At 47.4% G+C, this 57,671-nt stretch carries 57 protein-coding genes (1 of these 57 running past the window's edge); 38 read left to right on the forward strand and 19 right to left on the reverse strand.

Features of this window, described 5'->3' with window-relative positions; all coding sequences use genetic code 11:
* Positions 1–242: 242 nt before the first annotated feature.
* The 8 genes from E5336_RS07415 (at position 243) to E5336_RS07445 (ending at position 13,182) form a co-directional block, all read left to right on the forward strand.
* Positions 243–1,169 carry a hypothetical protein gene (locus E5336_RS07415; protein WP_135980480.1) on the forward strand — a complete coding sequence of 309 codons (927 nt, stop codon included), beginning with the start codon at positions 243–245 and terminating at the stop codon, positions 1,167–1,169.
* A gap of 12 nt (positions 1,170–1,181) precedes the next feature.
* Positions 1,182–1,889 (forward strand): hypothetical protein, encoded by a 708-nt coding sequence (locus E5336_RS07420; RefSeq protein ID WP_135980481.1) that lies wholly within the window; start codon positions 1,182–1,184, stop codon positions 1,887–1,889.
* Positions 1,890–1,971: 82 nt separating this feature from the next.
* Positions 1,972–2,118 carry a hypothetical protein gene (locus E5336_RS12410; protein ID WP_168353595.1) on the forward strand — a complete coding sequence of 49 codons (147 nt, stop codon included), beginning with the start codon at positions 1,972–1,974 and terminating at the stop codon, positions 2,116–2,118.
* A gap of 91 nt (positions 2,119–2,209) precedes the next feature.
* The gene (locus E5336_RS07425; RefSeq protein ID WP_135980482.1) at positions 2,210–4,519 is read left to right on the forward strand and encodes an ICP22 family protein; all 2,310 of its coding nucleotides are present in this window, start codon (positions 2,210–2,212) and stop codon (positions 4,517–4,519) included.
* A 96-nt stretch (positions 4,520–4,615) separates the two neighbouring features.
* Positions 4,616–6,934, forward strand: coding sequence for a hypothetical protein (locus tag E5336_RS07430; protein ID WP_135980483.1), 2,319 nt, complete (start codon positions 4,616–4,618; stop codon positions 6,932–6,934).
* A 93-nt stretch (positions 6,935–7,027) separates the two neighbouring features.
* Positions 7,028–11,329 carry a hypothetical protein gene (locus E5336_RS07435; RefSeq protein WP_135980484.1) on the forward strand — a complete coding sequence of 1,434 codons (4,302 nt, stop codon included), beginning with the start codon at positions 7,028–7,030 and terminating at the stop codon, positions 11,327–11,329.
* Between the two features lie 89 nt (positions 11,330–11,418).
* Positions 11,419–12,351, forward strand: coding sequence for a hypothetical protein (locus tag E5336_RS07440; protein WP_135980485.1), 933 nt, complete (start codon positions 11,419–11,421; stop codon positions 12,349–12,351).
* A 216-nt stretch (positions 12,352–12,567) separates the two neighbouring features.
* On the forward strand, positions 12,568–13,182 hold the full coding sequence (locus tag E5336_RS07445) for a hypothetical protein (protein ID WP_135980486.1): 615 nt from the start codon (positions 12,568–12,570) through the stop codon (positions 13,180–13,182).
* A 418-nt stretch (positions 13,183–13,600) separates the two neighbouring features.
* Here the strand turns inward: E5336_RS07445 and ispG are convergent, their stop codons facing one another.
* Entirely contained in the window at positions 13,601–14,650 is a 1,050-nt protein-coding gene (ispG, locus tag E5336_RS07450) for a flavodoxin-dependent (E)-4-hydroxy-3-methylbut-2-enyl-diphosphate synthase (protein ID WP_135980487.1), read from the reverse strand.
* Positions 14,651–14,803: 153 nt separating this feature from the next.
* Between ispG and E5336_RS07455 the strand changes: the two genes are divergently transcribed.
* Positions 14,804–16,174 carry an NAD(P)/FAD-dependent oxidoreductase gene (locus E5336_RS07455; RefSeq protein WP_135980488.1) on the forward strand — a complete coding sequence of 457 codons (1,371 nt, stop codon included), beginning with the start codon at positions 14,804–14,806 and terminating at the stop codon, positions 16,172–16,174.
* Positions 16,175–16,293: 119 nt separating this feature from the next.
* On the forward strand, positions 16,294–17,760 hold the full coding sequence (locus E5336_RS07460; RefSeq protein ID WP_135980489.1) for an ROK family protein: 1,467 nt from the start codon (positions 16,294–16,296) through the stop codon (positions 17,758–17,760).
* 139 nt (positions 17,761–17,899) lie between these two features.
* Here E5336_RS07460 and E5336_RS07465 read toward each other — a convergent pair whose 3' ends face one another.
* Both E5336_RS07465 and E5336_RS07470 read right to left on the reverse strand, forming a co-directional pair.
* Positions 17,900–18,556 (reverse strand): HAD family hydrolase, encoded by a 657-nt coding sequence (locus E5336_RS07465; RefSeq protein WP_135980490.1) that lies wholly within the window; start codon positions 18,554–18,556, stop codon positions 17,900–17,902.
* A 2-nt stretch (positions 18,557–18,558) separates the two neighbouring features.
* Positions 18,559–19,326, reverse strand: a complete 768-nt coding sequence (locus E5336_RS07470; protein WP_135980491.1) for a DeoR/GlpR family DNA-binding transcription regulator — start codon at positions 19,324–19,326, stop codon at positions 18,559–18,561.
* Positions 19,327–19,531: 205 nt separating this feature from the next.
* On the opposite strand from E5336_RS07470, the gene lacG reads away from it, so the two are divergent.
* The 4 genes from lacG (at position 19,532) to E5336_RS07490 (ending at position 23,450) form a co-directional block, all read left to right on the forward strand.
* Positions 19,532–20,959 (forward strand): 6-phospho-beta-galactosidase, encoded by a 1,428-nt coding sequence (lacG, locus tag E5336_RS07475; RefSeq protein ID WP_135980492.1) that lies wholly within the window; start codon positions 19,532–19,534, stop codon positions 20,957–20,959.
* A gap of 31 nt (positions 20,960–20,990) precedes the next feature.
* Entirely contained in the window at positions 20,991–21,302 is a 312-nt protein-coding gene (locus E5336_RS07480; RefSeq protein ID WP_135980493.1) for a PTS sugar transporter subunit IIA, read from the forward strand.
* 3 nt (positions 21,303–21,305) lie between these two features.
* Complete coding sequence (locus E5336_RS07485; RefSeq protein WP_135980494.1) at positions 21,306–22,952, forward strand: PTS transporter subunit EIIC; 1,647 nt, start codon at positions 21,306–21,308, stop codon at positions 22,950–22,952.
* A gap of 126 nt (positions 22,953–23,078) precedes the next feature.
* On the forward strand, positions 23,079–23,450 hold the full coding sequence (locus tag E5336_RS07490) for a DUF6788 family protein (RefSeq protein ID WP_135980495.1): 372 nt from the start codon (positions 23,079–23,081) through the stop codon (positions 23,448–23,450).
* Positions 23,451–23,495: 45 nt separating this feature from the next.
* Here E5336_RS07490 and E5336_RS07495 read toward each other — a convergent pair whose 3' ends face one another.
* Together E5336_RS07495 and E5336_RS07500 are read right to left on the reverse strand one after the other, a co-directional pair.
* A complete protein-coding gene (locus E5336_RS07495) occupies positions 23,496–24,368 on the reverse strand; it encodes an SPL family radical SAM protein (RefSeq protein WP_135980496.1) in 873 nt (290 codons plus the stop codon).
* Between the two features lies 1 nt (position 24,369).
* Entirely contained in the window at positions 24,370–25,119 is a 750-nt protein-coding gene (locus tag E5336_RS07500; protein ID WP_135980497.1) for a GNAT family N-acetyltransferase, read from the reverse strand.
* 43 nt (positions 25,120–25,162) lie between these two features.
* On the opposite strand from E5336_RS07500, the gene E5336_RS07505 reads away from it, so the two are divergent.
* From E5336_RS07505 to E5336_RS07515, 3 genes are all read left to right on the forward strand, one after another.
* On the forward strand, positions 25,163–25,423 hold the full coding sequence (locus E5336_RS07505) for a hypothetical protein (RefSeq protein WP_135980498.1): 261 nt from the start codon (positions 25,163–25,165) through the stop codon (positions 25,421–25,423).
* Positions 25,424–25,549: 126 nt separating this feature from the next.
* Entirely contained in the window at positions 25,550–26,290 is a 741-nt protein-coding gene (locus tag E5336_RS07510; RefSeq protein WP_135980499.1) for a threonine/serine exporter family protein, read from the forward strand.
* Positions 26,287–26,733 carry a threonine/serine exporter family protein gene (locus tag E5336_RS07515; RefSeq protein WP_135980500.1) on the forward strand — a complete coding sequence of 149 codons (447 nt, stop codon included), beginning with the start codon at positions 26,287–26,289 and terminating at the stop codon, positions 26,731–26,733. Before E5336_RS07510 ends, E5336_RS07515 begins: the two co-directional genes overlap by 4 nt.
* A 48-nt stretch (positions 26,734–26,781) precedes the next feature.
* Here E5336_RS07515 and E5336_RS07520 read toward each other — a convergent pair whose 3' ends face one another.
* The 4 genes from E5336_RS07520 to E5336_RS07535 are packed head-to-tail and all read right to left on the reverse strand — an operon-like array spanning position 26,782 to position 30,888.
* On the reverse strand, positions 26,782–27,888 hold the full coding sequence (locus tag E5336_RS07520; RefSeq protein ID WP_135980501.1) for an ABC transporter ATP-binding protein: 1,107 nt from the start codon (positions 27,886–27,888) through the stop codon (positions 26,782–26,784).
* Positions 27,889–27,891: 3 nt separating this feature from the next.
* Positions 27,892–28,743, reverse strand: coding sequence for a carbohydrate ABC transporter permease (locus E5336_RS07525; RefSeq protein WP_135980502.1), 852 nt, complete (start codon positions 28,741–28,743; stop codon positions 27,892–27,894).
* Positions 28,740–29,615: a carbohydrate ABC transporter permease gene (locus E5336_RS07530; RefSeq protein WP_135980503.1), complete on the reverse strand. Its 876-nt coding sequence runs from the start codon at positions 29,613–29,615 to the stop codon at positions 28,740–28,742. The genes E5336_RS07525 and E5336_RS07530 overlap by 4 nt, the downstream gene beginning before the upstream one ends.
* A 1-nt stretch (position 29,616) precedes the next feature.
* A complete protein-coding gene (locus E5336_RS07535; RefSeq protein ID WP_135980504.1) occupies positions 29,617–30,888 on the reverse strand; it encodes an ABC transporter substrate-binding protein in 1,272 nt (423 codons plus the stop codon).
* A gap of 160 nt (positions 30,889–31,048) precedes the next feature.
* Between E5336_RS07535 and E5336_RS07540 the strand changes: the two genes are divergently transcribed.
* On the forward strand, positions 31,049–31,942 hold the full coding sequence (locus E5336_RS07540; RefSeq protein WP_135980505.1) for an AraC family transcriptional regulator: 894 nt from the start codon (positions 31,049–31,051) through the stop codon (positions 31,940–31,942).
* Positions 31,943–32,013: 71 nt separating this feature from the next.
* Positions 32,014–34,188: an alpha-galactosidase gene (locus E5336_RS07545; RefSeq protein WP_135980506.1), complete on the forward strand. Its 2,175-nt coding sequence runs from the start codon at positions 32,014–32,016 to the stop codon at positions 34,186–34,188.
* Positions 34,189–34,389: 201 nt separating this feature from the next.
* Here E5336_RS07545 and E5336_RS07550 read toward each other — a convergent pair whose 3' ends face one another.
* Positions 34,390–35,622 (reverse strand): ATP-binding protein, encoded by a 1,233-nt coding sequence (locus tag E5336_RS07550; RefSeq protein WP_135980507.1) that lies wholly within the window; start codon positions 35,620–35,622, stop codon positions 34,390–34,392.
* Between the two features lie 418 nt (positions 35,623–36,040).
* On the opposite strand from E5336_RS07550, the gene E5336_RS07555 reads away from it, so the two are divergent.
* Together E5336_RS07555 and E5336_RS07560 are read left to right on the forward strand one after the other, a co-directional pair.
* Complete coding sequence (locus E5336_RS07555; RefSeq protein ID WP_135980508.1) at positions 36,041–37,516, forward strand: glycoside hydrolase family 1 protein; 1,476 nt, start codon at positions 36,041–36,043, stop codon at positions 37,514–37,516.
* A 103-nt stretch (positions 37,517–37,619) separates the two neighbouring features.
* Positions 37,620–38,798, forward strand: coding sequence for an iron-containing alcohol dehydrogenase (locus E5336_RS07560; protein WP_135980509.1), 1,179 nt, complete (start codon positions 37,620–37,622; stop codon positions 38,796–38,798).
* 40 nt (positions 38,799–38,838) lie between these two features.
* Here the strand turns inward: E5336_RS07560 and E5336_RS07565 are convergent, their stop codons facing one another.
* The 3 genes from E5336_RS07565 to E5336_RS12415 form a co-directional block, all read right to left on the reverse strand.
* On the reverse strand, positions 38,839–40,215 hold the full coding sequence (locus tag E5336_RS07565; protein ID WP_135980510.1) for an MATE family efflux transporter: 1,377 nt from the start codon (positions 40,213–40,215) through the stop codon (positions 38,839–38,841).
* Positions 40,216–40,359: 144 nt separating this feature from the next.
* Positions 40,360–40,833, reverse strand: a complete 474-nt coding sequence (locus E5336_RS07570; protein ID WP_135980511.1) for a helix-turn-helix transcriptional regulator — start codon at positions 40,831–40,833, stop codon at positions 40,360–40,362.
* Positions 40,834–41,038: 205 nt separating this feature from the next.
* Positions 41,039–41,197 (reverse strand): hypothetical protein, encoded by a 159-nt coding sequence (locus tag E5336_RS12415; protein WP_168353596.1) that lies wholly within the window; start codon positions 41,195–41,197, stop codon positions 41,039–41,041.
* A 194-nt stretch (positions 41,198–41,391) separates the two neighbouring features.
* On the opposite strand from E5336_RS12415, the gene E5336_RS07575 reads away from it, so the two are divergent.
* Genes E5336_RS07575 through E5336_RS07585 form a run of 3 tightly spaced genes read left to right on the forward strand, consistent with a single transcriptional unit; the run spans position 41,392 to position 43,818 of the window.
* On the forward strand, positions 41,392–41,856 hold the full coding sequence (locus E5336_RS07575) for an RNA polymerase sigma factor (protein WP_135980512.1): 465 nt from the start codon (positions 41,392–41,394) through the stop codon (positions 41,854–41,856).
* Positions 41,849–43,042: a zf-HC2 domain-containing protein gene (locus E5336_RS07580; RefSeq protein WP_135980513.1), complete on the forward strand. Its 1,194-nt coding sequence runs from the start codon at positions 41,849–41,851 to the stop codon at positions 43,040–43,042. The genes E5336_RS07575 and E5336_RS07580 overlap by 8 nt, the downstream gene beginning before the upstream one ends.
* A complete protein-coding gene (locus E5336_RS07585; protein WP_135980514.1) occupies positions 43,039–43,818 on the forward strand; it encodes a hypothetical protein in 780 nt (259 codons plus the stop codon). Before E5336_RS07580 ends, E5336_RS07585 begins: the two co-directional genes overlap by 4 nt.
* Before the next feature lie 164 nt (positions 43,819–43,982).
* Here the strand turns inward: E5336_RS07585 and E5336_RS07590 are convergent, their stop codons facing one another.
* A complete protein-coding gene (locus tag E5336_RS07590; protein ID WP_135980515.1) occupies positions 43,983–44,882 on the reverse strand; it encodes a MurR/RpiR family transcriptional regulator in 900 nt (299 codons plus the stop codon).
* Positions 44,883–45,021: 139 nt separating this feature from the next.
* Between E5336_RS07590 and E5336_RS07595 the strand changes: the two genes are divergently transcribed.
* The 3 genes from E5336_RS07595 (at position 45,022) to E5336_RS07605 (ending at position 47,386) form a co-directional block, all read left to right on the forward strand.
* On the forward strand, positions 45,022–45,609 hold the full coding sequence (locus tag E5336_RS07595) for a flavodoxin (protein ID WP_135980516.1): 588 nt from the start codon (positions 45,022–45,024) through the stop codon (positions 45,607–45,609).
* A gap of 215 nt (positions 45,610–45,824) precedes the next feature.
* Positions 45,825–46,841, forward strand: a complete 1,017-nt coding sequence (locus E5336_RS07600) for a hypothetical protein (protein ID WP_135980517.1) — start codon at positions 45,825–45,827, stop codon at positions 46,839–46,841.
* A 242-nt stretch (positions 46,842–47,083) separates the two neighbouring features.
* On the forward strand, positions 47,084–47,386 hold the full coding sequence (locus tag E5336_RS07605) for a thioredoxin family protein (RefSeq protein WP_135980518.1): 303 nt from the start codon (positions 47,084–47,086) through the stop codon (positions 47,384–47,386).
* 39 nt (positions 47,387–47,425) lie between these two features.
* Here the strand turns inward: E5336_RS07605 and E5336_RS07610 are convergent, their stop codons facing one another.
* The 3 genes from E5336_RS07610 to E5336_RS07620 all read right to left on the reverse strand — a co-directional run bounded on the left by E5336_RS07610 (position 47,426) and on the right by E5336_RS07620 (position 48,914).
* Entirely contained in the window at positions 47,426–48,232 is an 807-nt protein-coding gene (locus E5336_RS07610) for a Cof-type HAD-IIB family hydrolase (RefSeq protein ID WP_135980519.1), read from the reverse strand.
* 26 nt (positions 48,233–48,258) lie between these two features.
* Positions 48,259–48,540, reverse strand: coding sequence for a hypothetical protein (locus E5336_RS07615; RefSeq protein WP_135980520.1), 282 nt, complete (start codon positions 48,538–48,540; stop codon positions 48,259–48,261).
* Between the two features lie 176 nt (positions 48,541–48,716).
* On the reverse strand, positions 48,717–48,914 hold the full coding sequence (locus tag E5336_RS07620) for a hypothetical protein (protein ID WP_135980521.1): 198 nt from the start codon (positions 48,912–48,914) through the stop codon (positions 48,717–48,719).
* Positions 48,915–49,057: 143 nt separating this feature from the next.
* Here E5336_RS07620 and E5336_RS07625 point away from each other — a divergent pair, with 143 nt between their 5' ends.
* The 5 genes from E5336_RS07625 (at position 49,058) to E5336_RS07645 (ending at position 52,670) form a co-directional block, all read left to right on the forward strand.
* Complete coding sequence (locus tag E5336_RS07625) at positions 49,058–49,288, forward strand: FeoA family protein (RefSeq protein WP_135980522.1); 231 nt, start codon at positions 49,058–49,060, stop codon at positions 49,286–49,288.
* A complete protein-coding gene (locus tag E5336_RS07630; RefSeq protein ID WP_135980523.1) occupies positions 49,285–49,560 on the forward strand; it encodes a FeoA family protein in 276 nt (91 codons plus the stop codon). Before E5336_RS07625 ends, E5336_RS07630 begins: the two co-directional genes overlap by 4 nt.
* Before the next feature lie 85 nt (positions 49,561–49,645).
* Positions 49,646–49,828 carry a FeoB-associated Cys-rich membrane protein gene (locus E5336_RS07635; RefSeq protein ID WP_135980524.1) on the forward strand — a complete coding sequence of 61 codons (183 nt, stop codon included), beginning with the start codon at positions 49,646–49,648 and terminating at the stop codon, positions 49,826–49,828.
* A 78-nt stretch (positions 49,829–49,906) separates the two neighbouring features.
* The gene (locus tag E5336_RS07640) at positions 49,907–51,151 is read left to right on the forward strand and encodes an aminopeptidase (protein WP_277820818.1); all 1,245 of its coding nucleotides are present in this window, start codon (positions 49,907–49,909) and stop codon (positions 51,149–51,151) included.
* Between the two features lie 91 nt (positions 51,152–51,242).
* On the forward strand, positions 51,243–52,670 hold the full coding sequence (locus E5336_RS07645; protein WP_135980525.1) for a DUF2812 domain-containing protein: 1,428 nt from the start codon (positions 51,243–51,245) through the stop codon (positions 52,668–52,670).
* A gap of 411 nt (positions 52,671–53,081) precedes the next feature.
* Here E5336_RS07645 and E5336_RS07650 read toward each other — a convergent pair whose 3' ends face one another.
* Positions 53,082–53,555: a TetR/AcrR family transcriptional regulator gene (locus tag E5336_RS07650; protein WP_135980526.1), complete on the reverse strand. Its 474-nt coding sequence runs from the start codon at positions 53,553–53,555 to the stop codon at positions 53,082–53,084.
* Between the two features lie 126 nt (positions 53,556–53,681).
* Between E5336_RS07650 and E5336_RS12595 the strand changes: the two genes are divergently transcribed.
* The 6 genes from E5336_RS12595 to E5336_RS07670 all read left to right on the forward strand — a co-directional run bounded on the left by E5336_RS12595 (position 53,682) and on the right by E5336_RS07670 (position 56,659).
* Entirely contained in the window at positions 53,682–53,813 is a 132-nt protein-coding gene (locus E5336_RS12595; RefSeq protein ID WP_277820819.1) for a hypothetical protein, read from the forward strand.
* Between the two features lie 17 nt (positions 53,814–53,830).
* Positions 53,831–54,781, forward strand: a complete 951-nt coding sequence (locus E5336_RS07655; protein WP_135980527.1) for an alpha/beta hydrolase — start codon at positions 53,831–53,833, stop codon at positions 54,779–54,781.
* Between the two features lie 31 nt (positions 54,782–54,812).
* Positions 54,813–54,959 carry a hypothetical protein gene (locus tag E5336_RS12420; protein WP_168353597.1) on the forward strand — a complete coding sequence of 49 codons (147 nt, stop codon included), beginning with the start codon at positions 54,813–54,815 and terminating at the stop codon, positions 54,957–54,959.
* A 114-nt stretch (positions 54,960–55,073) separates the two neighbouring features.
* The gene (locus E5336_RS07660) at positions 55,074–55,487 is read left to right on the forward strand and encodes a VOC family protein (protein WP_135980528.1); all 414 of its coding nucleotides are present in this window, start codon (positions 55,074–55,076) and stop codon (positions 55,485–55,487) included.
* Between the two features lie 59 nt (positions 55,488–55,546).
* Positions 55,547–56,032, forward strand: a complete 486-nt coding sequence (locus tag E5336_RS07665; protein ID WP_135980529.1) for a GNAT family N-acetyltransferase — start codon at positions 55,547–55,549, stop codon at positions 56,030–56,032.
* Positions 56,033–56,200: 168 nt separating this feature from the next.
* Positions 56,201–56,659 (forward strand): hypothetical protein, encoded by a 459-nt coding sequence (locus E5336_RS07670; protein ID WP_135980530.1) that lies wholly within the window; start codon positions 56,201–56,203, stop codon positions 56,657–56,659.
* 223 nt (positions 56,660–56,882) lie between these two features.
* Here the strand turns inward: E5336_RS07670 and E5336_RS07675 are convergent, their stop codons facing one another.
* Positions 56,883–57,671, reverse strand: the 3' portion of a protein-coding gene (locus E5336_RS07675) for an MFS transporter (RefSeq protein ID WP_135980531.1). Its footprint extends 417 nt past the window's final position; the window shows 789 of its 1,206 coding nt (coding positions 418–1,206); the start codon falls outside the window, past its right edge; it ends in the stop codon at positions 56,883–56,885.

Consider the following 57,671-nt stretch of genomic DNA (forward strand, 5'->3'; position numbering starts at 1 on the left):
ACTGATCCTGGTACAAGAACTCAAAGGCCCACCCAACTGATCGCAATTCTGAATACGAAGAAGTGGCAAGATTCTTTCCTATGAAGTCAAAGCCCCAAGGAGAAATTTCGAGTACACATTCGCAATTTCAATTCTAACAGACAAGTAAAATCCATGATGAATACAAAATCAGGTAGAAAGGAAAAGGTATATAGAATGGCTCAGTTAAATGGGCTAATTCATATATACCAGGAAAAATGATTATGAATCGAAAATTGGGGATCGTGCTTGGGGTGACTGTTTTGACGTCAATTTTAGGCGGTTGTTCCAATACGTCCGCACAACCGGAAAAAGCGACAGCTGAACCAAAAATGGTGGAAGAGAAAGAAAAGGAAAAAAAACCGTACGAGGTGTTGGAAAGTGCTGTTAAAAAGAACCAGCAATGGACGTCGTGGAGCACGCACACGACCAGCCACATCAAACAGGCGGATATTCATGGCGGGACAGACAAGGTTTTCGAAATCGACAACGACGAGTACGCGAATTATCAAAATCTGGACGACGGCTACTATGGAGCGGCCAGCTGGGATGTGGGTGACTGGGGACAGTTTCGAATCGTGTACGTCAAAGATAAAATGTATCAACTGACGGGCTATAGCGCCAATGCTCCGGCTCCGATGAACGGCCATATTGGATTTAGAGCATTTGAGTTGTCCAAGAAAGCGCTGGAAGCCAATCGGCAGCCAATCAGCATGAACGAGGCGTTTAAGGAAACGGATCTTTTCGAGGCGACGCAAGCGAAAGAAGGGGATAAGACGACGATCGCTTTCCAGTTGAAAGATTCAAAAAAATTCCAGGACTTCTTGTTGAGCGAGGACGAAGACGCCCAATCAAAACGAACACTGGACAATGGTCTGGAAGTAAACGAGAACGATTTCACGCAATACGATTTTACGTATGTGGTTGACAAAGACGGATTCGTCGAATCGTATTCTTATGTCATGACAGAAAAATATACGGAAGACAAAGAGGGAACGTATTCGAGTGAGGTAACCTTCTACAATCCGGATCAGGTGAACTGGGATGTGGAAACGATCGACGCGATTTTTGATCAAATCCCCAAAGATCAGGACGAAGGCGAGTTCACAAGCGATTTGACATTTACAGCGACAAAGCCGGAAGGGAAATAAAACAGGATTGGGATGAAAGAAAGAACAAGGAAAAGACTTTTGCTTGTTGGCATGCTCGCGATGGGATTGGCGGGTTGTGGGGCTTCGCCTTCCTTGGAACAGCCGAAAGCGGAAGAAAAAGAAACGGAAAAACCAACACAGGAAATCATTGAAACGAAAGAGGAAAAAGAAGAGGCGATGCCGGTGCAAAACTGGCCGGTTGTCACGAATGATAACGGAGTGGATCGCTTCGATGTCACATTGGACGAATTTTACGCGACAGTCGAAAGCTTATTTGGCGAGGATCAAGTCATTGAAACCGCCCAAGCGCCACAACCACAAAAAGAAGGCATCCTTTTCGCAAAGGTGGACATGAGCCGGATTCCTCATGTGACATTCAAAAACGGGGTGACCATTTACGCGTTCAAGACGGAAGAGGATTATGTCACCAATGTTAGCGTGCATGGAAAACTCGATCAAAAAGAGACGGTGGCGGACATGTATACACGTTTGTGTCAGGAAATCGACCCGGCTCTCAACGATCCAATGGCGCAGCTCAACGCGTCCACCAATGGATGTTGTGGAGAAGTCAATGTGTTAGACGACGCCAAGTCGCTCACAATGACGACCAATGAGGCGGAAAATGAAATTAGTTTGAGCATCCGGCCTTTTACTCAAAGCGCGGATGCGTGGCAGCAAAGTATTCAGGAGTATTGCACAGTCTGTTCCCCAGCTGTGTAAGTTGAAAACTGGATAAAAATTTAGAAAGGAAAAGGCATGAAAAGAAAAACAAGAACGGATTTTAATCGGGTTCTGTTTAGGGATGAGTTTAATTGGTTGCGGTTCAAGCGCAGAGCCTGTGAATGAGGAGCAACCAGCATTTGAAAAAACTGTGGAAGCGATGAAAAAGGGAATTTCAGCAGTAAAAAAAGCTGGCGAAAACTTTCCTTCCGCAGAAAGCGTAGAGTAAGAAAGTTAGAGAAAGAGAATCATAAAAAGAAAAGTAAAACACAGTCATTTCCCCGACTGTGTAAATAGAAAGAAATCAAGGAGAATTGAGTATGAAAAAAACACATCTTTATGGCACGGTGGCGGCAACGATGTTGCTGGCGCCAGTCACAGCCAATGTTTTAGCGGAAGAAAACGATTCCTTATCGGAAGCAACAGAAGCTCAGGGAGCGGAAGAATTTTCCGATAGCGTGGTATTGCCACCTGAATATGGAGAGGGCAATCCAGCCGATACAGGAACCGGTGGTGGTGAAGGAGAAGCAAACGCCATCAAAGGAGAAGGGCAACCAGGCGAAGGAGACACGGATCCTGGAACATTGGCAGCGCCGGATGCGACCAATTCAGGAACGGAAGCAGGAGATGAGGCTTCTAAAAAAGAAGATAATTCATCAAATGGTGAAACTGGAAAAAGCGGAATAGAGGATGAAGCGGCTTCAAATCAAAAAGAGGTTGCGAAAGCTACAGTTTCAAATAATTTGGATAGCCAAACTAAAGAACAACCGGTTGTTAAGGCCGAGGATGTAGTGATTCCGAAAGAACCAACAATTGATACGGCTGTTACGATTACCCATAACGGGGAAACGATTTCTAAGAAATATTTACATACATATTTTATGGACAGATACGACAGTATTGTTCTCAGAGGAGACGACGGAAAAGAAATTGTTGGAAAATTTAATTTAGGATATATTGATTGGAGCGATCCGATTAAATATACGAACGATAGCTATGGAACTTTTGGAAAAACAATTCGTCTGGATCTGGATGGGTTAGTAAAACAATTTAATGAAAAATACGGTGTAGATTACGAGCTTTATTTTACAGAAAGAAATCATCCAATCGGGTATTTAGACTATGATCAAAGTACAAACGGATGGTTTTTAGAAGATAAGGGCCCTGTGGTTCCAAATGTAAAATCCACGATTTCGTTAAGTATGGTTAAAAAAGAAGTGAGTGAAACCGAAAAACAACCTTCAGTAAAGGAGAAGGACATCAACTTTATCAAAGGCGAGTTTTTAAAAGAGAATCCAACGGTTTCTATTACCGTGGATGGTGAAAAAAAAGTTATTCAGTTGACTCCGGAAATGCTTTACATTGGTCCTTCTAAGGAAATCAATAAGTCATGCACAGTAAAAGTAAATTATGATCAAGTGTTAAAAGCGTTAAATTTAAATAGCGACGAATACATTCGAATTTGCGAGCAGGAATCTAAGTCCAATCCAAACGCATCGCATTGGGATTGGAAATACACCTATGTAAATAATTTTGATTCATTCTATTTAGAATATAAAAATGGAAAATGGGGCATTGTAAATAAAGCCAATAAAAATGAGTATGAAATTTTAAAGAAAGATGTTCCAGGGTTTGTGGAAGCGAAAAAAATAATTGAAAATTTAAAAGTCCATATCGTAGACATCACTACAAATAAAAAAATTTACGAAATGAATTTACTTCCAAATAGCTACGATTATAACTATTCGTTTAGTCAATATTATGTAAATTCACTTTTAGAGGCAGCTATACGGTTGGATTTGGATATTTTTAAATCTCCATATTTGAACGCTTACAATCAATTGATGAATAAAACATATAATCTTGCTGGATGTGAAAGTCGAAGTGAGTGGTCTACGGTAGTTAGTTTTAATAAAGACGGATCATGGAAATTCCATACGCCAACGGAGGTCATGATTTTTGTTCAACAAGACGATTCAGCGAAGCCGACATATAAAATCGACTATGTCAAAGATGGAATTACTTTATCCGGAGAATCGACTTACAATTTCGAAGGAGAACATTTTATAGCCAAGGAAGTTGCGGCCGATTCAGTTAAGGATCCTGTTATTTCAAAATTAGAGAATAAGGTAGTTTACGATTTACATTTTGAAAATTCAAAAGGCGATGAAGTCATTCATGTAGGAACGTATCGAGTTAAACTTCCTGTTCCGCAACAATTGAAAGGAAAGAAATTTGCGCTTTATCATGTTTCGGATTTAGGAACGATTACACAAATTCCATTCCAGATGATTTCAAATGATCAAATTGAGTTTGAAACCTCTATGTTCTCGCTGTTTGTGCTTGGCAGCGTTGTAGATCTTGGAAATCAAACCCAGGTTCCATCCTATCCAAATACAACACCAGCGGATGAGGCAAACAAACCAGTTGTTAAACCAACCGTTAATAAAGGAAACGGAACGAAGGCGATTCCAATTAAAGTGGAATCCATGAATTGGATCGAAGAAGAAGCGGATGCCAAACATTCCCCAAATACAGGCATCGCGGTTCATAAGACAAGTTCTATGTTCACAGGCATGTTGAGTTTAATTGGACTTGGGTTCCTCGTAGGAAAAAAACGGAAGTTTTAAGAAGAACAAAACAATAATCAGGGATGAAAGAGGGAGTGAAGAAAACTTTCTTGCTCCCGTTTTCTTTTAAAGAAAAAATAGAAAGCAGGATTGAGTATGAAAAAAACACATCTTTATGGCGCGGTGGCTGCAACGATGTTGCTAGCGCCAGTCACAGCGAATGTTTTAGCGGAAGAAAACGATTCCTTATCGGAAACACAGGAAGCGGAAGTATTTTCTGATGGCATCGTGTTAACTCCAGAAGAAGGAAATCAATTAGGAACTACGGATGATGGTAGTGACAATGCCCTTGGCGCAGGAGAAGGCGAATCAACAAGTTTGTTGGAAGGAACTTCTAACGGAAGCGATAAGGGTAAAGCCGGAAATTTGGATGCCGGCGCTTCAAAAGAAGAAAAAGTAAGCGAAACTGATGATACGGATAACACTGAACTTTCTGGAGATGAAACGAATTTACCCGATGATTTTACGGATGGAACAAAGGAATTGAAAGCCGATGTTTCAAAAGTGACTGTTGATGATGTTTGTGATCAACCGGTATTAAAAGCGGAAGAGTTTGAGATTCCAGAACCAGTAACGATGGAGACAACGGTCGAAGTTGTTGATACATATGGTGAAAATGTTTCATACTCGATTACGCTAAAGGATTATTTTTCAAAATATGAAATTACACGAGCACAAATCCATAATGCGGAAACTGGAACCATAAACTCGATCGACTTCTCTTTTGACATCAATAAAATTAACATGTCAGAAGTACAAGATCTGACTCGAAAAGGGAACGATTTTAGTGGCACTATTTACTATGATATTCGTTCTGAAGTTGAGGCGTTGAATCAAAAATTTGGAACAAAGTTAACGAGGGATTCTTCTTTTCTTCGTACTTGTATCTACAATCAGAAGCGTAAAACTTGGCAAATCATAGAACCAGGAAAAACGGAAGATTCTCCGGAAGCGAATGTATACCTGTTTCAATTGCCTAATCCTGAATTTCCAAATCCTAAATTAGAATATGATGAACCAGATGTATTCCAAGAATCGGACATTGTGCAAAGTTTTTTACGAATTAAGGATAGTGTAGAGGTCGTTTTCGATAATAAAGACACATTGACGATCAAGCTTACGCCCGCAATGTTGAATGTATATGATTATGCAAATACTAAAGGTAGAGTTGGTGTGAATATCAATATCAAGGCATTGTTGGCGAATACGAAATACAATCAGGATGATTATATAGTTTGGAATAATTCGAAATTGGGTGGATATGTTTTATTAGATGAATGGCATAATAAATTCCAGTACGCAATGATCTTTAAAAAGGATAAAGGTTGGGAATGTCAAGCGTCTCCAGATCTTCTTAAACAGTCAATTTCACTTACTTTAAATTCAAATCAACAATATAAGGAAATACTGGATGTTTTAAGCACATTAAAAGTGCATATCAAGGATAAAAACAGTCAATTTGAAATTCAGGAATTTGATTTTTTACCAGAAACATTTGACTTATATTATGAGGAAAGAACAATCACTGATTTAGAACAGCCAGTGACGAATTGTCGCATGTATTACGATATTTATGCTACAAAGTATATTCAAAAACTGGAAGCATTGACGGGAAAGAAGTATAAACTAACTGATTTTGAAAAGACATGGCATTTATCTGAGAATTCAATAAGCATTTATGATGGGAAATGGTATTACAATGATCCGTATTTGAGAGATAATAATTTTTATCGTGTGGAACCGCTCTTTTATGTCGAAGAGGTTGTTGAACCAGAAAATCCAATTAAAACGGAAGCGACATTCACAAAAGGCAATTACGAAGTAAAGGCCGAGTCCAAAGAAGATTTGACCGGATTGGAAATTGTAATCGACGAAGTGGAAGCGGACAATAACTTTGGATTAACTTCCGATTATCAAACAATAGGGTACGATATTCATTTTGAAAATGAAAAGGGTGACGAGGTCAATCGGACTGGTAAATTTATAGTGCGTTTGCCAATTCCACAACAATTTGTTGGAAAGAATGTTCGTCTGTTCCACAAGGAAAATAAAGATGCCCCAGCCAAAGAGCTGACATTCAAAGTCATTGATGGCAAATACTACGAGTTTGAAACGACTTCATTCTCGTGGTTTATCGTGGCAAGTCAGGAACCGGAGAATCCAAACGAGAAACCGGATCAACCGAACAATCCATCGGACACGAACAAACCAGTTGTTAAGCCAACAGTCAACGAAGGACACGGAACGAAAGTCATTCCCGTCAAAGTGGAAACATTGCGTTCGGTAAAAGAAGAATCCAATGCGGAGCATTCCCCAAATACAGGCATTGCGGTTCATAAGACAAGCTCCATGTTTACAGGGTTCATGAGTGTAATCGGACTTGGATTCCTTGCAAGAAAGAAGCGGAAGTTTTAGAAAGAACAAAATTTGATGAAAGTATAGGAAGCGGAGGAGGGAAATATCCTTTCTCCGCTTTTTTCGTTTTAAGAAGAATGGAAAGGATTGAGTATGAAATCGAATGAGAATAAAAGTGTGAAACCCCAACATTTGGCAGCAGTTGCATTGGCAACAGCCGTAACATTACCGGGTATGGCGATTCTTGCCGAAGAAGTGGAACAAAAACCAGCAGAACAAGATGTGGTCCAGCAAACGGAAAATTCTGAATTTGTCGGGATAACCGATACTACGTTTTACGAGGAGGAAAGCGTTGATGAAGAAGATCCCGATATAAATGAATTCAATGAATCCAAAGAAAAAGAATCGGATGGAGAAGACTTATTTGCGGGTGAATCGGTTGATTATAATATTGAAAACCAAGAAAAAGAAGAATTAGATGATTTTCAAAATCAAAATGTTGAAGACTCAAATACGGATACTTTTCAAAATTATTCAGGAGAAATTGTTGATCAGGTAAAAAAGGAGAATAAAAAGGATCAAAATGAGATTCCGGTTACGGCAGAGGTTAAAGAAGAATTTATTGATGAAACACAATTTTTGGAATTAATAGCATATCAAAAAGAAAATTCGACTAGGGATAAAACGAATAATGTAATTGAAGAAAATGTCATAAGTCCAAAAGTTGCAAAAGAATGGAATATTAAAGGATCAGGGACAGTAGAAGATCCATATCAAATCGCAACAGTAGATGATCTGGATTTTATCAGAGATCATATGAGCAGTCATTATATCCTGATGAATGACATTGATTTATCACATATCGATAGCTTTATTCCTATTGGCAGACAATTAGCCAATTCAAAAGACGAATATTTTACTGGTAGTTTTGATGGGAATCATCACGACATATACGGTGTTAAGATTAATGAACAGGATCCCTATAAACTTGATTATGGTTTTTTTGCAAGAACTGGAGTCTCTGCATCAATCACGAATCTGAATTTGAATGTCTTGATCGATATTCAATTTAATAAAGAACTTAAAAATAGCAGTTCTTTAAATATAGGCGGTTTAATTGGTTATGTTAAAAAACCTGATGACGATACTAATTATGAGAGTATTCTCATAATTGATAATGTAACAATCAGCGGAGAAATTAGAGTGAATTTCGAGGAGAAAAAGCTTTATCCACATATGTATTTAGTTCCTGATCATTATACTCAGGGAGGTACAGCTTCCTACAATATAGGAGGATTAATTGGATGCGGAATTATTGGATACAGAAATCGAGCCGATATAAATAACTCAAATAATAACTCGAATATTTATATTACTGGAGATTTTGAGCGGTTAAAGAATTTTGATTTACATGATAGGTACATTGCGATAGGTGGAATGATAGGCGAAAATTTTGACTATGATGATAATTGCAAAATTCGCCATTCAACCAATTCAGGCAATATCACTGCTCAACTTTTAGAAGAAGAACCAGAAATTGGCGGAATTGTCGGACGAGCTAGCAAAATTATTATTGATTCCTGTATTAATAAAGGTAATATCAATGTTAAAACTCGGTTTCCAAATAGTTATGTAGGGGGAGTTGCTGGGTTTTCAAATTATGGAAATTCCATAAACAACACTATTAATGTTGGAGATATTACAATTAATTCTCCTACGATGAGTATTCGGCATATTGGAGGAGTTTCAGGAACGAGTACTAAATCCCAAAATGTTATCAATGCTGGAAATATTAATATATTGTTACCTACAAATGGTCAAATAGATGAATGGACTAGATTATCGATGGGTGGTGTTTTTGGGGATGGTATACCTGAGGAAATAAATAATCTATACAATATGGGGAATGTTATTTTACTAAATGCAAAAAAGGATAATTTATTCCCAAATCCGTACGCTGGAAGAGTGGTAGCCAGTGCTGATGGATATTATTATTATCGTGATCCTATAGAATATAATGTTTTTAGTTTGCAGAATATCGATAAATTATTTAACATGGAAAAATTGAATACACGGGATGGCGTCGATCTTCCTCTCTATGATATTTATGCCAGGGTAAATAAGATTTTATTGGAGAACGGAATGCCGACATTAGAAGAGCTGGGGCGTCCTATTGAAAGTTTCCCTGGGGAAACAGAAGGTCCAATTTCTAGTCTAGATGTTTCAAAAACAGGAAGAGAAATTGAAGCTGGGAAAATAGAAATTCTTTCTGGCAGTTATAGAAACAATCAAGGAGATGATGTATTAGAAATTGCAAAAAATATTAAATGGATTTCTGATAACGAGGAGATTGCTAAAATAAAGAACATCATGTTAGGAACAGTAAATAAGAAAGAATCATCGGTTGATTTTTCATTATTTATTGAGGGAAATAAGCCGGGTATTACGATGATTCATGGAATTGCCGACGATGGACAAAAGGTAGATTTTCAAGTTACTATCGAGCCATCTATTTCATTTTCAGGATCAGAATCTCGAAATGTAATGTGGGCAGATGAATATAATGATCACTTATTTTTTCCAATGAACTTGGATCCTTCAGCAAAACAACTGGCAGTGAATTGTGTGATGTCGTTTGATGGGGGAAGTTTTTCGAATGATGAATTGCGAGAGTTTATAAAAAGTATGGACTTGACGATGGAAAGACATCATTTAGCATCTACTTCCGATCATGTATTTCCGACCATTGGAAAAGCCACGTTTAAAGTTGATCAGAAAAATAGAGTAACTGTTGTTGTTCCGCTTACTTTAGATACAAATACTTTGTCAGATTCCGCACAAATGGATATGGTACTCACCATCAAAACTGCTGCGCAGAAGAAACAAGTAAGAGTATTTTTAAATTCTGTTTCTTCTATTGATGATGGAGATGGATTGCCAACATCGACAGAAATAAACGGAATTAAAGTATCAAATAATGGAAAACTCATTAAAACCGATCCGAAGACACCTGATATTTTTGTACAAATAAACTGGGTAAAAGGGGTAATAGGCGATACGGCAACGCAGACGACGATTACAAAAAAAATATTATATGATGCTTGCGATATGGTGGCAAAGGTCTTCAAAGAGCATGGATTTAATCTTCATATTGATGCAGGACCTGAATCAAAAGATTTTGTAACCGGGAAATTATGGTCAGAATATGGTTCTTTAGCGAAAGAGCTAGATTATAAACCAGAAAGTTTTCCATTAAAGGATGAGGCTTTGGCGGATATTTTAAAAGATATCTATGAGGATGAGGAAAATAAAATTCGTATGCCAATATTTCGTCAATGTGTCTTATTGGACCGGTTTAAAGATGATAAAGGGACAACAGGACTTGCACATTTGAATGGTGCAATTTTCAGTGTAGCGATGCACGCGCTAGGTGATTTGAGCAATGATGATTGTGTACGGTGGCTAGCTGGAACGATAATGCACGAATTAGGTCATACGCTTGGGCTAAGACATGGTGGAACAGATGATGTGAATTACAAACCGAATTACTTAAGCGTTATGAATTATGCATATCAAGCTGATTGGCAACTTAGGACTAAAAATGCTGCGGGAGAGGTATCGTTTAAAGATTATTTGAATTATTCAGAATATGAACTTCCAGAAATGAATAAAGATTTACTTAATGAAAGAGATGCACAAAACACATATTTTGGCATGATTCCAAAAAAGTTAAAAATGATTATAAAATATAAATATAATAAAGATGGAATGCGGAATTTTTGGCTCTGGGATGAAAATGATAGAAATATTGATTGGAATAGAGACGGAATCATTAGTGATAGTCCAATTAAAGGCAATATCTATACGTCAGAAAACATAAAAGTCATTCCTCAATCCACGAATGATTGGAATCAAATCAAGATATTAAATAGTGCGGTAGGTGGTTTTGGAATGACTTTAGAAGAGTATTTGGAATCGGTTAGGAAACTTTCAGTTGTAGATGAAGAAGAGCTTCTGAAATATATAGAACCAGATCAACCAATAAAACCAAAACCTCCTGTAGATGATCCAAATGAGAAACCGGATACCCCAAGTAACCCATCAGAAAAACCGGATAAGCCGGTTGACAATAATAAACCGGGTGAAAAGCCGGATAAGCCAACCGACAACAATAAACCATCGAATCCGGAAAAGCCTTCAGAAAACAAACCAATGACACCAGCGGAAGAAGCTAATAAACCGGTTGTTACGCCAATCAGCAAAGAGGATACTTCAACCAATGGGGAAACTGTCAACTTGACAAAACGAAATGTGTTCAAAATAGATTCGGTTTCTACAACACGTTCGCCAGAAACGGGATTTGCGGTGAAAAAGTCGAACTCGCTTTTCGCCGGATTGATGAGTGTAGTAGGACTTGGCTGGATTGCCAATAAGAAACGGAAAGAGAAAAGATAATTGAAAAGGAAACCGGGAAGCGATGTGCTGTTCGCCATTCGCTTCTCTGGATTCCGATTCATTTTAGGAAGCTAAGAGAGGAAAATATCATGAATAAAAAAACATGGCTTGCGGTAGGTATGGGACTGCTGTTGTGTATGACCGGATGTTCGAATGCGGAAACTTCCGAGCCGAAAAAAGAAATGGCAAAAACCGAGGAAAAAGTCGTTGAGGAAAAGGAAAAAGAGAAAACACCTTACGATGTGTTGCAGGACGCGATAAAGAAAGATCAGGAATGGGAATCGTGGAGTACCCATACGACGAACAATTATCAAAGGCCGGATTTTGAACAAACGAATGGCGGCAATCCGGTAGAAGGAAAGAATATAACCTACACGAACAACTTAAAAACAAAAGACGCTTTTTATCAAATAATGGAAGAGGTCTATGAGAAATATAACTATAGTTCTTATCAAATTCAAAAAGCTACAGACGAAGAAAGTTTGGAAGTCATGGCGCATCAAGGAGATGGAAACGGTCTGGTAGGGGACATGTTTATAAGGAATAAACTGTCGAATGAGAAATACGAAGTGGAATCTGCCCCATATTCTCTGGATGGAGACTATTTTGGAGAACCGGAACTTTTTGACGCGTCGCAATCGCAGGATGGGGACAATACGATTATTAAATTTACCTTGAAGGATGGAAAAAAATTCCAGGATTATTTGGTAACGAAATTAAGATATGATCCGAAACAGAAACTGCCGGATGGAAGTGAAATCGACTGCTATTTGTATTCAAAATATGAAATGGTATACACGATTGACAAAGATGGATATTTGCAGTCTTATCAGCTGGACATGACCGATAAACAAACGGAAGATTCCGAATCGAACTATACGATCATTTCTACTTTCTATAAAGAAAACGCAACAGAAGTCAATTCGAAAATCATTGACGAGGTGGTTGCGCAAGTCCCTGAAACCGGACTGCATGGCCAGATGGACGTGCCGTTTGAATACGGAGAAATTATAAAACCTTGATGAATTTTTTGGATAAGACGAGGCAGGCTTTTGCCCTGCCTTCTTATTCTTAAAGCCGCGTAAGAGAAACAGGGGATAGAAAAAAGAAAAAAAGGAATTAGAGGAGTTAATGCTATACTTTAATGGTGGCGATGATTCAAGTCGATAGAATACCGGTATCGTGACCGACGATCAAAACTGGGATACGTGGCGGTATCAATAGAAAAGAGGGGAAACGTGAAAAACAAGAAAATTCTTATCGCGCTGACGGGTTTGCTTTTCGTGAGCGGGTGTGGCATGAAGCCCGATCCAAAAAGTGAAAAACCAGCGGAAACTGTGGACGTGGCAGAGGAACCGGAAGAAACGGTCGTACCGAAGCCAACATTTGATTTGGACATTTCCGGGAAATATGTGCATTCGTCAGGCGCCGGCGGATGGGGCGATGAAATGGAAATGGATGAAAACGGCCATTTTCAAGGCGTGTTCCACGACTCCAATGTCGATGAAGTCTTTGTCTATGGATATTCGGGCGACTTGACCGATTTGAAACAGGAAGGGGATTTGAAATATTCGGCGACCGTCAAAAATATGAAGCGGGAGGAAGTCGACACGGATTCGAAGTTTCCCGGCATGTCGGTGGTGGAGTATGAGGAGAGCCCGATGTTTCACGAAGGGGATCGAATCACGATTTATTTGAAAGGCTATCCTTTATCAGAATTGTCGGATGTGGAAAAAAGCTGGATCCAGCCCATCGCGCCTCTTGTCAATGCGACGACGCTGGAAGGTCCGTTTCTTTACAACGAGAAGGAGGAAAGGGGAAGCGTAGCTTTGATCGAACACGATGGAATTTGAACCAATCGGCATGGATTCCACGCTTCAAAGCGATTTGACGTCCGGGACGAGCACATAATCGAGGGATACGATATGGCCTCCGGATATGGTGGAAGACGACCGTGTCGTCTCGATCCAAAGCGGAGAAGCGTATGAACTTTCACTCGATGAATTGATTTCCGCGATGAAGGATTGTGGCTTTTTGTGTTATATCCAATAAGAACAAGTAATAAAAACGCCCGGAATAAGCGATTTGCTTTCGAGCGTTTTTATTTTGTAAAGATTGAAATGAACGCTCGGTTGATTCGTATTTTCCATCAGGAAAGAGACATTTTTTTCGTTTTTAAACAAACCGACGTTCAAACCGACATTTATACCGACACTCAAACCGACATTTTTCCTTCATTCAACAAAATCCGGGAAGGCCTCCCGGATTCGTTTAAAATTTGTCGATTTCCTCTTTCAAAACCGCGATCATCTGATCCTGCGGAATCTTTTTAATGACTTGTCCTTTTTTAATCAGCAAGCCTTCGTCCTTGCCGCCCGCGATCGCGATGTCGGCATGTTTGGCTTCGCCCGGCCCGTTGACCGCGCAGCCCATGATGGCTACCGTCATCGTCTTGTTGATTTGCTGGAGATAGTCCTCCACCCAGTTGACGACCGGTTCCATGTCCCATTGGGTGCGGCCGCACGTCGGGCAGGCCACCAGATCCGGCACGTTTTTAAGTAGCTTGCAGTCTTTCAGCAATTCCTTGACAATTGGGATCTCCTTGGCTGGCGAGCCATTGACGCTAATGCGAATCGTGTTGCCAATGCCATCCAGCAAAAGATTTCCCAACGCCAAAGACGATTTTATGGCGCTCGTCATCGTCGTGCCCGCCTCCGTCACACCTAAATGCAGCGGATAGTCGAATGTTTCGGACGCCAGTTTGTACGCCTCGATACACAAGATCGGATCGCTCGATTTAAACGAAAGCACTGTATCGTAAAAGTCGAGGGATTCCAAAATCTCGACATGGCGTCTGGCGCTCTCGATCATGCCTTCCGCCGTCGGCTTGCCGTATTTTTCATGAATGTCCTTTTCCAGCGAACCGGAATTGATGCCGATACGAATCGGGATGTGACGGGCTTTGCACGCCTCGACGACTTTTTCGACATTGGCGCGCGAGCCGATATTGCCCGGATTGATCCGAATCTTATCGACGCCGTTTTCGATGCATGCCAGCGCGAGCTTATAGTCGAAATGAATATCCGCCACAAGCGGAATGTGAATGTGCTCTTTGATCGTTTTGATGGCCTTGGCGTCCTCCATGTCCATGCAAGACACGCGGATGAGCTGGCAGCCAATCTTTTCCAGCTCCAAAATCTGGTCAATGACCGCCTGCGCGTTTTTTGTCGGCACGTTGCACATCGACTGGATGATGACCTCGTCGTTGCCGCCCAGCACCAGATCGCCGACCCGTACGCTTCTTGTTTGATTTCGTTTCATAATTTACCTCACTTATTCGTTTGGAACTTGATATGGATTCGCTTTGAGTATACCAAGTTCACGCAAATTAGAAAAGAAAAACAAGAGTTGACATTTCTTTTAAAATCCAATAAAATAAATCGGGTTTGCGAAAAAGGAGAACAAAAATAAACGATGAATAGTTACAATGTTGCGATCGTAGGCGCAGGGCCGGGAGGCATTTTCGCCGCCTACGAATTAAAAAAACAAAAACCGGAGCTTTCCGTCGTCGTCATTGAAAAGGGAAGCGCGCTGCATCGAAGAAAATGCCCAATCGACGGGGTGAAAATCAAATCATGCATCAACTGTCCTTCGTGTTCAATTATGAATGGATTCGGGGGCGCCGGCGCGTTCTCGGATGGAAAATACAATATCACCAACGAGTTTGGAGGCGACCTCTATAAATACGTAGGAGCCGACGAAGCCATCGAGCTGATGGAATACGTCGACGCCATCAACGTGGAAAACGGCGGGGCCGAAAGCCGGCTGTTCGCCAGCGAAAGACCGGACATCGCCAAGCTGTGCCTGCAAAACGATTTGCACCTTCTCAAAGCGAAAGTCCGCCACCTGGGAACCGATATCAACTATATCGTGCTGGAAAATCTCTACAACCAGCTCAAAGACCAAGTGGACTTCGTCTTTAATACCGAAGTGCAAACGATCGAGCGGGAAGGGGAGCGCTTCGTGCTCACGTGTCCAAAAGAACAGTTCACCGCCGACAAAGTCATCATTTCTACCGGACGTTCCGGCTCGAAGTGGATGGAAAGCATTTGCCAGTCGCTCTCGATCCCAACCGAGTCTTCCCGCATTGACATCGGGGTCCGCGTCGAAGTGCCATACGATATTTTCTCCGACATGACCGACGCGCTGTACGAGTCGAAAATCGTGTACCGCACAAAACGCTACCAGGACAAAGTGCGCACGTTCTGCATGAATCCGCATGGCGTGGTCGTGTCCGAAAACACGAACGGCATCATTACCGTAAACGGGCACAGCTATGAGGATCCGAAACTGTACACGAACAACACGAACTTCGCGCTGCTCGTGTCCAACCACTTCACCGAGCCGTTCCACCAGTCCAACCAGTATGGCGAGTCGATCGCCAGACTGTCCAACATGCTGGGAGGCGGCGTCATCGTCCAGCGGTTTGGCGACCTCATCCGCGGCCAGCGCTCGACCGAGGACCGCATTGAAAACGGCTTCGTAACGCCGACACTCAAAGCGACGCCAGGGGACTTGTCGCTCGTCATTCCAAAACGCCAGCTCGACGACATTATCGAAATGATCGAGGCGCTCGACCGGGTGTGCCCGGGCATGGCCAGCGACGACACGCTGTTGTACGGCATTGAAGTGAAGTTTTACAACATGCAAGTCGAAGTGGACGACAATCTTGAAACATGCGTCCCGGGGCTGTACGTCATTGGCGATTGCTCGGGTGTGACGCACTCGCTCTCGCACGCCAGCGCTTCGGGCGTGTACGCGGCAAGAAAAATCGCGGAAAAATAAAGTCAGAAAAACGATCGTGGTGAAATAGACGCGATCGTTTTTTATTTCTTTTGTAAGCCTTTTCAGAACTTGGATAAACCCATATAATAAAAACAGGAAAAGGAAAGAGAGGGGGAAGGATGGAAGAAAAAAAACGAAACGTGGAATTTATTGATTTTGATTTTCGCGCCTGGATCCAAAATCAGCCGCAAAAGGAATACGACCTTGTCGTCGAAGACGACGACCACTACCGGCTGCTGACAAAGTACGGCCGGGCGGAAATCAATTTTTATCCCAACGAAATCGTGGAAATCAGCATCACCAGCTTTAAAGACAACGAGCCGAAATACTACTTGCATTTTCAGCTCAAGGACGAGGAGCATACGAAAACGCTGTTTTACGAAATGGAACAGGCGCTCGAAACCTTGGAAAGCGAGCGCAAGATCAAAGTGCTGTTGTCGTGTTCCTCGGGCTTTACGACGTCTTTTTTCGCCAGCCGGCTGACGGAAGCGGCCGATACGCTCGATCTCGATTACACGTTTGACGCCGTGTCGTATTTCGACTTGTACGACCAGGCCGAAAACTACGATATCGTTCTGCTCGCGCCTCAAATCGGCTATATGCTTAAAAAATTGTCGACCTCGATGCCCAACAAGCTCATTTTGCAGATTCCGACTGCGGTGTTCGCCTCGTACGACGCGATGAGCGCGCTCGAATTTATCCAGACGAATTTGCGGCGGCGATGTGAAAAACACAAAAAGAAAAAAAAGAAGGAAGCCAGCGTGTGCCGGTGCGCCCAACAAGAAAAGGTCGTGCTCAGTTTGGCCGAGCTGTATGACGGCAACAAGGTCACGCTGTTTTTCCGGGTGTACGATCGAGGAACGATCATGCTTGACGATGTCGTCATCAAGGCCGATTTCAACTCCATCCCGCTGTGGGACACGATCGACTACTGTTTGAGCCAGTATCCGCAAATCGAGCTCATTACGATCGCGTTTCCAGGCGAAGTCAACGAGCAAGGCGTCGTCAATCACGTCCAGCGCGATTTACGCGACTATCCGCTTGGCGAGGAGGTACAGGCCCGCTACGGGATGCCGGCCATGATCGTCAACAACGTCAACGCGGCCGTCGTCGGCTATGGCGTCGAGCATCCTGAATACAAAAACATCACGTTCCACTCCCAGCCTTATGGAAAGCCGATGGGCGGGCAGGGCAATCTCGTCAACGGCACGCTCGTCACCGGGCTTTCCGGCATTGGCGGCGAGTTGAAATACTTTTTAGGCCGTATGCAGTTTTCCGACGATCCACGTCGTCTGGCCCGCACCGAACAAGGACAAATCGAGCTGGTCATCAACGCGCTGCTGCCAACGATCGCGCTCTTAGGCCCGGAAGTCGTCGTGCTCCGCACCCCGATGGTCAACGACATGCAAAGCCTGGAAAAACGGCTGGCTAATTTCATTCCGGCCCCATCCATTCCAAAGCTGGAGTTTATTAGCGACGTCAACGAGCTGATTTTCGAAGGCAGTTTGCAGCTGTGCGGCCAGTGGCGCCAAAAGCAGCTGGAAGTCAGTCCTGTCGAGTCGGCAAGTTTGCAATACGCGGCTTAACTGTAAAAATAAACGCAACTTGCAAAGAACTGGTTTTTGGAGTTGTTTGACTTGATTTGAAATGCAAGAAAAAAGAAAAGCGATCGGCTTGCTCAAGGAGAGAAAGTCGATCACTTTTTTGATCAATGAATGAATTGTCTTATAAAGAAAATTGGATTTCCTCCATTGTTTCGCAAATTTGTTTGACTTGTTCCAGATCTTTGACCTGGTCGGCAATATGGCCGGAGTCGATAATTCGAATATCCTGAACGCCCGCTTTGACGCTCGCGTTCACGCCGGCGAGCGAGTCTTCGATCACACAAATTTTTTCCGTAGGAACATCAATGTTTTTGGCGGCCTGCAGGAACATCGCTTCTTTATCTTTATACTGACCGTTGTCGTAAACGATCGTTTTAGGGTCGATCCAGCGGTCGAGATGGAAGCTTTCCACAAAAAAATCAATGTTGTCCTTGATGGACGCGGAGGCGATCGTGAACGGAACACCTCTTTTTTTCAACTCGTTAAATAGTTCTTTCGCTCCGGCAATCAAATGGAAATTTTTCGCGTCCTCTTTGCAAAACTCGCGGTAGTATTGTTCCTTGAGTGACGAATAGGCGCTCTCAAGTTTTTCGTCGGGTTTACCGCCGTTTAAGTAGCGGATGATGTATTTGTTGTTGACGCCATTCATTTTTGTATGCAGTTCCTCTTGTGTGATGCCGCGTCCGCGAATGGATTGGGAAATTTTATTCCAAGCCATAGTATGTTTGTCGTTATCGAGAAACAACGTTCCGTTAAAATCAAAAATTACTCCATGCATATTTATTCATCCTTTCCTGCTTGTATGATTTGGGTATATTGGCTATAATGCGCAATAAGATTTGGATTGGTGGTCGCATCCGTGATGATACCATCCATATTGTAGAGTTTGTAATAAACATAAAAGTCTTCCCGGTTAAATTTATGTTCGTCTATGAGCAAATAGCGATAACGTGCATTGTTAAGCGCGGTTTCTTGAACTTGGCCTTCCTCAATCGTAGATGTGGTGATTTGATTTTCCGCCAGTCCATTACAAGAAATAAAGGCGGCGGAAAATTTCAATCGCCCGAGCACTTCAGCGCATAAGGGACCCACAAAGCAGCTTGTATGGCTTCGAAATGTTCCTCCGGCTAAAAAAACTTGATCTGGATCTTGCTGCCGAATAATTTCAAAAACCGGTAGTGAATTCGTGATCACGCGCACTTTTCTTCCAGCAATTTCTTTGGCGAGCTGCTCAATCGTCGTGCCTGGACCTAAAAAGACCGTGTCATTGTCTTTGATCAGTTTGGCAGCTTGTCTTGCGATAGCTTTTTTTTCTTCTGTATTGACAGTCGATTTCTCAAAGTGGGAAAGTTCGAAGTCAATATTGTAGTTGACGGCTTGCGCGCCTCCGTGAACGCGAATCAACTTCCCGCTTTTTTCGAGTTCATCTAAATCGCGCCGGACAGTCATGTCCGATACATTGAGCGCGCTCATAATTTCCGTAGCCGTCACGATCCCTTTTTCATCCACAAGCCGACCAATATATTGTAGTCGTTCACTTTTCAGCATAATATCCTGTCCTTTCGAATTGGTTATAGCATGTGATTTATATCAAAGTCAACAAAAACAAACATTTGGAACGAGAAAATTTGTTGGAATCTGAGTGTACGTGTTTAAATTTGTTTATGAAAACGTTGACAATTTCAAATTAATCGAATATAGTGAGTTTGTGAACAACAGAAATAAACAAAATCAAATGAACAAGGAGAAGTACATGAAAACATTACCGGATGATTTTATTTTTGGTGGAGCGACAGCTGCATATCAATGTGAAGGCGCGACACATGAAGGCGGAAAGGGACCCGTTGCCTGGGACGCGTTTCTTGAAAAACAAGGACGGTTTCTCGCGGAACCCGCAAGCGACTTTTATCATAAATACCCGATCGACTTAGAATTGTGCGAAAAATTTGGCGTCAACGGAATCCGGCTCTCGATTGCATGGAGTCGTATTTTTCCAGAAGGTACAGGTGAAGTCAACAAAGAAGGCGTTCGCTATTATCATGAAGTTCTTTCAGAAGCGAAAAAGAGGAATGTTAAGGTGTTTGTAACCCTTCATCATTTCGACACGCCAAAAGCACTCTTTGACGAAGGAGATTTTCTAAATCGGCAAACAATCGACGCATTTGTCGAGTACGCGAAATTTTGTTTCGAGGAGTTCAAAGAAGTCGAATACTGGTCGACTTTCAACGAGATTTATCCGATCGCAACCAACCAGTATTTGAACGGAACGTTTCCTCCAGGCATCACGTACGATTTAAAAAAAGTAATGACGTGCCTGCACAATATGCTGTACGCGCACGCCCGGGCTGTCAACGTGTTCAAAGATGGGGGATACAAGGGACAGATTGGAGTCGTGCACTCTCTGGAAACGAAATATCCGGCCAGCATGTCCGACGAAGACATCCACGCCGCTTTTCTTGACGATGCGTTAAGCATTCGGATGTTGCTGGATGGGACGTTCAAGGGTCGATACTCGAAAGAAACGCTTTCCGCGTTAAAAGAAATCAGTGAGGAAAACGGGTTTGAAATCCATTTCCCGGAAGCGGACTTTGTCGAAATGGAAAAAGCGAAAGATCGAAACGACTATTTGGGCATTAACCATTATCAAAGCCATTTCGTGAAGGCTTACCATGGCGAAAGCCGGATCCACCATAATGGGACAGGCGACAAAGGAACAAGCGCTTATGCGGTCAAAGGGATTGGTGAGCGGATTTACAAAGAAGGACTGCCACGGACGGACTGGGACTGGTTGATTTATCCGAAAGGATTGTACGATTTGCTCATTCGCATTCAGACCGACTATCCAAATTATAAAGCGATTTATATCACGGAAAACGGAATGGGGTACAAAGACGAGTTTGTCGATGGAAAAATTTATGACGAACCGCGCATCGACTACGTCAAACAATATATGGAGGCGCTGGCGGACGCGATCGCCGATGGCGTGAATGTGAAAGGCTACTTCCTCTGGTCGCTGATGGACGTGTTCTCGTGGTCGAACGGCTACAACAAGCGCTACGGTTTGTTTTATGTCGACTTCGATACGCAAAAGCGCTATCCAAAGCAGTCCGCGTACTGGTATCAGGGACTGGCTCGGACGAAAGAGATCCGGGACCGGTACGAGGAAGAGGAACAATATTAAATAAAGAAGTCAGGAAAGTGAGGAACAAAAAATGAACAGAGAACAACTGGCAATGGTAGGATTTGAGATCGTGGCGTATTCCGGGGACGCGAGAAGCACGCTGCTGGAATTGCTGAAGCAGGTGCGAAACGGAAACTTTGACAATGTGGACACGCTGCTTGCGGACGCGGATGAAAACCTGAATCTGGCGCACAAGGCGCAGACGGAAATCCTGGCGCAGGAAGCGCAAGGTCAAAGCATGGATATGGGATTCATTTTCATCCATGGACAGGACCACTTGATGACGACGATCCTGCTGCGCGATTTGATCATGGATATGGTCGAGCTGTACAAGAGGAAATAAGCCATGAACGCGATCATTGGATTTATCGAAAAGGGAAAGCCTTTCTTTAACAAACTGGCGGCCAACGCGTATTTGCAGGCCATTCGCGATGGATTTTTGACGGCGATGCCCGCCATCCTGTTTTCATCCATCTTCATTTTGATCGCGGCGCTGCCGGAAGTGTTCGGAATCGTCTTGCCCGAATCCGTCTCCTCGTGGCTGTGGCGGGTGTACAATTTGTCAATGGGCATCGTGGCGATCCTCGTCGCGGCGACAACGGCCCGTTCGCTGGGAGAAAATTTCGCCCGCAAACTGCCTTCCGGCGTAAGCATGAACATCGTGTCCGTCATGCTAGCCAGCATCACCGGCTTTATGATGCTGGCGGTCACGGAAATCGACGGCGGCATCGACGTCACGTATTTGGGGACGAAAGGGTTGCTTTGCTCATTTATCGCGGCGTTCATCACCGCGAACATGTACAAGTTTTGCGCTGTCAAAAACATCACGATCAACATGCCGCCGGAAGTGCCGGGCGTCATTTCCAATGTGTTCAAAAACGTATTCCCGTTTTCGTTTTCGGTGCTCGTTTGCGTCCTGATCGACACGATCGCCCGCAATGTGTTCAATATCTCGTTTGCGGAAAGCATGATCGCGTTGTTCTCTCCAATCTTTTCGGCGGCCGACTCGTATCCGGGCCTGATGCTGATCGCGGGCGCGATGGCGTTCTTCTGGTTTTTGGGCATCCATGGCCCATCCATTGTGGAGCCGGCTGTGGCGGCCGCTTTGTATGCCAATGTGGAAGCGAACTTGCGTCTTGTTGAAGAAGGACAGCACGCATCGCACGCTTTGACGATTGGTATGAACAACTTTATCGCGTGTCTGGGCGGAACCGGTTGTACATTCGTCGTGCCGTTTCTGCTGATCTGGTTTTGCAAATCGAAACAGTTGAAAGCCGTTGGAAAAGCGTCGATCGTTCCATGCTGCTTTGGCGTGAACGAACCAGTCCTGTTCGCGGCGCCGATGGTGCTCAATCCGTACTTCTTCGTGCCGTTTTTGCTGGCGCCGATGGTCAACGTGTGCATCTTCAAATTCTTTGTCGACGTCCTGCAAATGAACTCGTTCGTATACGTCATGCCATGGGCGATGCCCGGACCGCTTGGCTTGTTCTTTGGAACGGGCATGGCGCCGATGGCTCTGTTGCTTGCCGTCGTTCTTCTGGTCGTCGATGTCGTGATTTACGCGCCATTCATCAAAGCGTACGATTCGACGCTTGTGGAAGAGGAGGCGCAAAAGCACGAGGAAATCGAAGAGGAAAAAGAAGAGGAACAGGAAAAAGAGAAAGTCGAACTCAACGACGATTTGAACGTGCTTGTGCTTTGCGTCGGAGCCGGAACGTCGGCGATGTTCGCCAACGCCGTGAACAAAGGCGCCGAACAGGAAAACCTGCCGGTCAAAGCGAAAGCCGAGGCGTTTGGCGCGCACACGGACATTCTCAAAGATTTCCAGCTTGTCGTTTTGTCTCCGCAAGTGCAGTCGCGGTTTGACGAAATCAAAGCAGACGCGGACAAGTACGGCATTCAAATCGTCCGCACGAAAGGCGCGCAATACATCCAGCTCACCAAAGATCCGAAAGGCGCGGTCGAATTTGTGGTGGAGGCGTCGAAATCGTAAAACATCTTATCTATAGAATACGTCCAGACAGCGGCGTATTCTTTTTTATATTGTTGTTAGCCATCAAAAAGCCTTTCGTTGACCGGTAGGTTAAAGTAGGTTATATTAAAAAAAGAAGGTGATCGTATGAACGAATTCAATGCGATTTGGGAAATCGAAGAACGATTATCCACGCTTCCGCGCGGGTATATTTCTCAAAAGCGGATTGGCGGAAAAACACGCTATTATTTGCAGTGGAAGGAAAATGGAAAGGTAAAAAGTCAATACATTCCATTGGAGCTATTGGAAGAAACAAAAGCGCAGATTGAGGAACGCCGCCGTCTACAGGAGCAAATGAAAGAATGGAAAGTGAAAAACGGAAAAGAGCGGTTTTTCGAAACGAATGTTGTCATTTGTGATGAATTGGATGCGATGATCCGAAGCGTATACGGTTTGAAAAAGTGCGAAATGTACGATCGAATCCTTTCCTATCAAGCACAGCCAGCAATGTGTTTTTGAAAAATCTTCCAACGTTTTCCTTCGAAAAATAAAAAAGCGGTTTGGCTACTCAAACAAAGAAAGCTGAACCGCTTTTTCTTTCGATTCGAATTGCTGAAGATAGGCGAAGATTTGCTCGTTGTCGTGCAAAATGCCGTTTTGCTCGCACACCGCATGAAAGTATTTCATGAGCGCCTGGTTTCGAGGGCTGCCACACACGTACCGGTCGCCAAAGGCTTGCTGATAGCGGCTTTTCATCCCCGGAAAAAACCGGTCCAGCTGTTCGTAGAAATACGCCCGGTTGCCTTCCCGCAAGGTGACGCCCATCCCAAAACAGACGATCCCTTTGACACGGACGTCGACGCACGCCTGCAAGATTCGCGCGATGTTGTCAAACGAATCGTTGATGAATGGAAGAATCGGGCAAAGCCAGACAACCGTTGGAATGCCCGCGTCCCGCAAAACCCCCAGCGCGCGAATACGCTCTTTTGTCGTACTGACGTTGGGTTCCAGGGTTTGGCACAGACGCTCATCCATTGTCGTCAATGTCATTTGGACGACGCATTTGGCTTTTTCGTTGATCGCCACCAGCAAGTCCAAATCCCGCAGCACCCGCGCCGATTTGGTGATGAACGTAAAGCCAAATCCATACCGCAAGGCAAGTTCAAGCGCCTGCCGCGTCATCCGCAAGGTTTCCTCCAAAGGAAGGTAGGGATCGCTCATCGCGCCGATGCCCAGCATTCCTTTTTTTCGCTTTCGTTTCAATGCCGTTTCCAAAAGCTCGATCGCGTTTTCCTTGACCGCGACATCCTCGAAGTCGTGGTCCATACGATAGCACGCGCTGCGGGAATCGCAATAAATGCAGCCATGCAGGCAGCCCCGGTACAAATTCATCCCGTTGTTCGCCGAGAGAATGGTTTTCGCGTGGATCCAGTGCATCTTAAAGACCGAGTTTCTTCTTGAATAAATTCTCGTTCAGCAACTGATGCGTCACGAATTTTCCGTTTTGAAACACCGCGTAATTCGCGGGCACGAAAGGAAGCGCCTTCGCTTTTTCAAGCGAGTCGATCGCGACCAGCCGCAGCGGAATGGCGTTCGTTTCGCAATACGAGCGCACCTGCTCGACCGAGTTGATAAGAAACGGACATTGCATGCCATAGTAAATCGTCAAATCTTTCTCGCCGATTTCAAAGGCTTTCGCCGTTGAAACAAAGCGGGGCATCGAACCGTCAAAGGAGAGGGCGAGCAGTTCAAAATCATTGGGCGCCGTATCGGCCACTTCAAAACCAAAGCGCTTGAAAAATTTCGCGTCCGAAAGATACGGCTTTTTCTTTTTCGAACTCAACACGCATACGCCCGCCTTGTGTTTCGCTTTCACGTCGGCAATACACGATTCCAGCAATTCCTTCGCCAGACCCTGGCCTTTGAAAGAGCCAGCCACCCACAAACAATATATATAGACGTAGTTGTCGCCTTCAATCGGCACCCACGCCGTTTCCAGCGGAGCGTATTCAATCAAAACTTTGCCTCGCGCGTCCAGCTTGCGAAAGACATGCCCTTCCTCGAATCGCTGTTTCAGCCATTGTTTTTTGGACTGGACGCCCGCCTGATGCTTTTTGTCGGCGATGGCGCAGCAAAGATGTTCCGATTCCACCGTTTCGACCGTCAAGTCGATCCATTGATGTTCCATTGTGTTCTTCCTCGTTTCATTTACGAAAATTATACCAGAAACTATGGAATTTTATGTGATATTTCTTAAAAAATTTGCATTTTTAAAAAGAGAAACAAGATGGGGAACGAAAAGCGGAAAAAAAGGGTATTCTGAAACCGGTTGCGAAAGGAGGCGGAAACAAAATGGAAAAGAACCTTCAAAAATTTGGGCTTTTCATGGGAAACCGCGCGCAAAACTCCAGTGTCCCCATAATGGACATCAAGGAAAATGCGAGTATAATGAGAACGAAAATGTATGGAGAAAAAAGGGACATTTTCATTGAAACGCGCCGTTTTCTCCATACGCATTGAAAGGGAATCACATTCGCCATGCCAGTGCCATAGATCAAAAAAACATAAGACCTAGACATTGACAATCTGTATCTTAAAAAAAAGAAAGGAAGGTCATTTTGGAACCTTATGAAAGCAGCCGCCTAGCCAAAATCGTCATGCGAAGCGGAAAGCTCCTGCTCCAAAGCGGAGGGGATGTGGTCAGCGCCGAAGAGACGATGAAACGTATTTGTCTTTCGCATCCAGGCGCCTCCAAGCCGGAATGCGTGCTGACACCCACAACGATTCTTTTTTCCTTTAAAACCGAACATCATATCATTACGCGCGCCTGCAAAATCACGAAAGTCGGCAACGATCTCGTTCGAATCGCCAAGATCCACGACCTCGTGAACAACTGCGAAAACTTGTCGATGAAAGAAATGGAGGAGGAGCTGGACGCCATCGAACGCGAAAAGACGCATCCGCGCTGGTTGCGCATTTTAGCCTCCGGCATTTGCTCCGCCGGATTCGGCCTTTTCTTTGGCGATCCGCTCGATGTACTCTTTATCTTTTTCATCGGCTTGGGCGCGGGATGGATCCTGACCAACAAAAGCAACCGAATCCTCATGATCATTTGCGCCAGCTTCTTCGTGACGATTTGCCCCATTTTGCTGGAGCACGCCAGCATCCACTTAAGCATTGAAACAGTCGTCGTATCGAATATGCCGCTCATGGTGCCCGGCATGGTCATCTTCAACGCCATCCGCGACACCCTGGCCGGAAATTACCAAGCCGGTTTGAACCGAACCGCCGAAGCGTGCCTGATTGGGGCGGCCATCGCGGCCGGAACCGGCCTCGCGTTAGGAGTGATGGTATTATGATCATGATCTTGATTAAGGCGCTTGGCGCCGGTATCGTCGGAATGATGTGCTCGATCCGCTTCAACGGACGAGGGAAAGACATCACCATCGCCGGATTCATCGGCTTCATGGCCGCGCTGGGCATGGGCTTTTTCGAAGGCATGTACGTCCGGGCGTTCGTTAGCGGCCTGATTTACAGCATTCTTTCGGAAATCTTCGCCCGCATTGAGCAAAAACCGGTCGCCGTGTACTTGCCAGCCGTGCTCGTGCCATTCGTTCCCGGCAAGCTTACGTTTTATATGATGGGCGAGTTTGTCCACGGGGACCGGGTGGCGGCGATGGATCGGCTGTCGGAAATCATGTGCGTGTGCGGCATGATCGCGCTGGCCATCCTGCTGACGCAAACCGCGATCCACTTCTTCTCCGAAAAAATACACCAGCCCGACGAGGATCCGTTTTTATAACAAAAGAAAAAGAATGCGAAATGGAACGAGCCATTGTCGCATTCTTTTTTATAAATAAAGAACATTCACGCTTGAGTCGGCATCAAACACATGCAGCGCGTCGGCATCGGCCGCCAGCGTCAGCTCGGTTCCATCCTGGACCCGCGCGTCGCCCGGCAAAGTCGCCACGACTTTCGCGCCGTTGGCCATCGTCATATAGACATTCGTCGTGCTGCCCAGCATCTCGACGACATCGACATGCCCGTGCAGCCCGTCGGCGTTTCGATCGGCGATGCGTAAATTTTCCGGACGGATACCGACTTTCAACGCCTTGTTCGAACCGAATCCCAGACGCTCGAATGTATCCGCCATTGTTTTGGACACGTCGAACTGAAATCCGTCACCCGTTAAAACCGGACGACCGTCTTTTTGAACGAGGCGTGCGTCGAGCAGATTCATCACCGGCATGCCGATAAACGTGGCGACAAACAAGTTGCGCGGTTTCTCGTACAAGTTTTGCGGTGTGTCGATTTGCTGGATCTCGCCATCGCTCATCACAACGATGCGGTCACCCAGCGTCATCGCCTCCGTCTGGTCGTGGGTGACGTAAATCGTCGTCGCTTTGAGCTCCTTGTGCAGGCGGGCGATCTCGATTCGCATTTGCCCGCGCAGCTTGGCGTCCAAATTGGACAGCGGCTCGTCCATGAGCAGCACTTTCGGGTTGCGCACGATGGCCCGGCCCATCGCCACACGCTGGCGCTGGCCGCCCGAAAGCGCCTTCGGCTTGCGATCCAGCAAATTTTGCAAGCCAAGGATTTTGGCCGCGTGGTCGATGCGGGCGTCCATTTCCTCTTTAGGCAGTTTTGCGATCTTCAACGGATACTCCATGTTTTTGCGCACCGTCATATGCGGATACAACGCGTAGTTTTGGAACACCATCGCGATGTTGCGATCTTTCGGCTCCTTGTCGTTGCACACGACGCCGTCGATTTGCAACGTGCCGCCGCTAATGTCCTCCAGACCCGCGATCATGCGCAGCGTCGTCGACTTGCCGCACCCCGACGGACCGACAAAGATAATAAACTCCTGATCTTTGATTTCCATATTGAAATCTTTCACGGCCTGGTAGCCGTTTGGATACACTTTCTGGATGTGATTCAAAATAACTTCTGACAAATCTTATCCTTTCACCGCGCCATTGGCGACGCCATTTAAAATTTGTTTTTGACAGACGACATAGAAAATAAGCATTGGAATGAGCGACAAGATATACGACGCGAACGCGAGGTTGTAGTTGGTTCCAAACGCCGTCTGGAAGTTGAGCTGCGCGATCGGCAGCGTGTTGATGCCCGTTCCCGACATGATGACTAGCGGCGTCATGACGTCGTTCCACGTGCCCAGCGCCGTCATGATCGCGACCGTCGCGTGCATCGGCTTCATCATCGGGAAGATGACTTTCCAGTATGTCTTCCACGTGCTCGCTCCGTCGACCATGCTCGCTTCCTCCATGACTTCCGGAATGTTTTTCATGTATCCCGCGTACAGCATGACGTTCATCGGCATGTAAAACACGAGATACAGCAAGATGACGCCTAGCTGATTACCCAGATGCAGTTGTGCCGTCTCCTTGACAAGGGGCATCATCAAAATGGCGAACGGGACGAACATCCCTGAAATGATGTACAAGTAAATGAGCTTGAAGTGTTTCGACTTGGCCGTCGTGCGTCCAAGCACGTAGCCGACCAGCGAGTACACGATGATGCCCAGCACGATCGTCGAAATGGTGATGAGCAGGGAGTTGCCCAGCGTGTTCCAGAAATCGGTCACTTCCATCGCCTTGGCGAAGTTGTCAAAGCCAAGCTCCTTTGGAAAGCCTAGCGCGCCCTGGACGCTGTTGGTCATTTCCGACGGCTTTTTAAACGCGATGACCAGCGCCATGTACAACGGGAAGAACACGGTGACCGTACCCAGGCACAAGACAATCGTCATGAGCCAGTTTGTCTGCTTTTTCGGTTTGATTGGCTTTGTCATAGCTGCTCCTCCTTCTTTCCGGTAATGACTTGCTGGATGACGGAAATGATGACGATGACGAGAAAGAACACGAAGGCATTCGCGCTCTGGAACCCGAACTGGCCGCCATCCAAACCGTTGCGGTAAATCAAAAACGAAATCGATTCCGTAGACTGGGCCGGCCCGCCGTTGGTCAACGACATGATCTGGTCGAACACCATCAGGAAGTTTTTCGTCGTCAAGACAAAGTTGATCGAAATAAACGGAATAATGAGCGGGAAGGTGACTTTCCAAAATTCCGTCCATTTGCTCGCGCCATCCACGCGGCTTGCCTCGTACACGTCTTCAGGCACCGTCTGCAAGCCGGAAATGTAAATGATCGTCGTCATCGCGACCGCCTGCCACACGCCCACGATCAGCACGCCGATCCAGGCGTACGCCGGGGAGGCGAGAATCGAGTTTTGCAGCCATTCAATGTTCCACGCCACGCCGATATACGGCAGGATGTACGTGAAGAAGAAGCTGAAAATGTAACCGATGACCAGACCACCCAAAATGTTGGGTACGAAGTAAATGCCGCGAAGCGCCGATTTGAAGCGGATCTTGGCGTTGAGGGCGAGCGCCATCAGCAGCGAGAGCACGTTGACAAGGATCGTGCCGCAAATGGCGTACTTGAACGTGAACAAGTAGCTTTTCAGCACGCGGCCGTCCTGGAACAAGTCGGCGTAGTTGCGCAAGCCGACCCAGTCGAACTTGCCGTAGCCTTTGTAGTTGGTGAAACTGTAAATCAACCCGTTGATCATCGGCCACGTATTGAACATCACAAACAAGATCAATGCGGGAACGAGGATGAACAAATATGTCTTTGTCCGGTTGGACATCTTCTTTTTCATGTTATGATTCCTCCTTTTGGAGCCGCGCGATCAAATCGCGGTTGTAACGGATCCATTCCGTGTCGAATTTGTTCAGGAACGTGTCGAGCGCGTCCTTTTTCTCGTCAAGCAAATACGTCTGGATCATCGCGTCCACCGCCATTTCGGTCGGGTAGTGGTGGTCCTGGTAGTCGGCGACCTCGCCGGCCAAAATGTACGTTTCCATGCCTTTCAAATATTCCGCGATCGGGAATTCGCCTTTTTTCGTCGCGATGCCGCCCTGATCCTCCAAATACATGTTGAGCACCTCGTCGGAATACAGGAAGTCGAGCACCTCGTACGCCGCCTCCTTGTTCGGGCAGTTTTCCATGACGGAGAACTGGACGTCGATGCCGGAGTTTAAAATGTTTTTTTCCGGGTCGTTGCTGCCGGGCATGACGAACGAGTCGATGTTCATATCCGGGTTGACGCTTTGCACCTGGCTGATGGCGTAGCTGCCAATCGGCCACATGACCGCCTCGCCGTTGGCAAACGCCGTCGCCGCGTCCGTGTACGAGTAGGCGTACGGGTTAGGCTGGCAATACTGGAGCAGCTCTTTTTGCTTCGTCGCCACCTCGCGGTACGCATCGGCGAATGTCGCCTCGTTTTTGTTGACTTGCGAGCAAATGTCGGCATCCACCAGATCGACCGCCAGCGCGTTCCATGGCGCCAACGTCGTCCATGTGTCCTTGTAGCCGAAATACAACGGCATCAGCCCTTTGGCCTGGATCGCTTCGCACAACGCGAGAAACTCGTCCCACGTTTTCGGGATCTTCCAGCCGTACTCGTCGAAGAGGTCCTTGTTGTAGAGGACACCCGCCGCGTTGGCGACGTATGGCAGAGCGTACGTGCCTTCCATTTCGACAAATTCGAGCTGTTTGTCAATGTCCAGATAGCCGGGCTTGACGTTCTGAAGCGCCGGCAGGTCGGAAATGTCCATGAACAGACCGGCGTCGAGAAAATTGGAATAGTTGATGTCCCCGCCGATGGCGACAATATCCGGATAATCATCGCGGATGAATCGCGTTTTCAAGATGGTCATCGCTTCGTTGGGACTGCTGATTTTGAGCCGGACATCGTCATGCGTGGCGTTGAACAAGTCCTGGATTTCCTCCATGACTTGCACGGCTTCCCGTTTGTACGAAACGATTTCGATTTCGGGAATGCCGTCCGGCGAAGCCTGCCCGCATCCTGCGAGCGAGGCCGTCATCATGACGCATGTGGCAGCCGCCATGATTTTACGGATTGTTTTCATGCAAATTCTCCTTTCGTTTGCTGTTGATAAAATCGTAACACGAAGATTTCAGTCATAAAATGGAATAAAGTGACATGAAATATACCAAAAAACGATGTTTTTGCGTTATACTAAAACCAAGATAGCATTTTGATATATAACGTGGAAAGGGCTTACAAATATGCGTGATGTGATCTTTAATATTTTTCCCAACGAGAACTACATCGACCTGGGATTGTATCAGTGCGGACGCGAGCAATGCGCGCCGGCCCACATTTTCGGCCCGGCCGCCCGCAACCATTACTTGTTTCATTACATACACCGCGGCAAGGGAACGCTGATCGCGCCCGACCGGACAGGAAAGAACCAGACGTTCCATTTGCACGCCGGACAGGGGTTTTTGATTTATCCGGGCCAAATTACGACGTATTTCGCCGACGAGAAGGATCCGTGGGAATACGCGTGGATCGAATTCGACGGCTTGCGCGTGCAGGCGGCGCTGGATTTGATGAACATCACGGTGGACGATCCGGTTTACCGGGCGGGAGACGCCAAACGAAAAGAGGCGATGGTGCAGGAAATCGAGTACATTTTGCATCATATGAACGATTCCAGTTTCGCCACGATTGGCCATTTGTACTTGTTTTTCGACGATTTTATGAAATCGGCCCGCCAGCCTGTCGAGCATCCGACCAATTCGCTTGCCGACTTTTACGTGCGCGAGGCGGTGTCGTTTATCGAAAACAACTACGCCAAAGACATCACGATCGAGCAGATTTCCAAGGCGCTTGGCATCAACCGCAGCTATTTTGGCAAGCTGTTCAAGCGGGTGACGGGCAAGGCGCCGATGCAGTTTTTGTTGCAGTACCGGATGACGAAGGCGGCCGGGCTTTTGCAAGTGACCGATTTGAAGATCGCGGAAATCTCGGCGCAGGTCAGCTACGAGAACCAGCTCCATTTTTCGCGGGCGTTTAAATCCCTCTACAACAAGTCGCCGAAGCAGTACCGGCAGGAAACGCGGCGGAAAAAGCCAGTCGAACTGGAGCCGGTCGGTAAAAAACAAGAAAAGTTTTAGTAAAAACAAGTTGACAATTTTGCTTCGTTCCGTTAAAACTGGGAATAAATCAAACCAAAAGGAGAACGAACATGTCAATACAAGTACACGATTCATTATTTTCACTGTGCACGCGTGATTCCCTATACCAAATGAAAGTCGACCAGTATGGCGTTTTGAACCATACGTGGTACGGTCCCGATACCGCCATGGATATGAGCTATATCGAGGATTATCCGGAAATCAGCTTTTCCGCCAACTTGTGGGATACCGAAAAAAGCCGGATGTACTCGCTCAACGACCGTCTGCTTGAATACTCGTGCGGCGGGATTTCGGATTTTCGCAATCCCGCGCTTTTGCTGACGGTGCCCGATGGCTCGTCCTCGCTGGATTTGCGTTATTTTTCGTACGAGATCATGCCGGACAAGTACGCGCTTGAGGGCTTGCCGGCCTCGTTTGGCGACGGCCAGACATTGAAAATCACGCTCAAGGACACGGTGTACGATATTTACGTGGACTTGCTTTACGGGGTGTTTGAAGAGGAGAACGTCATCACGCGCTCGGTTGTCATCCGCAACTTGACACCGTTTGAAATCAAGGTGAAAAAAATCGTGAGCGCCAGCCTCGATTTGCCGACCAGCGACTATGAGGTGATCCACTTCCATGGCCGCCACGCGATGGAGCGGATGATGGAAAAGACGCCGCTCACCCACGGGACGTTTTCGATTGGTTCCAGACGCGGCCAGTCGTCCCACCAGCACAATCCGGGCCTCGTGCTCGCCAAAGCGAACACGACCGAGACAAGCGGGGAGGCGTACGGAATGCTGCTTGTGTATTCGGGAAGCTTCGAGGCCGAAGTCGAAAAGGACCAGCTTGACCAGCTGCGGGCGACGATCGGTTTGCGAAGCGAAAATCTGAACTGGACGCTCAAGCCGGGCGAGCGCTTTTGCGCGCCGGAGGCGATTTTGTCGTTTACGGAAAACGGGCTGGGAACGTTAAGCGGCCAGTACCACGATTTCATCCGGGAGCACTTGATCCGTTCCCGGTTCGTGCATCAAAAGCGGCCGATCCTCATCAACAACTGGGAGGCGACGTATTTCGATTTCAACGGCGAAAAGCTGTTGGACATCGCGCAAACGGCTCGCGAGCTGGGCATTGAATTGTTCGTGCTGGACGATGGCTGGTTTGGCCAGCGCCACAACGACGACTCGAGTCTGGGGGACTGGGTCGTCAACGAGCAAAAACTGCAAATGCCGCTGCGCGAGCTCGTGGATCGCGTCCATGACAAGGGGATGCAGTTCGGCTTGTGGATCGAGCCGGAAATGGTGTCGGAAAACTCGATGCTGTACCGGGCCCATCCGGACTGGGTGCTTCGCTCGCCGCTGCGCGATCCGGCCCGCAGCCGCTACCAGCTCGTGCTGGACATGGCCAACCCGGAGGTTGTCGACTATTTGGCGAACACGTTTATGGCGTTGATCGAGGAGAACGGCGTCGACTACATCAAATGGGATATGAACCGCTCGATTAGCGACTTTTACGCTCCGTCGCTGGCGCCCGAACGGCAAAGCGAGATGGCGCACCGTTACATGCTGGGCGTGTACGATTTGGCCGACCGTCTCACTTCGCGCTTTCCCGACGTGCTCTTTGAAGGCTGCGCGGGTGGCGGCGGCCGTTTCGACGCGGGGATGCTGTACTATTTTCCGCAGTACTGGTGCTCGGACGATACCGACGCCCACAACCGCTGCCTCATCCAGCATGGCACGAGCTTTTTCTATCCAATCAGCAGCGTGGGTTCCCACGTTTCGGCGGTGCCAAACCACCAGACCGGACGAACCGTGTCGCTGAAGACGCGCGGCATCGTGGCGATGGCGGGGACATTTGGCTACGAGCTTGACTTGTCCGCGTTAAGCGACGAGGAAAAAGAGGAAGTCAAGGCGCAAGTCGAAACGTACAAGGCGATGCAGCCACTCGTGTTCGATGGCGACTATTACCGGTTGAGCGACCCCAACGCAAACAACGTGTGCGCGTGGTCGTTTGTGTCCAAAGACAAAAAAACCGCGCTCGTGCAGGCGGTCGTGTTTGAGCACAAGCCCAACGCGAAAAAGCCGCATGTCAAACTGCAAGGGCTTGATCCGATGGCGTTTTATCGCCGCAAGGAAGACGGGATGGTGTTTTCGGGCAAGGCGCTGATGAAGGCGGGTATCTTCTTGCCGGATACCCTGGGCTCGAACGTGGGGCATCAGGTGGAATTGGAACAAATAGATTGAGGGAGTCGTGAGCGACGCTCTCTTTTTTTGTCGCGCAAAACGATCAATGGTAAAAAGGAGCATAGCAAATGAGGTGTTTTTAAAGAGAAGATGAAATAATATACCGAAAACGAAAGAGGAGGGCTCAGAAAAAAAGGAAGTCATCCTTTGACTTCCACAACATGATCCAAAACCATTGTTTTATGAGTGTATCAATGGCTTTTAATTATTTTCCAACAGCCAGTCAATAAGATTGATCAGTTTGATTCCATCTTCCGAGTTAATGAAACTGCGATCCATGGATAAAACGATCTTTTCATAATGATCATGAATGGCGTGGAGAGGACGAAGTTCACGGTCTCGAACATCTTCGGAAAGTAATGATTCTGTCACTTGAATGTATTTTTTTTCATTCGGCTTTTCCGCAATGAAATCAACTTCTGCCGTACCGACTTTGCCAATATAAACACGGTAGCCTCTGCGCATGAGTTCAAGGTAAACCACATTTTCGAGCATATGACCCCGATCTACATCCCGATACCCTAAAAGCAGATTACGAAAACCAAGGTCGATAATATAATCCTTTTCCAATGTCTTCAATAATTGTTTTCCTTTCACATCATAACGATTGACTTGTATGAATAAAAATGCGTTTTTCAATAAGGTGATGTAACGTTCGACCGTGTTTCGGGTAAGCGCCTGGCGACTTGATTCTATAGCGCCATCACTTGATAACACATTCCCCATATTATTTGGAGAAGTAATATTGCCAATATTCGAACAAAGAAACAAAGTGATACGCTGTAGGGTATTTTGATTGATTTGGGAATTTCTTTGCATAATATCACGTAAAATAATTGTTGAATAAATACCCTCTAATGCTTGATTGCATCTTGTTTCATCAAAATGATATTCGCTTAAAATCGGCATTCCCCCAAATTGTAAATATTTTTGAAACTTTTCTTCTATTGAAATGGAGTCTTCCCAGGTGTTGAAGGTTAAAAATTCAGCAAAGGAAAGCGGAAATACACGGATCTCAACATAACGACCTGAAAGTAAAGTGGAGAATTCGGAAGATAATAAATAGGCATTCGAACCAGTAATATAAATATCCACATCAAAATCGAGTCGGAAGGATTCAATCGCCTTTTCCCAGTGTTCAACATTTTGAAGTTCATCAAACATCAAATAAGTTCTTTGACCATCTTGGATTTGACTCGCAACAAAATCATAAAAGGCCACATAGTCAGTCAGATTTCGATATTTCATAGATTCCAAATTAAGATGGATAATATGACCATCGCTTACTCCGGTTTCCAATAAATAAAGATGAAATAAGTCCAGCAACGAGCTCTTACCACAACGACGAATACCAGTTATGATCTTCACTAAATCTACATCTTTATGACCAATCAGTTGAGCTAAATATTGAGGACGATCAATTAATTTCTTCATAGAAGCTCTCCTTTCATCTCTATTATACTAAAAAGTTTTGTTGTTTAGAATGAAAAAACTTTGTTTCTTTTTAAAGTTTTATCATTTCAAATGATAAAAGTTTTGAACCGGACCGATAAAAAGGCATTCATTGACTTGTCCGGGAGACTTAGGTAGAAATTCTTGAAAGACACTGTTGCTTGGTATCTCCTTTTGATGTTTTCGAAACAATTCGAATTTTCTTTCCATTCAATGAATTTCATAATGAACATTCTGTTAAAATAATAGTTTTTCATCTCTTGTGAGGAAAAGGGAACGATGTTCTCTTTTCCGTTTGGTTTTGGAAGGAAAGACCGAAACAATGAAACCATTTGACTTGTTTTTTTTTGATTGAGAGCGTTTTCATTTTATAATGAAGAAAACGAAGGAGGAACGGATTATGAGTTTTCCAAAGGATTTTTTATGGGGCGGCGCCGTAGCCGCCAACCAGTATGAAGGCGGCTGGGACGCCGAAGGCAAGGGATTGTCCACCGCCGATGTCGTGACTCGCGGTTCGAGATCGCAGGCGCGCTATGTGACGTATCAAACGGCGGATGGCGTCGTGCACGCCGACGAGATGTTCACGCTCAATACGCCGGACGACGCGAAATTCGGCGTGTTTGAAGGCTTTGACTATCCAAGCCACGAGGCGGTGGATGGTTACCACCGGTTCAAGGAGGATATCGCTCTGTTTGCCCAGATGGGATTCAAGACGTTCCGCACGTCCATCAACTGGGCGCGCATTTTCCCGACCGGACTGGAAACCGAGCCCAACGAGGCGGGACTGAAGTTTTACGACGAGCTGTTCGACGAATGCAACAAGCATGGTATCAAGCCGCTTGTCACCCTTTCCCACTACGAAACGCCGCTTGGACTCACGAACGCATGGGGATCGTGGAACGATCCTAGAACGATCGAGGCGTTTTTGCGCTATGTGAAAGTCGTTGGCGAGCGATACAAAGGCAAGGTGGAATACTGGCTGACGTTCAACGAGATCAACACGCTCGGTCATGGCGGCTGGATGGGCGCGGGCGTCCCTTCGACCGATCCGCAAAAGCTGGCGATGACGGCCAAGCACCAGCTGCTGGCCAGCGCGAAAGCGGTCGAGCTGCTACACGCCATCGACGCCAACAACAAAGTCGGCAACATGATCGCATTCATGACATACTATCCGCTCACGTGCAACCCGGACGACATCATGGCGTGCTGGAGCGAGATGAACAGCAACTTCTTTTATTGCGACGTGCAGGCCAGAGGGTATTATCCAGCGTACAAGCTGAAAGAGTACGAGCGCGAAGGCATCGACATCCATTTGACGGACGAGGAAAAAGAAACTTTGAAAAACGGAACGGTGGACTTCATCTCGTTCTCGTACTACATGTCGAATTGCGCGGCAAAACAATCGGACGCGGCCGAAACCTCGATTGGCAACATGTCGATGGGATTCAAAAACCCGTATTTGAAGGCGTCGGACTGGGGATGGCAAATCGACCCGACGGGATTGAGGTATTCGCTCAACGTATTGTACGACCGCTACCAGAAGCCGCTCATGATCGTGGAGAACGGCGTCGGAACGCAGGACGAGCTCGAGGAAGGCGACGTCGTGCACGATGGGGCTCATATCGACTACTTGCGCGACCACATCAAAGCGATGGATCAGGCGATCAATGAGGATGGCGTCGAGCTGTGGGGTTATACGCCATGGGGATGTATCGACCTCGTATCGGCTTCGACCGGCGAGATGCACAAGCGGTACGGCTTCATTTACGTGGACTACCAGGACGATGGCACCGGGGAAGGCCGCCGCATCAAAAAGGACTCGTTTGACTGGTATAAAAACGTCATCGCGACGAACGGGGACGATTTGGGCGAATAAAAGCGGCTGAAAACGCTTTCAAAAAGAAGTGGCAACCGACTGAAAACCACGCTATAATGAAACCGGCTATACAAAATCAACACAGTAAGAGGAGGAATTGAATATGTATCGCTTTACACTGCCTCGTGATTTGTATCACGGGGAAAACGCGCTGGAAGCGCTGAAGACGCTGGAAGGCACGAAAGCGGCCATCGTCGTAGGCGGCGGCAGCATGAAACGCTTCGGCTTTCTGGACACGATCGAGTCGTATTTGAAGGAAGCCGGCATGGAAACGATTTTGATTGAAGGCGTCGAGCCCGATCCTTCCGTGGAAACGGTGATGCGCGGTGCGGCAGTCATGCAGGAATTTGAACCGGATGTGATCGTCGCGGTGGGCGGAGGTTCTCCAATCGACGCGGCCAAGGCGATGTGGGCGTTCTATGAATACCCGGAAACAAAATTCGAGGATTTGATCACGCCGTTCGCGTTCCCGACATTGCGTACGAAGGCGAAATTCGTCGCGATTCCATCTACATCGTCGGGCACGGCGACGGAAGTGACGGCGTTCGCGGTCATTACCGACTACGAAAAAGGCATCAAATATCCACTGGCCGACTTCAACATCACACCGGATGTGGCGATCGTCGACCCGGCGCTCGCGCAGACGATGCCACCAAAGCTGACGGCCAACACCGGCATGGACGCTTTGACGCACGCCATCGAGGCGTACGTGTCGACGCTACATTGCGACTATACGGATCCGCTGGCGCTGCACGCGATCAAGATGATCGACGAAAACCTCGTGGATTCCTACAACGGGGACAAGGAGGCGCGCAACCGCATGCACAACGCCCAATGTCTGGCGGGCATGGCGTTCTCGAACGCGCTGCTTGGCATCGTGCACTCGATGGCCCACAAGACGGGCGCCGCGTACTCGGGCGGCCATATCGTGCATGGCGCGGCCAACGCGATGTATTTGCCAAAAGTCATCGCCTACAACGCGAAAGAGCCGGAAGCGGAAAAACGCTATGGCGAGATCGCGGCGTTCATCGGCCTGGAGCCAACGTCCAAGGCGCTCATCGAGCACATCAATGAAATGAACAAACAGCTTAACATCGCCCCAAGTATCAAAGAATACGAGGGCGGCATCATCGACGAGGCGGAGTTCCTTGAAAAACTGCCGACGGTGGCCGAGTTGGCTGTCGGCGACGCGTGCACCGGAAGCAACCCGCGCTCCATCACGCCGGAACAAATGGAACGGCTACTGAAGGCTTGCTTCTACAACGAGGACGTGGATTTCTAAAACAACCATCAAGAGGCGACGATTGTCGCCTTTTTCCTTTTCATTCGAAAGATAAAACGGATCGAAGATTGGAAGAAGGTTGAAGTTTTTGATGGACAAATCCACGAAACGACAAGGCGTTGACAAGCGTCGTCAGCGCGTCGGAAACCGGCTCGGCCAGCATGAGCGCGACAAGACCGCCATTTGTGAGCGCGGGCAAAAGATAGAGCAGGGGAACGAGCAGGATCCCTTTGCGAAAAAACGCGAAGAAAAACGAGCGGCCGCCCGCTCCCAGGGCGTTGTACGTTTGCTGGAACGTTGAATTGGCGCCAAGTCCAAAGCATCCAGCCATATAGACAGGAAGCAGATGGGAGCCCAGGTCGATGAGCGCCGGATCGTGCGTGAAAACGGCGAGCACCGGGCGCGGGAACAAGACAAGAAGAGCAGTCGCGGCGAACGTAAAGGTAAGCGTGATTTGGAGCGTGAGGCGAATCGTCTTTCGCACCCGCCCGGATTGTTGGGCGCCGTAGTTGTAGCTCAAAATCGGTTGGGCGCCAATCGTGACGCCTTCGACGGGCAGCAGCAAAAACTGAAACATCGAAAACAGGATGGCCATCGCGCCGACCGCGACATCTCCGCCAAGCCGGTACGCTTGCGTGTTGAAGCACAAGACGAGCACGCCTTCGGACAAGCTCATGAAAAATGGCGAGGCGCCGAGTTTGAGAATGTCTTGAATAATGGAGGACTGGGCGTGAAACGTTCGAAAAGACAGACGCAGACGTGTTTTCGGCCCGAGCAAAAAACGCATCGCCCAGAGAAAGGAAGCCATTTGGGACAGCAGCGTGGCAAGCGCCGCCCCGCGCACGCCCCAGCCCAGCCCGAAAATAAACAACGGGTCGAGAAGGGTGTTCAAGATCGCGCCGATCGCGGTCGTCGTCATGGCGGTTTTCGCGAATCCTTGCGTCGTAATGTAGTCGTTCATGCCTACGGACAGCTGGATGAAAAATGTGCCGGCTATATAAATGGACAAGTAGTCCAGCGCGAAAGGCAGAGTGGCGTCGCTGGCGCCAAAGGCGATCAGGATCGGTTTTTTGAACAAGGAGACGAGAAAGGTAATCGTCAGGGAAACGAGTGCGAGCGCGAAAAAGGAGTGGTTGACATACTGTTCGGCTCGTTCGATGTGTTTTTTCCCCATTTCCATCGCGGCGAGCGGCGCGCCGCCCCGGCCAAACAAATTCGTGAAGGCGGTGACGATGGTGACGATGGGCGCGCAAATGCCAATGGCCGCCATCGCGAGCGTCCCGTTTTCCATTTGTCCGATAAAGACGCGGTCCACCAGATTGTAAAGCAGCGTGACGAGCTGGGCGCAAATGGCCGGCAGCGCCATGCGAACGAGCAACGTTGCGATCGGTTCCGTTTTCAATGCGTTTGATTCCATAAAGACTCCTTTCGTGTTCCGGCTTCATTATGGCCAAATCATTCAAAAAACGAAACGGATCCCGTTCCGGTTGAAACCGGGTTCGCAAAAAGCAAGCCGCGTCTTTTGAAAAACGCGAACAAACGAAAACGCCTTGAGCGATTCTCAAGACGTTGACCGGTTTGATTTTTCTTTTTTTCGTTTCCAAGTCTGGTACAGCACGTCTTTGAGCACGAGCATCGTGTCCAGATCGCTGTAGCCGGCTTCCGCTTGTAGCTCGTTGAGCAACTGTTCGATCGCCCGGGCGTAGTACGCGGTGTTGATCGTTTGCGGATAGCGCGCCAAAACCGGGTATTTTTTCGCCCATGCCGACGTCCAGTCGATTTTCTCGTCCACGGCTTCGTCGGTTTTGGCGATAATCGCCTCGATTTCGAAAAGCGTGGCGTCCAGCTCGATCAATTCGTCGAGTGGAATGTCGTAAAGGCGCGCCATTGTTTTTGCCTGGAACACGTCGGGAATCGTTTCGCCCGTTTCCCATTTGGAAATCGTCTGGCGGCTGACGCCCAGCCGTTCGGCCACGTCTTCTTGCGAATAGCCTTTTTTCCTGCGCGCGTGAAATAAGTTGTTTCCTAAATTCATAATTCCTCCTTGTCTGGCTTTATTGTGCCAAAAAGACGGGCGAAGCGCCACCAAGAAAAGTTGACAAAAATGCCAAGAAAAAAGACCTCCAACGAGGCCTTTTTTCAAGAAAGTTTTAAGAAAGGGAATTTGATTATGAAGTGAGCTCTTTTCAGCTCACATTTATTTAAACATACAAATCGCCTTCCTGCCAAGCGCGACGCTTCTACTTTTCGATGCCGCAAAGCTTCAGGATGCCCGCAAAGGCGAACCGGGATGGCCGATGGCTTGGCGCGCTTGTTTTGACGGGCATCTTCCAGTCGTACATGCCCGACCTCGAGTTTACATATCGTTCGATGATTTCGTGTTCATTGATTTTTTTCATTGTTTTTTCCTCCCTGGTACGATCGCATTGTACAAAAGGAAGAACAGGAAATACAGAAAACGGGATTCGAATGAAACGGCGTTTTCCTTTTTTGAACATTGTCGCGATGAATTTGCGAACGGTATAATGGAAAAAAATTTTTTTTGTAACGAAACCGACGATTTTTTACATATATGGGTGAAAGGAGAAAGAGGATGGAATCGTTTGAACACCTTTACGAACAGCACGCCCGATTTATTTACCGGTTTTTGTTGTCGCGCTGCCATGACGAGTCCATTGCCGAAGAGCTGACGCAGGAAACGTTTTACCAGGCGTACCGCTCGCTGAAATCGTACGACCGCCGATGCCGGATGTCGACATGGCTTTGCGGCATCGCGAAGACGTTGTACGCGGCGTACGTCCGGGAGCATCCGCCGACGGTGGATTTGGATGATTCCATGATTGCCAACGCCCAAGCCGATCCGGTCGACAAGGTGCGGTTGCTCAAGGCCATCCGGAAGCTGAGCGACAGCCAGCGCGAAGTCGTCTATTTGCGCATGTATGGCGATTTGAGTTTCGCGGACATTGGCGAAGTGATGGATCGCTCGGAAAACTGGGCGCGGGTCACGTTTTATCGGGCGAAGGAAAATCTAAGAAGGGAGATGAAACGCGATGGATAAACAAAAAATGCATGATCTTGTGCAGGACTTGCTGCCAAGCTACATCGACAAGCTGACACACGAAAGCACAAACGAAACGATCGAAAACCATTTGGCGTCGTGTCCGACGTGCCGGGCGGTGTATGAAAATATGAAGTCGGACAACGAGATCCCGAAAGCGGACAGCCGCTCGGTGGACTACCTGCTTCTCATTAAACGAAAGACGTGGAAAAAAATCTTGCTTTCGGTCGTTGGCACCGTGCTGGTGATCGGCGTCGCGGCGCTGGTGTGGGTGTATGGAATCGGCGTGCCGGCCAAGCCGCAAAATCTAAACGCGAACGTGACGAACACGAATGGAAAAGTCGTCATTCAGGGAACGGATGAGAAAAAAGGGCAGGGCATCGGCCGGATCCGCTGGCTTCGTCAGGGCGACGTGCTCAAAGCGACCGTGTATGAAACGCCCAACGCCGACGCTTCGTTTCATTACGCGTATGAGCAGGAGGGGATCACGCAGGTGTGGCTCAACGGCATGGTGGAATGGGACGACGGGATGGCGATTTCTAGCTCGATCGCCCGGTTGTACAATATGCGGATCAAAAACACGAGCGACCCCTTGAAAGTGAAAGCGCTCATGACGTACGCGACCGCGCTGGACGAAGACGTGTCGTACGGGTTTGAAAACGGCGTTTTAACGATTCAAATCGGGCAGGTTTTGGAAAAAGCGGAACTGGATACGATTTCGATCCGGTTGCTTGCCTTGATTCAAAACGTCAAGCAGGTGGACTGGCTGGTTGGAAACGAGATCGTGCAAAGCGTCCGGCCCGCGGATGTCGCGCCCGATTTAAAAGACGCCTACGCGCATCCGGCTATTTTGCAGCGGGTGCTTGAAAACCAGGCGTTGGTGTCGATGCGTTCGATGGCGCAGTTTGATTTTCGCTGGGATTTGGACAGCGAACCTGAATTTGTGGTCGTCACCCTTTGGCAAAACGGAAAGCGGGTTTATGAAAACGGCGGCCGATCCATGCTGGGCATGACGCAAATTGCGTTAAAGGACGGTGAGTACGAGCTGGAAATCGCAGTCACACAAGACGGACAAGTGAAAAAGGCAAAGCCGGCGCGAGTCGATTTGAAAGAAAACGCCCGTTCGTTCGTTTTCGAGGTCGGGCAAAGCGGCGGCGACATCGAAGTCAGGGAGGTTGGATCATGAAACGAGGATGGATAGCGCTGTGGGTCGGGCTGGCTGGATGGGGCGGCATCGGCTGCGCGCCGGAAACGGCGACGCTGGATCCGGCCATTGAGAAACAGCTTGTGGAAGAAATGGAAACGGAACGGCAGCAAACGGAAACGACCATACAGATTACGACGCTGTCCAACGATTCGACGAGCGTTTCGCGCGTGCAAATGTGGGAAGCGGAAGGAATGAAAATTTCGGTGACGGAATCGACAGGCGTTTTGCCGGCCGACGATTTGACGTACAGCGTGCAGGCGTCTTCAAACGGCCTGGGCGTGGACGTGTGGCTTGAAAAGACAAACGACGGGTTTTCGATTCGTTCGTATACGCTTGATTCATCGTACGCGCAGCCGGCGTCGGAATTCGCGTTTTGGATGCAGTTTTTGTTTACCTGGCGCGATGGCCAAATCGTGGGATTGAATCCGGCGTATCGTTTTACGAAGGAGGGCAACACGATTACGGCTTCCCTGATGGATCTTGAAGAGGCGGAAGCGGATTTTATGGAGCAAAACGACCGGACAGTCAACGATTTGAACCGGGTGGAAATTTACAAAGACGAATACGTGCTGACGTTCGATCGACAAGAGGATTGGTTGTCGCTTCGTTGTTTGAGAGACCGGCTCATGGAAACGAATGGCAGCGTATCGGTTGTGAATACGGAAACGACGTGGATGAAAACGGCTCCGTTTCTTTCCAAGGAGGAGCAGGCGCAAATCGGGCAAATCGTCGCGCGTTTGCTTGAAGATCAATAAAAAAAAGGCGGAAACCGCGATGCGTCTGGGCAGCGGGTTTCGCCTTTTTTATAAGGTTGTTGTAGAAAAGGGAATTGATATTCAAACGGGCGTGACCACCCGCTTGACCCTAGTAAAGCATAGACGGTTTCAAAACACAAACCAGACACTTCCAAAGCGGAAAATCAGTCAAAATCGTCGAAAAAGCGGGATTCTTTGAGTGGTTCGGTCGTCGAAAACCGGCCTTGCTCGATTTGGGACGACCGCTCGATTTTTTCGCGCAAATATTCGTCATAGTGGAGCGCAAACACGCCGGCGAACAAGACGTCGAGCAAATATTCGATCGAGGCGTCGGTGCAAAACGTCCCGATCTTGGAGTAGAGCTTTTCCCTGGAAGACAGGCGCAGCACGATGTCGGCTTGCTTGGAGACGGTGCTGTCTCCAATGTTGGTCAGGGCGATGCTTGGAATGCCATTTTCTTTCAAGACGGCTAAAATCTTGTGATAGATCGGGGTTTCGCCCGAATAGGACACGATGAGGGCGCACGCGCTGGCAGGCATCGTGTGGGCGTTGTAGAGCAGCTCGCCCTGGAGGTTGACGACTTCGACGAGCTTGCCGATGCGGCGCATGTTGTGCTTGAACTCCTGAACGATCAATCCGTTGTTGGATACGCCAAACACGGAAATGAGGGACGCCCGGTCGAGTATCCGGATGGCGTAGTGCAAATCGACGTGGTTGATGAGCTGGAACGTGTCGTCAAGCGCTTCCTTTTTAAGGGTGAGCAGTTTGGAGGCGATCGTGTAGCATGGATCTTCGGCAGTAAAGGGAAGGTTGGCGTCGATGTCGCAAAAATGGGAGGACAAGTATTCCTCTTCCTTTAAAAACGCCTCTTTCAATTCGGACCAGCCTTCAAAGCGCATTTTTTTGGCGATGCGGATGAGGGTGGAAGGGGAGGTGAACGTGGCGTTGGCGATTTCCTTCGTCGTCATCGGTTTGATTTTCTCTTTTTGTTCTAAAATGAAATCCACGATCGTTTTCTCGCTGTTGGAAAACTTCGTGGTTTCCAGTCGTTCGCGAATAAGCATAGTCAAATTCTCCTTTTTTTGTATTATATCGAAAATAGAAACGAGGGAAAAGTTGAAGCGACTGGAAGGAAAAGAACAAAGAGTTTTAGAAATGAATCCGCCGGCTTCGTGAAGTACAATAGTCAAAAAGGAGATTGTCATGAAAAAAATTGCAGGACTCATGCTCAGCCTCGTGCTGGCTGTTTCGCTGGCTGCGTGCCAGAACACGCCGGCGGCGAAAGAAGAGCGCAAGGAGGCAAAAGACGACGCCTCGATTGTCGTTTATTTTTCGGCGACCGGCAATACGAAAAAGATTGCCGAGGACATCGCCCAGCTAACGGGGGCCAATTTGTTTGAGATCGAGCCGGCCACACCGTATACGAAGGCGGATCTTGCCTACGACAACGACGATTCACGAGTTGCCAAAGAGCGCACGATGGATGATCGCAAGGTGGAACTGAAAACAGTCGACGTGCCGGACTGGGACGATTACGACACGGTGTATGTCGGTTATCCGATTTGGTGGGACGAGGCGGCGTATCCGGTGGCTTCGTTTGTGAAGGGCAAAGACTTTTCGGATAAAGTCGTGTATCCGTTTTGCACCTCGTCAAGTTCGAAGGTGGGGGACAGCGCGACGAAACTGGAGGATTTGACGAAGACAGGTGTCTGGTTTGAAGGACAGCGGTTTGCTGCCGATGCGTCGATTGAAGATGTCGACACGTGGCTGAATGAGATTGGAGCCGAATAGGACGAATACTTTGGATCCAGTGAATTTTGTGACGGATCGTCATAAAAGACGCTGGATTTTTATATATACTTATAATATTTATGGATAAAATGATGAATTCGAACAATTATTCTGTGTTTTGTGGTATGATTGTTTCAACAAGGAAGAGATAGGAGGGGATTCTTTATGAACAAATACAAACCAAGCAGGAACAGGATGAGGAAAGGACGGGATGGATGATGGCATTTCCGTTTGCGGCAACATCAAGACCATCCTTTATTCGCGAGGATGTGGTATTGTATGGATGGAAGAAAAACTCGCTTTCCGAAAGTCTGGATAGCACCGAGTACCGGGCGGCGTGCAAGCGGCTGTTGTCGGAAAAGCCGGTTTTGGCCCGGATCGTGAAAGCGTGTATTCCGGAATTTAAGGACATTGATGTCAAGGACATCGAGTCGTTCTATATCGAAGGGACGCCCTATGTAAGCGCCGTCCCTTTGCATCGGGACACGTCGCGGATCGTTGGAATGAACACGGAAGACGCGAGCGTTTTGGAAGGAACGGCCGCTTTCGACATTTTGTTTCATGTGCTGCTTCCAAAAAGCAGAGAGAGAGTCAAGGTCTTTGTCGATCTGGAAGCGCAAAACAAGTTTTATCCGGGCTATCCGCTGGAATCGCGGATAGTGTACAACATGTGCCGGATGGTTTCGCGTCAGTATGGCACGGAGTTCAAAAACTCGCGCTATGGAGAGATCAAAAAATGCTATTCGATTTGGATCTGCAACGATCCGGCGCAGGAATGTGCGAACAGTATGAACCATTACCATATAACGGAAGAACGCGTGGCGGGGAACATGAAAAGAAACCCGGAAAACTACGATTTGATTTCGGGAATCCTGATTACGCTGGGCGGTGAAAAGCGGGAAAGGTACGAAGGGATTTTCAAGATGCTGGATGTTTTATTGTCGAACACGATGGAAGCAGCCGACAAGAAAAGGATCCTGGAGGGAGAGTACAAGATCCCAATGACGGAGAAATTCAATAAGGAGGTAGAGGATATGTGCAATTTGAGCATGGGCGTGTATGAGTCTGGGCATGTGGATGGATATGAGAAAGCTATGTTAGCCACAGCTCGCCGGATGCTGGATCTAAAGCAATTTACCGTTGAGATCATTGCGAAAGTAACCGGATTGTCAATCGAGGATGTGCAGGCTTTGAAGAAGGAAATGGAGCCGTCGGATTTTACAAAAAATTAAATCAGGAAAGCCGTTCCAAGAAAAAAGACCTCCAACGAGGCCTTTTTTCAAGAAAGTTTTAAGAAAGGGAATTTGATTATGAAGTGAGCTCTTATCTAGCTCGCTTGTATTGAACCATATTCCGGCTTTTGCCTCAAATGTTATGCACAACAAAAATCATTTTGTTTTTTTGAAGCGTTTCGAATGGTGTTTTGGAAAAGACTTTGTACAATAAGCGAAGAGACGGAAAGGAGGAGCCGCAAATGATCGAGCAAATTCAAAGAGTGGACCAGTTTGCGCAAGGCATTCAAAAAGAGAAGGTGCTTGTGGAGTTTTTCGCGACATGGTGCAAATACTGCAAAGCGGAAATGCCCGTCGTCGAACAATACGCCCAAGCCAATCCGGATGTGCTTGTCATGCAAGTGGATGTCGACAAATTCCCTGCGCTTGTCGAGAAGTACCATGTGGAACTTTGGCCGAATTTCTTCGCTTTTTCCAACGGAAAGATCGTTGACCACAAGCCGGGCAGCCAGCCAATCGAAGCGCTGGAAGCGATGGTAAGATAATAGAAAGTCAAAGGCAGGGTCGATCCTGCCTTTCATTGTTTAGCGATTCAGAAGGTGGCGTTCGAGAAACCGGGCGACTCCGTCCTCGTTGTTGGTTTCGCGCGTGCGCCATCGCGTTTTTTCAAACAAAAGCGGATTGGCGTTGGCCATCGCCACGCCCATCGTGTTTTCCAGCATATCCAAATCATTCAATTCGTCCCCAAAGGATAGAATTTGCGCGGGATGGATGCCTTTTCGTTCGCATAGCCGCTGAATGCCTTGTCCTTTGGTCACGCGATGATCCATGAATTCCAGCAGCGTCGGGGTGGACCGCACCATGTAGTAGTCCGGATGACGCAACGTATGCGTCGATAAAAAACGATCTAGATCGTCTTTGTCCCAGCTCGTCAACAGCTTGTTGATTTTTTTTGCCCGGTACGGCGCGAGTCCATCCTCGACAATCGTCAGCAAGTTGCGGCGGGCAATCGTTTGGGCGTGGGCGTCGTCGCGCAACGCGTGCAGCGTGTAATGATCGAAGACGAACGCGTTAAACGCGAAATCCGCCAAAAAGGCCAGGATCTCGTCAATGTACGCCCCGTCCATTTCGTAAATCGACTCGCTGTTTTGCTCGTGTAAATCAAAAATCTGTCCGCCATTGAAGCCGATGATCACATCCGTCACTTCGTCCATATTCCATGTTTTCAACAGCTGTTCGACCGCGTAAGGCGTCCGGCCTGTGCAAATGCCAAATTGAATACCCGCCTTTTTCAGCCGGCGCAACACGTCAAGCGTATACGCCGATACGCGTTTCTGGTCGTCCAGCAGCGTCCCGTCCAAATCGACAAGGACCAGTTTGATGTTTTCCATCCTTCACCCTCTCTTTCCTTGTTTCATTATAACGGGGAACAGGATCCATTGAAACGAAGTCTTTCATCCAGCGCCACTTTTCGATACAGTTCGGCATGCCGCTCGTCGCTGTTCATTTCGTCGATCAAAGCTTGTTTTTGGGTGGAAGCCAGCGCCCGGTCCATATAATAGAGCGTCTGTCCGTCGCGGATGCAATAGACAAGAACCGCGATGGTGTTGTCCATCGGGTAGACGCGAAAGTCGATTTTCGCATGACTCTTATAAACTTGACTCACAAATTCCTCTGGTTCCAAATGTACGACACACATCGTTGATTCCTCCTTTTTGTTTTCGATTGCAGTATAGAAAAAAACAGGCGAAAAACCAATAAAAATTTTTGAAAAAAAGAATTCAGTAATCAATTCTTTTTGAAAATAAACAATAAATGCGGTTTTTGTTTTTGAAACAAAAAAACAGCCGAAACGCCGGCTGTTGCCTTTTTCAATCAAAAACGGGTTTTCTTTTGCCGTCCCTCATGCCACATGGTGAACATACAAAACAGCATCATCGCCAGCGCGATGGATAAAACAAGAGAGGTCCATTTCATGACCACATCCGGCAGCGCGATCAAAGAATGATGAATAAAGACGATGAGCATCCCTACAATGCCGACAAAAGCGCATCCGTTTCGTATTTGTTTCATAAGAACCACCTCTTTCCGCCCTCATCCTAGCATAGGATGCCGCAAAGAAGGCGGTCGACGCTTTTGGGAAAAATTAGTTGAAACTAACACTCGGTTTGTGTAAACTAATAATAGTTAGTTATAACTAATCTAAGGAGGATAGTATGCCATTGACTTATGCAAATATGGGTACGGTATACCGTGTACACAAAGTAGGCGGCAGGGACCGGATCCGCAGTCATCTTCAAAATCTCGGATTTGTGGAAAACGAGCCGGTTCTTGTCCGGCAAAGCGCTGGAGGAAATTTGATTGTCGAAGTAAAAGGAAGATGCGTCGCCATCGACGCGGGACTTGGACGACGCATCTTTGTTCAGGATGAAAGGAGAACGGTATGAAGACGTTGAATGAATGCCGTCCAAAGGAAAGGGCGAAAGTTGTGAAAATTCACGGATCGGGCGCCACGAAACGACGTATCATGGACATGGGACTGACGAAAGGCGTCGAAGTCTTTGTCCGCAAGATCGCGCCGCTGGGCGATCCGATGGAACTCAATGTGTGCGCTCATCGTGTACCAGCTTGGCGGGTTGTTTACCGGCGAAGTCGCGTTCAACGGGTTTACGGTTGTGGCGATTGCGCTTTTGCTTGGGATCCTCTATCTTTTATTTAGAAAAGGATACACGCCGGATTCGGAAGCGGTCGACAGCGACTGGGATCTGGAAGGCGCGTGATCTTAAAGAAAAAGGAGGAGCACGATGAATATCGCGGATCTGGGAGTCATCCTCGTCATTGGCGGTCTTGTTTTATGGATCGTTCGATTTTTGAGGAAAAATAAAAATTCTTGCCATGGCGATTGCTCGTCTTGCGCCTCGTCGTGTTCGAAAATCGACTGGGACGAAGTGCGCAAGTCGATCCATGAGGAAAAAAACAAAAAATAACGCGGGGGAACAAAATCGAAAAAAGGCGATTCCACCCGCTTTTTTTGATATGATAAATAAAAAGTGAGGTTGAATACTATGGATCAAATAAAACTTGAAGAATACGCGAGGCTGATCGTCGATCAAGGCCTGAACGTCAAGGCGCGGCAGCTTGTCGTGATTAGCGCGCCGGTGGAAGCCAAAGCGCTCGTGCGAGCTGTGAGCAAAGCGGCGTTTGAACGGCACGCCGGCGACGTTGTCGTTCGGTATAAAGACGACGTCGTGGAAAAGGAACGGCTCGAGCATGCCGACGACGCGGCGTTTGACCACGTTCCGGATTACGACGCCTTGTTTTTCAACGAAACCGCCAAGGATGGCGCGTGCTATTTAAGTATTACCGGAAACGACCCCGATTTGATGAAGGGCGTCGACATGACGCGGCTAGTCGAATACCGGGCGAAGCTGCGGGAAGCGACAAAGATTCAGCACGACAAACTGGACCATATGGAAGCGCAATGGTGTGTCGCGGCCTGCGCGACACCGGGCTGGGCGCAAAAAGTGTATCCCGAGCTGTCTTTCCACGACGCGATCGAGCGGCTCTGGAACGCGATCTTCGACGCGTGCCGCGTCGAACCGGGAAAGACGAAAGAAAACTGGGAGCGGCACAACGCCTCGTTTGTGAAAAAAGTCGATTTGCTCAACGGACTCGACATCGCGTCCTTGCATTATAAAAACAAACGGGGAACGGATCTGGTCGTGAAGCTGCCCGACGGCTACCGGTTCGCGGGTGGCAGCTCGACGCTTCGCGATGCGCGTCACACGGTGTATTTTCCAAACATTCCGACCGAGGAAGTGTTTTCGGCTCCATATAAATACGGCGTGGACGGCGTTCTCTACGCGACGATGCCGCTCATTTACAACGGAAGCGTGATCGAGGACTTCCATTTCCGCTTTCAAGAGGGAAAGGTCGTTGATTTTGACGCGCGAACCGGCCGGGATGTGTTGGAGGCGATTTTGAAAAGCGACCGCAACGCCGCGTATTTGGGCGAGGTCGCACTCGTTCCGGTGGATTCGCCAATATCCAAAATGGACACGATTTTCTACAATACGCTGTTTGATGAAAACGCCTCGTGCCACTTCGCGTTAGGTGCCGCGTATTTGGAATGCGTTTGCGACGGCCTGGAATTGCGAGAGGACCAGATGGACGCGGTCGGTTTGAACGACTCGCGCGTGCATGTCGATTTCATGGTGGGCAGCGAAGATCTTTCCATTGTGGCGACTTTGAAAAACGGCGCGAAAGTGGATGTGTTTAAAAACGGCAACTGGGTGCCGGAATTTGAATAAGACGGTCGTGTTGTTTGGCAAAGTCCACTTCATTTGACTTGAACCATGATTGCACGTAAAATACTTATGGAAAGAAATGGAGTGATCAAGAATGGCATCTGAAAGAAAAGACTTGAAGCGAAGTCGTGCCCTGGACGAACTCGAAGAGTTGAACCAGCAAGATCGTATTTCATCCATTCAATTCAACGAGCCGGAACTGCATGATTTTGATGCATCTTCCATTTTCGAAATCGACGAGTCGCAGGAAGCGCAAAAATCGAAGCGAAAGATTTTTGGCAAGCGGGCGAATCGAAGCGCGAATGTGAAGGTGAAGACGAATACATATGAAACCCGCGAACTGATCGAGGAGGAGATCCGCATCCGTCCACGCACGGAAGTGGTCAAGCAGGAGCGAATCGAAATCGAGCCAGGACATGAAAAACTGGAACGCGAGATCGAGGAAGTGGCTGTCCCGATCGAACCGGTGGAAATCATGGAACCCGAAGTGGAAACGATCGAAGTCGAGGAAGAGGAAGCCGCGCCTTTGACACAGGCCATGGAGGAAACCATCGAGGAAACCGCAGACGATCCGGCCTTTGACGAGGAAATCGAAGCGGAATCCTTTGGGAAACGGTTTGATTTGGCGGAGGAAGAAGAGGAATTGGAAGAAGACGGCAAAGACGATACGATTCGAATGAAGCAAGGTCAGTTCATCGAAGAGGATGACGATGACGAAGAATATGAATACGAAGACGAAGAGGAAGAAGAGGACGACGACGAAAACGAGGATGAAAACGAGTTTTACGACGAGGAAGAGCAGGATTTGTACGAGGATCGCAAACATTTTCTTCTTTCCCAGTATCCAGTCATTGAAAACTATTTAGGAGAGCAATCGAAAGACGGGTACCATTTTGTGCGCCACGTGGGCCATAAATACTATTTCGTCAAAGGCGATCCAAAGCCTTACTATTATTCGATCAACTACTTCAAAGACGAGCCTTCCGCCGATCAATGGCGCCAATGGGAGCGCGACGGCTGGAAACTCGTAGCCAAATCTGCGGCGAAGAAAAAATCCGAAGCGGGCTGGTTCACGTTCCGCAATTATCAGGACGAGGGCGAATACAAAAAAGAAATCGACAACGAGGAGGAAAAATATCGTTTCTTCCGCAAATACGCGAATTCCTGCCGCTCGACGATGTTCTTGATTTTTATTTGCATGGCTTGCTGTATCGTGACCGCGTTTCTGCAATACGAGTTCCAAGGCTACTTGTGGGGAATCATCGTTTGTCTGGCGCTGTTCGTGATCGCGCTAGTCGCGTTCTGCACGTATGGCCGCATGCTTCGCCACGCGAAAAAACGCGCCCGGCTGCTCAAAGCCCGGCTGCGCATTAAGGAAAACCAGGACAATCGGGCGAAAGAAAACTACTTCGATGTTTCCGAATCGGAGTCGCAGCTCGAATCCGATTGGGATACGCTCGAGTCGGAAAAGACCCAGCGACGGAAATTCCATCGTTCCCGCGACGAGGAAGACGAAGATTAAGCTTTGCGCAAGCAAGGCTTTTTTTGTAGGCACTCTTGACAAAAAATGGGGGGGGGGTACTATTGTAGTGTAAAATTAAGGGAAGATCGAAGTTCGGTCCGATAGAAAACAGTGAAACACGTGAAGGTGTGGGGCTTGACGTGAAAACTCACTGGTCGTTTTTCAAGATTCGGAAAACCGGATCTTTTTTGTTGCCCAAGCCAAGAAAAAAGACCTCCGACGAGGCCTTTTTCCAAGAAAGTTTTAAGAAAGGGAATTTGATTATGAAGTGAGCTTATTTCAGCTCAAACGTATTTAACCACATTCTTTTCAAACAGGCGAGTGGAACGCATCAAAATTTTCATCCAATGGATTAAGCGCGCCCATTCCCCTTCGACTTGTTTGATCGTTACAGCCGCGATTACCTCGCACTCATCCTTTCTTTTGTTCCTCGAGCAGCGCCCGGATCTGTTCGGGCGTTTCCTTCATACCCCGCTTGTACCATTCGTCACACCACCCAAACATCAAATAGGCGACGGTCACCTTCGCATAGGCGGAAGTCGGATCGTCGTTTTTATCGTGTTGAAGTTTCTTTAAAATCGCGTCCAGCAACACATATTGAAGATGGTTTTGGTACAAAAGGGAAATCAGTTTTTTATTCGTTTCATAAAAGCGGAAGAGGTCGTCCATTTTCGCGTTGTCCAGGGAAGCGCGCTCAAGACATTCCAGCAAGTAATATTCGACGATTTCCTCCTTTGAATCGAAATTGCGGTAAATCGTGATGTGCGACAAGCCCGCCTTGCCGGTGATCTGTTTGTTGGTGATTTCGGAAAACGGCGTCGTTTCCATGAGCTGGAACAGCGCTTCGGCGATCCATTGTTTCGAGTTTTCGCTTTGTTTCGACATGTGTTAGAAATCCTTTCCGTTTCGAACAACACAGGCGTGCCGTCTTGTCGCCTGTTGTTCCATATGTTACAAATATAACTGTTACTACAATAACATCTTTAACCGGGATGTCAAGAAAGGAAACGTATGTGGACGAAAAAGAGAATATACATTTTGATCATTGTGGCTCTATGCGGCATTGTGTTAGGACGGCTCGCCGTGCGCGGGGCGATGAACGCGCTCATGGGCGGCACGATGTTTGGCGGTGATTTTTTATGAAAAGGAAGGGAAGAGGAATGTTTGTGCTGACATGTGTCCTCGTATTCGTAATCAGCTTCGCTGGTTCGGTTGCGTTTAAAATGAAGCATCAGCCGGTGTGGACGAAAGCGTTTCGCGTGGACTGGAGCGACAAAGTCGGAACGGTATACGAGGATTTAAGCTATGGACCAAAAGAAGCGAACAAATACGATTTGTATGTGCCGGCCGATACCGGCAGACCGGCGTACGGGCTTGTCGTGTATTTGCACGCAGGCGGTTTTACAGCCGGGGACAAGGCGGGCGACAAGGAAATGCTCGAATGGCTTTGCTCGCTTGGCTATGTGGCGGCTGGCGTCAACTACACGCTGTTTGGCGAGAAAAATCCGCAAGCCAGCGTGTATTCCCAGTCGCTGGAAATCAAGGAAAGCGTTCCCGCGATTGTCGACGAAGCCAAGCGCCTTGGCTATCCAATCGACGGAATGGCCATTGGCGGCGGTTCGGCCGGCGGCACCTTGGCGATGCTTTACGCGTATCGGGACGCGAAAACGTCGCCCGTGCCCGTTAAACTGCTGTTCGAGGCGGTTGGACCGGCCAGCTTCGATCCAAAAAGCTGGGACACGTACGGACTGGATCAAAGTCCTGAAGCGGCGGCCGGGTTGTTTAGCGCCATGGCCGGCCAAACCATCACGCCGGAAATGATCGAGGACGGCTCGTATGTCGAGGCGATGAAGCCGATTTGGGCGTCGATGTGGGTCGACAAGGACACGGTGCCTAGCGTGATCGCGTATGGCGCCCACGACAAAGTGTGTCCGTTTAAAACAGCGAAGCCGCTGGTTGACGCCTTGCGGGCCAACGACGTGCCAGTGGAGTATTTCGAAATGCCACATTCCGGCCATGGCTTGCAAAACGACAGCGCGCTGTACCGGAAGTACATGGAGGCGATTCGGGACAATCTCGCCCGGTATTTACCGGTTTCGGAAAGGAAATAAAGGATGAAAAGGATCGTGAAAAGAATGGTGATTGTTTTGGGGGATTGGCGGCATCGGGGTTGCGCTGTATCAAGACGCCGGTTGCGATGTGGTGGCGGTGGAAGTCAAAGAACAGGATCACGGAATGCATCAAACTTATTATATGGACGATTACCTGAAATGGCTGAAAACGACATAGGAATAAAAATTCTCACATAGCCAGTCCATTAAAAAAGCCGGACACATTTCATTTATTGGATTAAAATTGTATAATAGTATCAACGATAAATTGGGAAAGTGGAGGAGATTGAATATGCGGTTAGACGGTTTTGGATTGTTCGTAAACGATATGGGAGCAATGATTCGATTTTACAGAGATGTGCTTGGCTTTGAGATTCAAGAGAGTGAGCAGACATCCAATGTATATCTTGTGAAGGACGGGACATTGTTTTTGCTTTACGGCAGAAAAGATTTTGAGAATATGACAAGTAAAAAGTACGAATATGTAAAGGGATTAAACGGTCATTCGGAAATCGCGCTTTATGTGGATACTTTCGAAGAAGTGGATTTAGAATACGAAAAGGCGATACGCAATGGTGCGACTTCTGTTTTAGAACCGACAACAGAGCCTTGGGGACAGAGAACGTGCTTCATAGCTGATCCGGAAGGAAATCTGATTGAAATTGGTTCATGGAACAAATCTTTTGAAACAAAAGACAAAAGATGAAATTCCCGTTTGTTGGGGAGTTGAGAGAGTGAAAAAACGGAATTTGAGAGGAAAACTGTATGATTAGAACAAGACCGTATAAAGCTTCGGATGGAGATGCCATATTATCGTGGTGTCAGGATGAAAAAGCGTTTTATCAATGGACAGCAGGTATACTTGGCAATTATCCGATAACACAAAAGGAATTTTGCTTGGTTGAATCTCTAATGCCGTTTACTGCATTTGATGAAACAGGAATCGTTGGCTTTTTTACGCTAAGAAACCCGGATGAATCCTTGGATGAACTACGTTTTGGATTTGTGATTGTAAATCCTCACAAGAGAGGAAAGGGCTATGGAAAAGCCATGCTCCGGCTAGGCCTCAAATTTGTATTTGAAATGTATGGAGCAAAAAAAGCGTCCTTGGGCGTTTTTGAGAATAATCTTCCGGCTTATTTTTGTTATAAAGCGGTCGGTTTTAACGATGTTGTTCTTGACAGAACGGAAACCTATTGTGTTCTAGGTGAAGAATGGAAGTGTAGAGAATTGATTATGGAAAATAGATAAATCCCGTTTTTTATTGAGTGGAGAACGCGTCTACAAAATAAATAAAAAGCCCCACCCATGCAGGAAATCTAAACAGGTGATCCTGCTTTTTCTATGTCGGGAATCCGGGAGAAAAGAGGACGCACACTGCTATGCATTTTGATATAACAAATCATCTAAAAAAGCCGAATGAATGATTATCAGGGCTTAAAATCAGGTGAAGAACACAAAACGCTGCGGGAAAACTGGGTCGTCTTTTTAACGAAGAAGGATTTCCTTAAACAAAACGAGCTGTTTTATACGTATGAATGGTTCAACCGGAAATGGAAGCGGATCCTGCATACGAAAGCGCACATCCGTTTTGTCAATGGAGAATACCGGGGCGATGACGCGATTGGAAGGCTGATGCATGATTTCCACTGTACAAACCCGGATGACATGTTTTATGATGAGCTTAGAGAAGCCGTATCGTATTTTAAAAAGGAACCGGAAGTAGTGAATGCCATGTGTGAGATCATGAGAGAATTTGAAAGAGAGTCGCGAAATAAAGAGCGTGAAGAAGGCATGTCCTATGAAAAAATCGCGCGGATCACCAATCAATCGTTATCGAAAGTAAAATCGGTTTTTAAGGCGCAGCAACCCGCGTAGCAATCGGGCATCATGGCATAGGTCATGATGCTCTTTTTCTAAATACGTACTCGAATTTCATTCCTGTAAATTTCGATCCAGAGGAAGGAAAGCAATGAATATGCACAAGTGTTTGTAAAAAAACAGGACTCAGAAGGATGAAAAAATCAAAAGGAGACACCATTTTGATGCCTCCAAATAACAATCTTTTCGAACGTATAGTTTCCCATCCATTCGGTTCTTCTTATTTTGTTTTTGGCTGGAAAAAGCGATGGGCAGCCAGCGCCAGCAAGCCGGAAAGGAAAGCCGCGATCCAATAGCATAGCGCCATGGGCAGCGACTGGATCAAAAAGCCGAACACGATGTTGCCTAACGGAACGGCGCATTGGCACGAGGCCATGACGAACGCCATCGTCTTGCCAAGCTGGTCGGCTGGGGTGATCGTTTCCAGCCACGTCAGCAGCACGATGCTCGCCATGGAACCCAGCGCCATGAGCAGCCATAAACCAACGGCCAGCGCGCCAAAAGAAACCGGACCGCCTTGGGCGATTCCCAACAGCAAGGCGATGAGCGCCAAAACGACGGCGCAGCCAGCCATGATCGTTTTGATTTCCTTCGTACCGGCGGCTTTTACGCGGGCGGAGGCGAAAAGAGCGCCCGTGATGCCGCCAATGCCGATGGCGGCTTCCAAAAGCGACAAGTGGAAATCGGCGCTGGCGCCCGCGTACCAATGCTGCGTCACAAGAACCGGAACGGAAACGCTGATCAGCCCGGAAACGACGAGATTGAACAAGGCGATCAAAACGAGGCCGCGACGAATGAGATTGTTTTGGAGGACGACGCGCCATCCGGTTTGAAAATCTTCGCGAAGCGTTCGCTGTTTTGGATGGAAAGGAATTTTTAAAAACAATTCCAGCAGCGCGGAGACGAAAAAGCAAACCGCCAGAACGAGCAAAAACGCGGTTTTCGACAAGACAGGATTGAAAAGCGCCGCCAGGACCGGGCCGATGATGGCGGACAGCTGTCCGATACC

It is taken from the genome of Dubosiella muris, assembly GCF_004793885.1.
Taxonomy (GTDB): domain Bacteria; phylum Bacillota_I; class Bacilli_A; order Erysipelotrichales; family Erysipelotrichaceae; genus Dubosiella; species Dubosiella muris.

Bases quoted from the DNA above. Each gene is read 5' to 3' on its own strand.
- E5336_RS07485 (WP_135980494.1), top strand. From the start codon at position 21,306: ATGAACGCGATCATTGGATTTATCGAAAAGGGAAAGCCTTTCTTTAAC.
- E5336_RS07580 (WP_135980513.1), top strand. From the start codon at position 41,849: ATGGATAAACAAAAAATGCATGATCTTGTGCAGGACTTGCTGCCAAGC.
- E5336_RS12410 (WP_168353595.1), top strand. From the start codon at position 1,972: ATGAGTTTAATTGGTTGCGGTTCAAGCGCAGAGCCTGTGAATGAGGAG.
- E5336_RS07495 (WP_135980496.1), bottom strand. From the start codon at position 24,368: ATGCACTGGATCCACGCGAAAACCATTCTCTCGGCGAACAACGGGATG.
- E5336_RS07465 (WP_135980490.1), bottom strand. From the start codon at position 18,556: ATGCATGGAGTAATTTTTGATTTTAACGGAACGTTGTTTCTCGATAAC.
- lacG (WP_135980492.1), top strand. From the start codon at position 19,532: ATGAAAACATTACCGGATGATTTTATTTTTGGTGGAGCGACAGCTGCA.
- E5336_RS07435 (WP_135980484.1), top strand. From the start codon at position 7,028: ATGAAATCGAATGAGAATAAAAGTGTGAAACCCCAACATTTGGCAGCA.
- E5336_RS07575 (WP_135980512.1), top strand. From the start codon at position 41,392: ATGGAATCGTTTGAACACCTTTACGAACAGCACGCCCGATTTATTTAC.
- E5336_RS07620 (WP_135980521.1), bottom strand. From the start codon at position 48,914: ATGAAACAAATACGAAACGGATGCGCTTTTGTCGGCATTGTAGGGATG.
- E5336_RS07645 (WP_135980525.1), top strand. From the start codon at position 51,243: ATGGCATCTGAAAGAAAAGACTTGAAGCGAAGTCGTGCCCTGGACGAA.
- E5336_RS07440 (WP_135980485.1), top strand. From the start codon at position 11,419: ATGAATAAAAAAACATGGCTTGCGGTAGGTATGGGACTGCTGTTGTGT.
- E5336_RS07500 (WP_135980497.1), bottom strand. From the start codon at position 25,119: ATGGAACATCAATGGATCGACTTGACGGTCGAAACGGTGGAATCGGAA.
- E5336_RS07480 (WP_135980493.1), top strand. From the start codon at position 20,991: ATGAACAGAGAACAACTGGCAATGGTAGGATTTGAGATCGTGGCGTAT.
- E5336_RS07605 (WP_135980518.1), top strand. From the start codon at position 47,084: ATGATCGAGCAAATTCAAAGAGTGGACCAGTTTGCGCAAGGCATTCAA.
- E5336_RS07560 (WP_135980509.1), top strand. From the start codon at position 37,620: ATGTATCGCTTTACACTGCCTCGTGATTTGTATCACGGGGAAAACGCG.
- E5336_RS07670 (WP_135980530.1), top strand. From the start codon at position 56,201: ATGAATGATTATCAGGGCTTAAAATCAGGTGAAGAACACAAAACGCTG.
- E5336_RS07505 (WP_135980498.1), top strand. From the start codon at position 25,163: ATGGAATTTTATGTGATATTTCTTAAAAAATTTGCATTTTTAAAAAGA.
- E5336_RS07420 (WP_135980481.1), top strand. From the start codon at position 1,182: ATGAAAGAAAGAACAAGGAAAAGACTTTTGCTTGTTGGCATGCTCGCG.
- E5336_RS07535 (WP_135980504.1), bottom strand. From the start codon at position 30,888: ATGAAAACAATCCGTAAAATCATGGCGGCTGCCACATGCGTCATGATG.
- E5336_RS12415 (WP_168353596.1), bottom strand. From the start codon at position 41,197: ATGAAAAAAATCAATGAACACGAAATCATCGAACGATATGTAAACTCG.
- E5336_RS07600 (WP_135980517.1), top strand. From the start codon at position 45,825: ATGATGGCATTTCCGTTTGCGGCAACATCAAGACCATCCTTTATTCGC.
- E5336_RS07540 (WP_135980505.1), top strand. From the start codon at position 31,049: ATGCGTGATGTGATCTTTAATATTTTTCCCAACGAGAACTACATCGAC.
- E5336_RS07550 (WP_135980507.1), bottom strand. From the start codon at position 35,622: ATGAAGAAATTAATTGATCGTCCTCAATATTTAGCTCAACTGATTGGT.
- E5336_RS07470 (WP_135980491.1), bottom strand. From the start codon at position 19,326: ATGCTGAAAAGTGAACGACTACAATATATTGGTCGGCTTGTGGATGAA.
- ispG (WP_135980487.1), bottom strand. From the start codon at position 14,650: ATGAAACGAAATCAAACAAGAAGCGTACGGGTCGGCGATCTGGTGCTG.
- E5336_RS07650 (WP_135980526.1), bottom strand. From the start codon at position 53,555: ATGTCGAAACAAAGCGAAAACTCGAAACAATGGATCGCCGAAGCGCTG.
- E5336_RS07525 (WP_135980502.1), bottom strand. From the start codon at position 28,743: ATGACAAAGCCAATCAAACCGAAAAAGCAGACAAACTGGCTCATGACG.
- E5336_RS07545 (WP_135980506.1), top strand. From the start codon at position 32,014: ATGTCAATACAAGTACACGATTCATTATTTTCACTGTGCACGCGTGAT.
- E5336_RS07515 (WP_135980500.1), top strand. From the start codon at position 26,287: ATGATCATGATCTTGATTAAGGCGCTTGGCGCCGGTATCGTCGGAATG.
- E5336_RS07455 (WP_135980488.1), top strand. From the start codon at position 14,804: ATGAATAGTTACAATGTTGCGATCGTAGGCGCAGGGCCGGGAGGCATT.
- E5336_RS07570 (WP_135980511.1), bottom strand. From the start codon at position 40,833: ATGAATTTAGGAAACAACTTATTTCACGCGCGCAGGAAAAAAGGCTAT.
- E5336_RS07490 (WP_135980495.1), top strand. From the start codon at position 23,079: ATGAACGAATTCAATGCGATTTGGGAAATCGAAGAACGATTATCCACG.
- E5336_RS07555 (WP_135980508.1), top strand. From the start codon at position 36,041: ATGAGTTTTCCAAAGGATTTTTTATGGGGCGGCGCCGTAGCCGCCAAC.
- E5336_RS07585 (WP_135980514.1), top strand. From the start codon at position 43,039: ATGAAACGAGGATGGATAGCGCTGTGGGTCGGGCTGGCTGGATGGGGC.
- E5336_RS07530 (WP_135980503.1), bottom strand. From the start codon at position 29,615: ATGAAAAAGAAGATGTCCAACCGGACAAAGACATATTTGTTCATCCTC.
- E5336_RS07430 (WP_135980483.1), top strand. From the start codon at position 4,616: ATGAAAAAAACACATCTTTATGGCGCGGTGGCTGCAACGATGTTGCTA.
- E5336_RS07610 (WP_135980519.1), bottom strand. From the start codon at position 48,232: ATGGAAAACATCAAACTGGTCCTTGTCGATTTGGACGGGACGCTGCTG.
- E5336_RS07615 (WP_135980520.1), bottom strand. From the start codon at position 48,540: ATGTGTGTCGTACATTTGGAACCAGAGGAATTTGTGAGTCAAGTTTAT.
- E5336_RS07460 (WP_135980489.1), top strand. From the start codon at position 16,294: ATGGAAGAAAAAAAACGAAACGTGGAATTTATTGATTTTGATTTTCGC.
- E5336_RS07640 (WP_277820818.1), top strand. From the start codon at position 49,907: ATGGATCAAATAAAACTTGAAGAATACGCGAGGCTGATCGTCGATCAA.
- E5336_RS07590 (WP_135980515.1), bottom strand. From the start codon at position 44,882: ATGCTTATTCGCGAACGACTGGAAACCACGAAGTTTTCCAACAGCGAG.
- E5336_RS07595 (WP_135980516.1), top strand. From the start codon at position 45,022: ATGAAAAAAATTGCAGGACTCATGCTCAGCCTCGTGCTGGCTGTTTCG.
- E5336_RS07655 (WP_135980527.1), top strand. From the start codon at position 53,831: ATGTTTGTGCTGACATGTGTCCTCGTATTCGTAATCAGCTTCGCTGGT.
- E5336_RS07660 (WP_135980528.1), top strand. From the start codon at position 55,074: ATGCGGTTAGACGGTTTTGGATTGTTCGTAAACGATATGGGAGCAATG.
- E5336_RS07625 (WP_135980522.1), top strand. From the start codon at position 49,058: ATGCCATTGACTTATGCAAATATGGGTACGGTATACCGTGTACACAAA.
- E5336_RS07565 (WP_135980510.1), bottom strand. From the start codon at position 40,215: ATGGAATCAAACGCATTGAAAACGGAACCGATCGCAACGTTGCTCGTT.
- E5336_RS07665 (WP_135980529.1), top strand. From the start codon at position 55,547: ATGATTAGAACAAGACCGTATAAAGCTTCGGATGGAGATGCCATATTA.
- E5336_RS12595 (WP_277820819.1), top strand. From the start codon at position 53,682: ATGTGGACGAAAAAGAGAATATACATTTTGATCATTGTGGCTCTATGC.
- E5336_RS07415 (WP_135980480.1), top strand. From the start codon at position 243: ATGAATCGAAAATTGGGGATCGTGCTTGGGGTGACTGTTTTGACGTCA.
- E5336_RS07425 (WP_135980482.1), top strand. From the start codon at position 2,210: ATGAAAAAAACACATCTTTATGGCACGGTGGCGGCAACGATGTTGCTG.
- E5336_RS07635 (WP_135980524.1), top strand. From the start codon at position 49,646: ATGAATATCGCGGATCTGGGAGTCATCCTCGTCATTGGCGGTCTTGTT.
- E5336_RS07630 (WP_135980523.1), top strand. From the start codon at position 49,285: ATGAAGACGTTGAATGAATGCCGTCCAAAGGAAAGGGCGAAAGTTGTG.